We start from the raw sequence: 57671 nt of genomic DNA on the forward strand, positions 1-57671 counted from the left end.
CCGCCGCCCGCTCGGCCTCACCCCGACGCGAAAACCCCAACCGCGCCCGCTCATGACCCAGATAAATGTTCTCGGCCACACTCAACCCGTCCACCAGGTCAAGCTCCTGATAGATCGTGGCGATGCCGAGGGCCATGGCCGCGGTGGGCGGCGCCAGCCGTACGGGGGCTCCGTCGAGCAGCACCTCGCCCTCGTCCGGCGAGTGCGCGCCGGAGAGGGTTTTGATCAGGGTGGACTTACCGGCGCCGTTCTGGCCGAGCAGGCAGTGCACCTCGCCGGCTCTCACTTCCAGATCGACGCCGTCCAGCGCGCGCACGCCGGGGAACTGCTTGACGATCCCCCTCATCTGCAGCAGGGGGTGCTCGTCTCCCATGGGGTCTCCCAACGATGGTCAGTTGGCGGAGTAGACGTGATCACTGATCAGTCGGGTGGCGCCGATGACACCCGCGGTCTCTCCGAGTTCGGAAAGCACGATCGGCAGGTTGCCGGTGGCGAGCGGCAGCGACCGGCGATAGACGACGCTTCTGATCTCCGCGAGCAGCACGTGGCCCAGCTTGGCCACGCCTCCCGCGATGATCACCAGGCCGGGGTTGAAGAAGCTGACCAGGCTGGCCAGGACCTGGCCCACCCGGCGTCCGCCGTCGCGGATCAGCCCGATCGCCCCGGCGTCGCCCTGCGCCGCCGCGGCCCCCACGTCCTCGGCCGTCAGCGTGCCCGCGACCGCGAGCCGTTCGGCCAGGTACGGCGAGCCGCCCGAGCGGGCCACCTCGACCGCTTCCCTGGCCAGCGCCGCCCCGCCGAAATAGGCCTCCAGGCAGCCGGAGTTGCCACAGGAGCAGACCGGGCCGAGGTCGTCCACCCGGATATGGCCGATGTCGCCGGCGCTGCCGGACACACCGCGGTAGATCTTGCCGTCCACCACGATGCCGCAGCCGATGCCGGTGCCGATCTTCACGAGCAGGAAGTCGCCGACACTCCGGGCGAGACCGGTGTGCAGCTCTCCCAGAGCCATGATGTTGACGTCGTTGTCCACCATCGTGGGACAGCACAGGGCCTGGCCGATCGTCTCCCGCACGGGGTAACGGTCCCAGCCGGGCATGATCGGCGGTACGACCGGGACGCCCTCGGCGAAACTCACCGGCCCGGGGACACCTATCCCCGCTCCGGTCAGCTCGTCGTACAGGCCGTCCCTGTGCAGCTTGCCGAGCAGGTCGATCGCCCGGTCGAGCACCGCCGCGGGGCCCTGCCTGATGTCGCAGGGCTCGCTGAGGTGGCCGAGCACCTTCAGCTCCCCGTCGGTCACCGCGACGTCGATCGAGGTGGCGCCGACGTCGATGCCGGCGAAGCGGGTGGCCTGCGACAGCCGTACACGGCCCGAACGCCGGCCGCCGCGCGAGGCGGCGAGCCCGTCCGGCTCGGCCAGACCCAGCTCGACGAGCCGGTCCAGCTCCACGTTGAGCTTCGAGCGCGACAGATCCACCACGTCGCCGAGCTCGGCGCGGGAGCGCCCGCCGTCCCTCAGCAAGCGCAGAAGCGCGGCCTGATGGACGTTCTCCGGCCTGATGGTCGTCCGTTTCACCTACGCCTCCGCGTCCACGTGATTGGCTGGAAACGTACCCCTTTTCCCCACAACAGGGAAGACCTTTTACCGATCTGATGCATTCTTTCGCTGAATCCAACAAAAGTCAGGACGGGGAGCGGAACAGGGTAAGAGAAGAGACGGAGTCGAGGAGGGCGGATGCTGGGGTTGCCAGAGCGGGTACGCGGCTGCCTGTTCGACATGGACGGCGTGCTCACGCGTACGGCGCGGGTGCACGCGGCGGCGTGGAAGGAGATGTTCGACGCGTTCCTGCACGACCGGGCGCTCGCCACCGGCACGCCGTTCGTCCCCTTCGACGAGACCGGCGACTACGACCGGTACGTCGACGGCAGGAAGCGCCTGGACGGCACGCGGGAGTTCCTCCGCTCCCGGGACATCACCCTGCCGGAGGGCGAGCCGGACGACCCACCGGGCATGCCCACGCTCAACGGCCTGAGCAACCGGAAGAACGCACTGGTCCAGGCGGTCCTCGACCGGCAGGGCGTCGAGGTCTTCGAAGGCTCGGTGCGTTATCTGCGCGCGGTCGGCGAGGCGGGCCTGCGCCGGGCGGTCGTCTCCTCCAGCGCCAACACCGCCCGCGTGCTGGCCGCCGCCGGGCTCGCCGAGATGTTCGACGCGCGGATCGACGGTGTGGTGGCGGCCGAGCGCGGCCTGGCCGGCAAGCCGGCCCCCGACATGTTCCTCGCCGCCGCCGAGGCGCTGGGGATCCCGCCGGACGCGGCGGCGGTCTTCGAGGACGCGCTGGCGGGGGTCGCCGCCGGCCGCGCGGGCGGCTTCGCCTGGGTGGTGGGCGTGGACCGCGCGAACCAGGCCCGGGCCCTGCGGGACAACGGCGCCGACGCGGTGGTGAGCGACCTCGCCGACCTGCTGGACGAGCAACCGGACCAGCGACCGGACGAGCGATGATCAGGCATCCCGCCTTCACCACCGAGCCGTGGTCGGTCCGCGAGTGCCGCCTGCACACCGACGTGCTCGCGCAGACCGAGTCGGTGTTCGCGCTCTCCAACGGGCACATCGGGCTGCGCGGCAACCTCGACGAGGGCGAGCCGTACGGGCTGCCCGGCACCTACCTCAACTCCTTCTACGAACTGCGCCCCCTGCCGTACGCGGAGGCGGGCTACGGCTACCCCGAGTCGGGGCAGACGGTGGTCAACGTGACCAACGGCAAGCTGATCCGGCTGCTCGTGGACGACGAGCCGTTCGACGTGCGGTACGGCACCCTCCACTCGCACGAGCGGCTCCTCGACCTGCGGGCCGGGACGCTCATCCGCACGGTCCGCTGGAGCTCTCCCGCCGGGGCGGAGATCCGGATGCGCTCCACCCGGCTCGTGTCGTACACCCACCGGGCCGTGGCCGCGATCCGCTACGAGGTGGAGCCGGTGGACCAGCCGGTCAACGTGGTCGTCCAGTCGGAACTGGTGGCCAACGAGACCGTCCCCACGGCGGCCGCCGACCCCCGCGCCGCCGCCGCCCTGGAGGCGCCACTGGTGCTGGAGGAGAACACGGCCGGCCGCGACGGCGTGTGCGTCATGGTCCACTCCACCCGGGCCAGCCGGCTGCGGGTCGCCGCCGCGATGCGTCACGAGGTCGACGGCCCCGAGGGCACCCGGGTCGACTCCGACGGCGGCGGCAACGTCAGCCGGGTGACGGTCGCCACCCGGCTGAAGCCCGGAGAGCGGCTGCGGCTGGACAAGTTCTTCGCCTACGGCTGGTCGGCCAAGCGCTCCCGGCCCGCGATGCACGACCAGGTGGTTGCCGCGCTGGCCGCGGCGCGGCTCACCGGCTGGGACGGCCTGTGCGCCGAGCAGCGCGCCTTCCTCGACGACTACTGGGCGGGCGCGGACGTCGAGGTCGAGGGCGACGCCGAGGTGCAGCAGGCCGTACGCTTCGGGCTGTTCCACCTGCTCCAGGCGGGCGCCCGGCTGGAGCGGCGGCCCATTCCCGGCAAGGGTCTGACCGGCTCCGGCTACGACGGGCACGCGTTCTGGGACACCGAGAGCTTCGTGCTGCCGGTCGCCACGTACACCTATCCCAGGGCGGCCCGCGACGCGCTGGAGTGGCGCGCGTCCATCCTCCCGCTCGCCGAGGCGCGGGCGGAACTGCTCGGGCTGGGCGGGGCGGCGTTTCCCTGGCGCACGATCAACGGCGAGGAGTGCTCGGGATACTGGCCCGCGGGCACCGCGGCCTTCCACGTCAACGCCGACATCGCCGACGCGGTGACACGGTACGTCGACGCGACCGAGGACACCGCGTTCGAGCGGGACGTCGGCCTGCCGCTGCTGGTCGCGACCGCGCGCCTGTGGTGCGCGCTCGGCCACCACGACGCCGAGGGCCGCTACCGCATCGACGGGGTGACCGGCCCGGACGAGTACAGCGCGGTCTCCGACAACAACCTCTACACGAACCTCATGGCCCGCCGGAACCTGCGCGCCGCCACCGCCGCGACCGTCCGCCATCTCGACCGGGCCGGGCAGCTCGGCGTCACCCTGGAGGAGACCGCGATGTGGCGCGACGCCGCCGCCGCGATGTACCTCCCGTACGACGAGCGGCTGGGGGTCCACGCGCAGAGCGAGGGCTACACCGGGCACGCGGTGTGGGACTTCGAGAACACCCGGCCCGACCGGTATCCGCTGCTGCTGCACTTCCCCTACTTCGACCTCTACCGCAAGCAGGTGGTCAAACAGGCCGATCTCGTGCTGGCCATGCACCTGTGCGGCGAGGCGTTCACGCCGGAGCAGAAGGCCCGCAACTTCGCCTACTACGAGGCGCTGACGGTGCGGGACTCCTCGCTGTCGGCCGCCACCCAGGCCGTGCTCGCCGCCGAGGTCGGTCAGCTCGGGCTCGCCTACGCCTATCTCGGGGAGGCGGCGCTCATCGACCTGCGCGACCTGCAGCACAACACCCGCGACGGCGTCCACATGGCATCGCTGGCCGGGGCGTGGATCGCGCTGGTGGCGGGGTTCGGCGGCATGCGCGCGGGCGAGGGGCGGTTGTGCTTCGCCCCCCGCCTGCCCTCGGGGATCACCCGGCTCACCTTCCGGATGCGCTACCGCGGACGCCTGCTGCGGGTCGACGTCACGTCCGAGGGCACGACGTACCGGCTGCTGCACGGCTCGCCGGTCACGCTGGCGCACCACGGGGAGAACCTGACGCTCGGCGCGCGGCCGCAGTCCCGGAGCAACCCGCCGCCGCCCTTTCCCGAACTGGGGATCACGCAGCCGCCCGGCCGTGAGCCGCCGCCCCGGCGCCCGGTGGTTCCCTGAGGCGACATCCCCGGGTGATATCCCCGTTCGGGCAGGCCACGGCGGCCCGGCGGCGTACAGTGAGCGTGCTCGTGAACGTTCCTCAGTTCCTGTCCCGAACTGGGCGCGGATCGGCGACTCCCCTCTCACCGCGCGGTCACGCCCGAGCGAACCCGCTGGAGGCACGCATGTCCTCGTCCGCTCCCCTGCGCGTGATCCAGTGGGCCACGGGCGCGGTCGGTGGACGCGCCCTGCGCAGCGTGATCACGCGCCCGGAGTTCGAGCTCGCCGGGGTGCTCGTCTACGACCGGGACAAGGTGGGCCGGGACGCCGGCGAACTGGTGGGGCTCGGGCCCGTCGGGGTCGCCTGCACCGACGACGCCGAACGGATGCTCGCCACCGAGGCCGACTGCGTGCTGCACATGCCACTGCCCGCGTCCTACTTCGGCGGCGATCCCGGGACCGACGCCGAGACCATCTGCGCGCTGCTCGGCTCGGGCAAGAACGTCGTCACCACCACCGGCTTCGTCTATCCCCGCGCGTACGGCCCGGGGCTGGTGGACCGCCTCGAGGCGGCCTGCGCCCGGGGCGGGACGTCCCTCCACGGCACGGGCATCAACCCGGGCTTCATGAGCGACCTGCTGCCCCTGGCGCTGACCGGGCTGTCGGACCGGCTCGACCACATCTACGTCCGGGAGTGCTCGGACTACCGGGGTCATCCCTCCCCGCACATCGCCGCCGACCTGATGGGCTTCGGCCGGGAGCCCGACGACTACAGCACGTCCGTCCGGCCGTTCCGCGCCTTCCAGCGCGCGCTGTTCGGCGAGAGCGTCCAGCTTGTCGCCGCCGCGCTGGACGTACCGCTGGACGAGGTGGAGGAGACCGACGAGTACCTGCTCGCGACCGAGGACTTCGACATCGCGGCGGGAGAGGTGCGCAAGGGCACGATCTGCGCGTCCCGCTGGGTGTTCACCGGACTGGCGCGCGGCCGGCCGTTCATCACGGTCGAGTGCGTCTACAAGGCCGACGGCCGCCGGGTGCCGCAGTGGGGCGACCTCGGTTTCACCATGCACGTCCAGGGACGGCCCGGCATGGCGGTCACGATCGACGACATGACCCAGGGGCTGGCCGGGGCGGCGGCCCACGCGGTCAACTCGATCGCCGCCGTGTGCGCGGCCCCGCCGGGCATCCGCACGCTCCTCGACCTTCCACTCGCCACCGGCCGGGGAGCCGTACGGCTGGCCTGACGGGCCGTGCCCGCTCCGCTGTCGGGGGCGGCTCAGAAGGGCGTTTCCGTACGGCTCAGTCGGCGGGGTACCAGCGGTCGGGTTCGCCGGGCACTCGGGTGACCTGGCCGCGATGTTCCAGCCAGACCAGGTGGGCGAGGGTCTCGCCGTTGGCCGTCCTGCGCATGTGCGTGGGGATCGTCTCCCACGGGCGCGACCAGCTCAGCCGGGTGGCGATGTCCCAGCAGGCGGGGCCGTCGCCGTCCGCGACGACCCGCCGTATCTCCGCGAGCCGCTCCTCGTGGTGCGCGATGACGTGGTCCACCCGGGCGTCCAGTTCCAGGAAACGGTACTCGTGGGCGGGCAGCACCTCCTCCACGTCGAGCTTGCCCACCGCGCGCAGCGCGTCGAGATAGTCGGCCAGCGGGTTGGGCGGCGACTGCGGGTGCACCGCGACCATCGGCGTGATCCTCGCCAGCACGTGGTCGCCGGAGAACAGCAGCCTGCGCTCCGGCTCGGCGAAGCACAGGTGGCCGGGCGAGTGGCCGGGGGTCCACACCGCCCGGAGGTCCCAGCCGGGCAGATCGAGCCGGTCGCCGTCCTCGATGAGCCGGTCGGGCGCCGCCATCGTCACGAACTGGCGCAGCATGACCGACGCGCCCGCGAGTTCCTGCGCCGTCAGGTCCGGCACGCCGCAGCGGAGCAGCAGCGCGCGCTCCTGCTCGACGAGACCGTCGATCGCCGAGTCGTCGTAGCGGCCTCGGATGAGGCGGGCGTCGGCCGGGTGCAGCCCGATCCAGGCCCCCGAGACCTCCCGTACGCGCCCGGCCAGGCCGTAGTGGTCGGGGTGGATGTGCGTGACCAGCACGGCCTTCACGTCCGTGATCTCGTATCCGGCCGTCCCGAGCCCCGCCACGAGCGCGGCGTACGCCTCGCCGGTGTTCCATCCGGCGTCGATGATGACCACTCCATCGGGGACTTCGAGCGCGTAGACCAGGACGTAGCGCAAGGGGTTGATCGGGATCGGGACGGGGATCGACCACAACCCCGGACGCACCCGCTCGACCTCCGGCAGCCCGCCGCCACGCCACGCCGCGCGCTGCGCCTCGTTCGCCGCCGTCACGCTCTCCTTGCTCACCGGTCCACGCCCCTCTCACAGCTCCGCTGCCCGATTGTGCCGCGCTGAACCGAATGTCGTTCTACCGGGTCCCGTACGCGGAAGACCTCCTGCTCCACGCCGGGGACGCCGGCAACCCCCGTGCTTCGCGAAGCCGCCCCTTCGCGGAAATGAAAGTTTCAGCGACGCGCTTCCCCGACCACCGGTCACGCGGGCAGGACCGCGGCCGTCGTTGACTCCCCTGGAAATCCGGCGGAAACATCAGTGCCGCTCCTCTTTGGGAGCGCTCCCACACCACCGCTCCCACATACGACTCTCCACCATCACCCCCTCGCGGACATCCCGAGGACCACCCCGAGGACCACTGTGCTCAGAAGAATCGGCATTCTCGCCGTGGCGGCACTGGCCGCGGCCAGCCTGACCGGCGCGCCTCCCGTCACGGCGGACGAGGGCCCGGAACAGATCCCCAACGGCACGTTCGACACCACCGCCGACCCGTGGTGGCACACCTCGAACCTGGACTTCGAGCTGTCCGGCGGCCGGCTCTGCACGAACGTCCCCGGCGGGACGGTCAATCCCTGGGACGCGATCATCGGCGTCAACGACATCCCGCTGGTGAAGGACGAGTCCTACGCGTTCAGCTTCTTCGCCACCGCCGACCCGGCGAAGGTCGCCAGGGCGTTCGTCCAGCTGCCTACGGATCCGTACACCCAGTACGTGGCGGCGGCCCCCGAGGTCAGCGTCTCGGGCAACACCTACAGCTACACGTTCACCTCGCCGGTCGACCTGCCGAACGCCCAGGTCGTCTTCCAGATCGGCGGCAGCGCGACGCCGTGGCGCTTCTGCGTCGACAACGTCTCGCTCAAGGGCGGCGCGCCGCCGGACGTCTACAAGCCCGACACCGGTCCCCGGGTGCGGGTGAACCAGGTGGCCTACCTGCCCAAGGGCCCCAAGAACGCCACCGTGGTCACGGACGCCACCGGCGCGCTGCCCTGGCAGCTCAAGAACTCCGCCGGGACCGTGGTCGCGCACGGCACGACGACACCGCGCGGCGTGGACGCCAGCTCCGGGCAGAACGTCCACTCGATCGACTTCGGCTCGTACGTCAAGGCGGGCACGGGCTACACGCTCACCGCCGACGGTGAGACCAGCCGGCCGTTCGACATCAAGCCGGACGCGTACGCCGACCTCAAGCTCGACGCGCTGAAGTTCTACTACACCCAGCGCAGCGGCATCGCGATCGACGACGCGCTGCGGCCCGGGTACGGCCGTCCCGCCGGTCACGTGGACGTGGCTCCCAACCAGGGCGACAAGAACGTCCCCTGCCAGCCGGGCGTCTGCGACTACCGCCTCGACGTGTCCGGCGGCTGGTACGACGCGGGCGACCACGGCAAGTACGTGGTCAACGGCGGCATCTCGGTCGCCCAGCTCATGAGCGAGTTCGAGCGGACCAAGAACGCCTCGACCGCCAAGCCCATCGGCAGCCTGAACATCCCCGAGAGCGGCGACGCCGTTCCCGACGTGCTCGACGAGGCCCGCTGGGAGCAGGAGTTCCTGCTGAAGATGCAGCGGTCCGACGGCATGGTCCACCACAAGATCCACGACGAGAACTGGACCGGCCTGCCGCTGCTGCCGCACCTGGACCCGCAGAAGCGCGAGCTGCACCCGGTCAGCACGGCCGCGACGCTGAACCTCGCCGCGACCGCCGCCCAGGCGGCCCGGATCTTCGCGCCGTACGACGCCGCGTTCGCCGCGAAGAACCTGGCGGCGGCGAAGAAGGCGTGGACGGCGGCCAAGGCGAACCCGAACCTGCTCGCCTCCCCCTCCGACGGCGTCGGCGGCGGCACCTACGACGACGCCAACGTCAGCGACGAGTTCTACTGGGCGGCGGCCGAGCTCTACATCACCACCGGTGACAAGGAGTACAAGGACTACGTCCTCGCCTCGCCGGTCCACACGGCCGACATCTGGAAGACGGGCGCCATGGACTGGGGCAACGTCGCGGCGCTCGGCCGCCTCGACCTGGCGACCGTGCCCAACGCCCTGCCCGGCCGCAGCGAGGTACGCGCCTCGGTCGTGGCCGGCGCGGACAAGTACCTCGCCACGCTGAAGGCCCACCCGTACGGCCTGCCGTACGACGCGGCGTCCTACGACTGGGGATCGAACAGCATCGTCCTCAACAACATGGTGGTCATGGCCACGGCCTATGACATCACCGGCGACCTGAAGTATCGCGACGGCGTGCTGCAGGGCGTCGACTACATCCTCGGCCGCAACGCGCTCAACCAGTCGTACGTGACCGGCTACGGCGAGGTGGCGTCGAAGAACCAGCACAGCAGGTGGTACGCCCACTCGCTGGACACCTCGCTGCCGAACCCGCCGCGCGGCACGCTCGCGGGCGGCCCCAACTCCAGCATCCAGGACCCGGTGGCCCAGGCGAAGCTGAGGGGCTGCGTGGCGCAGTTCTGCTACATCGACGACATCGGCTCGTGGGCGACCAACGAGCTGACGATCAACTGGAACTCGCCGATGTCGTGGATCTCGGCGTTCATCGCCGACCAGGGCGACGGCACGGTCAAGGCCCCCGGCACGTGCAAGGTCACCTACACCACGCACGGGTCCTGGCCGACCGGTTTCACCACCCAGATCACGCTCGTGAACACCGGTACGAAGGCCATCGACGGCTGGAAGCTCCGGTGGTCCTTCCTGGGCGGGCAGAAGGTCGACCACGGCTGGAGCGCCGACTTCTCGCAGGATGCGGCCACCGTGACCGCCTCCAACCAGGCGTGGAACAAGACTCTCTACCCGGGCCAGACGGTCGTCCTCGGCTTCAACGGCCAGTCGCCGGCGCCGGGGGCCAACCCCACGCCTGACCTGTTCACCCTGAACGGCGCCGCCTGCTCCTCCTGAGCAGTCCGATCAGGCTGATCAGCCTGATCAGCACGTCGCCGTGACCCACGACCCCGGCCGCCGCCTCAGCAGAGGCGGCGGCCGGTTCCATTCCGGCGAGGCCGGCGGACCCGGGCACTACGCTGTGGGGCGTGATCGACGACATCTGGGTGGACGACGCCGTCACGGCGCTGCGTCCGGACTTCGCCGTCCTGGTCGTGTGCGCGTACGGCCTGCGTAACGGCCCCTCCGACGACCGCTCGCGGGAGTGGCTGGCCGACGCGGCGGCCGGCGCCGTGCCGCCGGACGACGAGAGGATCGAGGCGTGGCGCTCGGCGTACCGCGCCTTCGGGGCCAAGCCCCAGCGGACCCGCCCGTCGGTGGACGCGCTCGTCCGCCGCCTGCCGCTGCCCGAGATCAATCTGGTGGTCGACGCCTACAACGCCGTGTCCGTACGGCACGGCCTGCCGATCGGCGGCGAGGACCTGCGCCGCTACCGGGGCACCGCCCGGCTGGTCCGCGCGGCGGGCGACGAGCCGTCGGAGGAGGCGCTGGGCGAGCCCGCGATCGGCGAGGTGGTGTGGCGCGACGACGAGGGCGTCACCTGCCGCAGGTGGAACTGGCGGCAGTGCGTCAGGACGAGGATCACCGAGGAGACGGCCGACGCGCTGTTCCTCCTGGAACGGCTCGAACCTCTCTCCATCCCGGCACTGCATGCGGCCGGTGAGGACCTCGCGGGTATGCTGTCCGCTATAGCTCCCGATATCCGGATCGAGTCGCGGCTCCTCGGGTGAGCCAGTCGTGATGACCAGAGGGTGAGGGACACCTCACCACCCAGACGGACTATCCGCGCGTGACCTGTTTGATCGATCCTGGGAGGATGGGCCGGGACCGGTGACCCGCGCGGGCGCACCTCGGTGTGTGAGGCGAGTAGCCTTGGACAGGTTCACCAAACATCAACGCCGATCTGCGGAAGAGGGCGATTTCCGCCGTGTCGTCTGAGTCGTCGCGGACAAACCCGCTGGCAAGCTTCGGGCAAAATGAGTGGCTTGTCGACGAGTTGTACCAGAAGTATCTCGAAGATCCCGAGTCTGTGGACCAGGCCTGGTGGCACTTCTTCGCTGACTACAACGGGACGGGCAAGCCCGCTCCACCCAAGCCCGCCGGTGCCGCGAACGGCGCGGCCACGACGGCGGCTCCCGAGGCTCCCGCCCCGGTGAGCCCGGCCCCGCAGACGACGCAGCCCGCTCCTCAGGCCACGGCGCCCGCGCCGGCCAGGCAGCCCGCCGTCCAGCCGACGAAGCAGCCGGCGAAGCAGCCCGCCAAGCAGGCCTCCACCCCGGTTCCGGCCGGCGCGGCGGAGGAGAAGCTGCGCGGCGCCGCGGCGCGCACCGCCGCCAACATGGAGGCCTCGCTGGCGGTCCCGACCGCCACCAGCGTCCGCGCGGTGCCCGCCAAGCTGCTGATCGACAACCGCATCGTCATCAACAACCACCTGTCCCGCGGGCGCGGCGGCAAGATCTCCTTCACCCACCTCATCGGCTACGCGATCGTCCGGGCGCTGGAGTCCATGCCCGAGATGAACCACTCGTACGCCGAGGTGGACGGCAAGCCGATCCTGGTCAAGCCGGAGCACGTCGGGCTCGGCCTCGCCATCGACGTGCAGAAGAGCGACGGCACCCGCCAGCTCCTGGTGCCCTCGATCAAGCGGGCCGAGACGCTCGACTTCCGCCAGTTCTGGACGGCGTACGAGGAGATCGTCCGCAAGGCCCGCGCGGGCAAGCTGGGCGTGGAGGACTTCCAGGCCACCACGATCTCCCTGACGAACCCCGGCACGATCGGCACGGTCCACTCGGTGCCGCGTCTCATGCCCGGCCAGGGCACGATCATCGGCGTCGGCGCGATGGAGTACCCGGCGGAGTACCAGGGCGCCTCCGCGGAGACGCTGTCCCGCCTGGCCATCAGCAAGGTGATGACGATCACCTCGACCTACGACCACCGGATCATCCAGGGCGCCCAGTCGGGTGACTTCCTGCGCCGGATCCACCAGCTCCTGCTCGGCTCCGACGGCTTCTACGACGAGATCTTCGAGTCGCTGCGCATCCCGTACGAGCCGGTCCGCTGGGTCCAGGACATCTCGGCCACCCACGACGACGACGTCGCCAAGTCCGCGCGCGTGCTGGAGCTGATCCACGCCTACCGGGTCCGCGGCCACCTCATGGCCGACACCGACCCGCTGGAGTACCGCCAGCGCAAGCACCCCGACCTCGACATCCAGTCGCACGGCCTGACGCTGTGGGACCTGGAGCGCGAGTTCCCGACCGGCGGCTTCGGCGGGAAGCCGCTGATGAAGCTGCGCGACATCCTCGGCGTGCTGCGCGACTCGTACTGCCGCACGGTCGGCATCGAGTACATGCACATCCAGAACCCCGAGGAGCGGGCCTGGATCCAGGCGCGGGTGGAGCGGCCGCACGCCAAGCCCGACCGCGAGGAGCAGCTCCACATCCTGCGCAGGCTCAACACCGCCGAGGCGTTCGAGACGTTCCTGCAGACCAAGTACGTCGGCCAGAAGCGGTTCTCGCTGGAGGGCGGCGAGTCGCTGATCCCGCTGCTCGACTCGGTGATCTGCTCCGCCGCGGGCGAGCGTCTCGACGAGGTCGTCATCGGCATGGCCCACCGCGGCCGGCTCAACGTGCTGGCCAACATCGTGGGCAAGTCGTACGCCCAGGTGTTCGGCGAGTTCGAGGGCAACATCGACCCGCGCAGCGCGCACGGCTCGGGCGACGTGAAGTACCACCTCGGTGCGAGCGGCGACTTCACCGACCCCGACGGCAACAAGATCAGCACGTCGGTGGTGGCGAACCCCTCGCACCTGGAGGCCGTCGACCCCGTCCTGGAGGGCGTGGTCCGGGCCAAGCAGGACCTGCTGGAGCGCGGCGAGGAGGGCTTCACCGTCCTGCCCGTGCTCGTCCACGGCGACGCGGCGTTCGCCGGGCAGGGCGTGGTCGCCGAGACCCTGCACCTGTCCCAGCTGCGCGGCTACCGCACCGGCGGCACCGTGCACATCGTGGTCAACAACCAGGTCGGCTTCACCACCTCCCCCGCGTCCTCGCGGTCGAGCGTGTACGCGACCGACGTCGCCCGGATGATCCAGGCGCCGATCTTCCACGTGAACGGCGACGACCCCGAGGCCGTCGTCCGCGTCGGGCGGCTCGCCTACGAGTACCGCCAGGCGTTCCGCAAGGACGTGGTCATCGACCTGATCTGCTACCGGCGGCGCGGTCACAACGAGACCGACAACCCGGCCTTCACGCAGCCGCTGATGTACGACCTGATCGACGCCAAGCGCTCGACCCGCAAGCTGTACACCGAGGCGCTGATCGGCCGCGGCGACATCACGGTCGAGGAGGCCGAGCAGGCCCTGCGCGACTACCAGGAGCAGCTGGAGCGGGCCTTCACCGAGACCCGGGAGGCGACCAGGCACCCGCTCGACCCGGGCGCGGTCGTGGTGCCCGAGCCCGACGAGGTCTTCCGGTGGTCGCACGAGGACACCAAGACGGCGATCTCGGAGGAGGTCGTCAAGCGGGTCGTCGACACGCAGCTCAACCTGCCCGACGGCTTCACCGTCCACCCGCGTCTCGCCCCGGTCATCCAGCGCCGCGGCGCGATGATCGCCGAGGACGCGATCGACTGGGCGACCGGTGAGATGCTCGCGTTCGGCTCGCTGCTCATCGACGACCACCCGGTGCGGCTCGTCGGCCAGGACTCCCGCCGCGGCACCTTCGGCCAGCGCCACGCCGTGCTGGTCGACCGGACCACCGGCGAGGAGCACACGCCGCTCAAGACCTTCAACCACGGCACCACGAAGTTCTACGTGTACGACTCGCTGCTCAGCGAGTTCGCCGCGATGGGCTTCGAGTACGGCTACAGCGTGGTCCGCCCGGACGCCCTGGTTCTCTGGGAGGCGCAGTTCGGCGACTTCGCCAACGGCGCCCAGTCGATCATCGACGAGTTCATCTCGTCGGGCGAGCAGAAGTGGGGCCAGCGGTCCTCTGTCGTGCTGCTGCTGCCGCACGGCTACGAGGGCCAGGGGCCGGACCACTCCTCCGGCAGGATCGAGCGCTACCTGCAGCTGTGCGCCCAGGACAACATGACGGTGGCGCAGCCGAGCACCCCGGCGAGCTACTTCCACCTGCTGCGCTGGCAGGTGCTGTCGGAGCGGCGCAAGCCGCTGGTCGTGTTCACGCCCAAGTCGCTGCTGCGGCTCAAGGCGGCGGCCTCGGCCACGTCGGAGTTCACCTCCGGCGCCTTCCGCCCGGTCATCGGCGACGCGACGGTCGACCCGGCGGCGGTCCGGAAGGTCGTGGTCTGCTCCGGCAGGATCTACTACGACCTGCTCGCCAAGCGCGAGAAGGACGGCAGAAAGGACGTGGCGCTCGTCCGGCTCGAACGCATCTACCCCTTCCCGGAGAACCCGCTCAAGGCCGAGCTGTCCCGCTACGGCACCGACGCGGAGCTGCTCTGGGCGCAGGACGAGCCGGTCAACATGGGTCCGTGGCCCTACCTGGCGCTCAAGCTGACCGAACGGCCCGACCTGCTCGGCGGCCGCGCCCTCCGCAGGGTCTCGCGTACGCCGAACTCGTCGCCGGCCGTCGGCTCCCACTCCAAGCACGACGCGGAGCTGCGCGGCATGCTCGACGAGATCTTCGGCTGACCGGCGTTCCCGCAGGATTGAGGAGGTCCCCCGCGACATGTGGGGGACCTCTCCTCATGATCAGGTAATTCACTGGAGCGAGGCATGTACTTCACCGACAAGGGGATCGAGGAGCTCGTCGAGCGGCGCGGCGAGGAGGAGGTCGGCATCGGCTGGCTCGCCGAGCGGCTGCGCGAGTTCGTGGATCTCAATCCCGAGTTCGAGGTGCCCGTGGAACGGCTGGCCACCTGGCTCGCCCGCCTGGACGACGACGAGGACTGAGGACGAGAGCCGAGGACGAGGGACTGAGACCGCCGGGCCCAACGCGATACATCTTGACTTTCGACAGACGCGATATATCGTGTTTGTGGACGGCAGGACTTCGCATGGAAGGGCTCGGCGATGCCCCAATGGACGATCGACTCCCCCGGGCAGCTCACGTTCGGCAAGGTGACCGCGCTGAACGTGCGGATCGTGGCCGGCCGGCTGGCCGTGCTGGCAAGTGACGGCCCGCCCACCCTGGAGGTGACGGAGGTGGAGGGGGCGCCGCTGCTGGTGACCCACGACGAGGCCGACGGCCGCCTGACCGTCACGTACAAGGACCTGACGTGGGACGGCATCCTCGGGTGGTTACGCCCGGGCTCGCGCCGCACCACGCTGACGCTCACCGTGCCGAGCACCTGTCCCGTGCAGGCCGGTGTCGTCTCGGCCTCCGCGCTGGTCACCGGCATGGAGGGGACCACCGGGGTGAAGAGCGTCTCGGGGGAGATCGTCCTCGACGGCGTCAGCGGCGAGGTGCAGGCCGAGACCGTCTCGGGTTCGGTGGAGAGCCGGGGCATGGCCGGCGACCTGTCGTTCGGCAGCGTCTCCGGTGAGCTGACCGTCGCCGGAGGCAGGCCGCGGCGGCTGCGCGCGAACACGGTGTCCGGCCGGATCACCGCCGACCTGGAGCTCACGCCCACCGGGCACGTCACGATGCACAGCGTGTCCGGCGCCGTCGTCGTACGGCTCCCGCGCTCCGTGGACGCCGACGTGACCGTCCGCTCGACCTCCGGCAGGGTCGAGTCGGCGTTCCCCGGGCTGGAGCCCACCACGGTGCCCGGCGTCCGGACGCTCGGCGGCCGGCTGGGCGGCGGCATGGCCTCGCTTTCCGCGACCACCATGTCGGGCGACGTCACCCTGCTGAGCGGTCCCCCCACCGGCGGGCGGGAAGAGGAGGAAAAGGCATGAGCGAGCGAAGCGAGCGAAGCGAGCGAATCAACAGGCACAGCGTCTGGCGACCTGCCGAATCGCGCGCCTCCGGCACGACCGAACTCCGAGCCGAAGGCGAGGAGGTGGCATGAGTCCCGTTTTCGGGCATGGGCGGCTGCGGCTGTACCTGCTGAAGCTGCTGGAGGAGAGCCCGCGGCACGGATACGAGGTCATCCGGCTGCTGCAGGACCGGTTCCTCGGCGTCTACTCCCCCTCCCCCGGCACCATCTATCCCCGGCTGGCCCGCCTGGAGGACGAGGGCCTGGTCACCCATGAGGTCGTGGACGGCAAGAAGGTCTTCACGCTGACCGACAAGGGCCGGGCCGAGCTGGCCGACCGGATGGACGAGCTGGCCGAGCTGGAGCAGGAGATCACCGCCTCGGTCCAGGACATCGCCCGGGAGGTGAAGGAGGACGTGCGCCAGACCGTGCGGTCCCTGCGCGACGAGCTCACCCAGATGGCCAGGGACATCGGCGACGACGGCCGGGACCTGGGCCGGACCCAGAAGGAGGAGTGGCAGCGGCACCGCGACCAGGCCAGGGAGGAGTGGCGCAGGCAGAAGGAGGAGTGGCGCCGCCACAAGCACGAGTGGCAGGAGGAGCGCGACCGCTGGCAGCAGGAGTGGCGCCGCATCTGGGAGGAGTCCTGGGGGTTCGGCGGAAGCCGGCGCGAGGGCGCCCCGCGCACCGGTCCCGACCCCGCTCTCAGCCGGATGCTGGCCGACTTCGTCACCGACGTCCACCGCTCTCTCGCCGAGTCTCCCGGGGATCCCTCCGGGACGGGCGCGCCCAGTGAGGAGGCGCTGGCGGAGTGCCGGGCCGCTCTCGACGAGGCCGCGGAACGGATCCGCCGCGCCATGCGCTCCTGACCGCGCTCACCGGGCTCAGGACGGCCGTCAGAGGGTGAAGACCACCTTGCCGAAGACGTCGCCCCGGTGCACGGCCGCGAAGCCCTCCTCCGCCTCGGTGAGCGGCAGCACCCGGTCGATCACCGGCCGTACGCCCGTCTGCTCGAGGAAGACCGCGAGCCGCGCGAGCTGCTCGCGCGTCCCCATCGTCGAGCCGATGATCGACTTCTGCAGGAAGTAGACCTGCGCGAGTTGCGTCGGGGCGACCATGCCGCTCGTCGCGCCGCAGGTGACGATGCGGCCACCGGGGCGCAGGGAGCTGAGCGAGTGCTTCCAGGTGGCCTCGCCGACCGTCTCCATGACGGCGTCCACCCGCTCGGGCAGGCGGGCGTTCGTCTCGAAGACCTGGTCGGCGCCGAGGCCGAGGGCCCGCTCCCGCTTGTGCTCCGACCGGCTCGTCGCCCAGACGCGGTATCCGGCGGCCCGGCCGAGCGCGATCAGCGCGGTCGCCACGCCGCCGCCCGCGCCCTGGACGAGGATGGTCGAGCCCGGCTCCAGCCCGGCCTTGTCGAACAGCATGCGGTAGGCCGTCAGCCAGGCCGTGGGCAGGCAGGCGGCCTCCTCGAAGGAGAGGGCGGCGGGCTTTCGCACCAGGTTGCGCCGGGGCACCGCGACCCTCTCGGCGAACGTGCCGTCGTACTTCTCCGACAGCAGCGAGCGGGCCGGGTCGAGGGTCTCGTCGCCGTCCACCGGCGTGCCGATCACGGCGTGGACGACGACCTCCTCGCCGTCCTCGTCCACTCCCGCGGCGTCGCAGCCGAGCACGACCGGCAACCGGTCCTGGCTGATGCCCACGCCCTTGAGGGTCCACAGGTCGTGGTGGTTGAGCGAGGCGGCCCGGACCGTGACGGTGGTCCAGCCCTCCGGTACGGCGGGCTCGGGGCGCTCGCCCAGCGTCAGGCCCTTCAGCGGGTCGTCCGGATCGGTCTGTGTGGCGGTGACGGCGAACATGCCAGCACACTACCGCGCACGCCTGGCCTATCCGTTTTGATCTGTCCGTTTTGATAAACGGGGACATCACCGGGACCAGAGCGCCGGAAATCAATCAAGACCCGTCAAGAATGGCGGTGAACCCTTCGTCCGGTAAGACGACATACCTCAGCACACCCCCGCTGAGCTGGGCATACGTGAGCCATAACCAGCCGCTATCGATAACAGATAGGGCAATCTGCGATTGTTCTGGTTATAAGCACCACAGCCGGGGAGATCCGGTCGTTAATCTTCGGAGCGTTTTCCTGCTGAATGGGACGCACCCTCATCGTCCCAGGGAAAGGAGCTTCATGATCCCCCGAGCACGACGCCTGACCATCCCCCTCACCGGCGCGCTCGTCGCGGCCGGCGTGGTCGGCGTGGTCGGCGTCACCCAACCGGCGGCCTCGGCGCAGACCGGTCCCGGTGACGTGACCGTGAAGGCGGCGCCCCAGACGCCCGCCCAGGCGGTCTCCTTCTGGTCCCCGCAACGGATGCGGACGGCCAAGGACTACAGCGAGGAACTCGGCAACTCCGTCAAGGGCTTCGGCAAGGTCAGCACGACCACCCCGGACGGCAAGCCGGGCACGGTCCCGCCGATCGGCGCGGAGAAGGCCAAGGCGGGGGTGTCCCGGCAGGTCAACCTGCCGAACACGGTCGGCCGGGTGTTCTTCACGCTGCCCGGCCAGAACCCGCTCGACCCCCGGAGCTGGAAGTACTGCTCCGGCACGTCCGTGCAGAGCAGGTTCCGCAACGTGGTCGCCACCTCGGCGCACTGCGTGTACGACCCGGTGTCGAACCAGTTCTACGACAACTGGATCTTCATTCCCTCCTACTGGGACGGCAACCAGGTGTGGGAGGGCAAGGCGCCGTACGGCATCTATCCCGCCAAGTGGTTCCAGGCGCACGACGACTTCGTGGTCAAGGAGGACTACGACTACGACTACGCGTTCGTGAACGTGTCGTCGGGCTTCCGGCTCACGCCGAAGAAGGTCGGCTCCGCCACGCAGTACACGACCACCCCGGCGGGCCGCCTGGGCGACAACGTGGGCGGCCAGGGCTTCACCTGGAACCGCAGCACGAAGGTCAAGGTGTTCTCGTTCGGCTACCCGGCGGGCCCGCACCCGGACGGCGACCGGCCGTTCACCGGGCGGACGATGAAGTGGTGCTACGGCCGGACGACTCCCATGCCGGCCGCACCGAAGTACAACCTCCAGGAGCACATCGGGTTCAGGTGCGGCATGACCGCCGGCGCGAGCGGCGGCCCGTGGCTGCTCGACTACAAGAGCAGGACCCGGAAGGGCTACCTGAACGGCATCAACAGCGTCGCCTGGGACAGCGACGGCAACGACCGGTACGACCGGATCTCCTCGCCGTACTTCAACAGCGAGACCTACGACGTCTACGCGGCGGCCGCCAACCGGTGGACGCAGTGACGCGGGCGGTCTGACCGCACAGCCATTCGGTCAGGCGCGCACGTCCAGGTGGACGAGGGCCCGGCGGGCGACCGCCGGGCCCTTCGCATGCTTACGTCCCGCCTACGCCGGATGCGGTGGAATGCGTAAGACGCCCAAACTCAGAAGTCGAACAGCGCGCCGGTGGACGACCGCATCTCGCAGTCGTTGCCGAAGGTGCGCCGGAGCTGGAAGTACTTCCCGTCCCAGATACCGCTGGCGGTGACCGTCACAGGTGCGTAGATCGTCGCGCAGGGCCCGCTCGGAGGCGGCCACGGGTTCGCCGGGTCGAGGACCGCTCTGCCCAGCCGCGCGCACGCCTCGGCCGGACGGGGATGCGACCCTCCCACCGGAGCGCAGTTCAGGAAGGCCGAGCGGGCCGGCGGATCCGCCTGCACGCCGTTCGCCACAGTCAGGATCGCCACGCGGACGCGGGCGGCCGGGGACGGCTGAGCCAAGCGCGCGATCTCGGGCCACGGCGGCGTGGGCAGGCCTCCCGCCCGCCCGTGGTGCGAATCCGACGCGTGGCCGGACGCCGACGCGTGGCCGGACGGGCCGGCGGCCAAGGCCGCACCGGCGAGCAGGACAAGCAGCGTTCTCATTCGATCCCCCCGTTTCCGCTGGTGCCAGCGTTCTCATGGGGGTGCCTCCGAGCAAGCGCACACTCCGCGCCACAAGGAAACCTGACGTACCACAGACCGCTTCGGTTCCGCTGGTTTCATAACGAGCTGGGCAAGAAGCTGTGCCTGAACCGTGTGGATCTGGAAAAATCACCCCTTACTATCCATATCTCCCATCTGAGAGGTCCACGGTGACCAGGAAGCTCGCACTCGCCGGTGGCGCCGCCGCCGCCGCGGGCCTGGCCGCCGTGCTCTGGAGCCAAGGGCCGGCCACACCCGCGACGGCCTCGCCCCACATCGCCGCCGCCCCGGTCTCCGTCGTGAGCGGTCTCAGCAGGAGCGGGGTCAGCAGCTTCGCCCTCGCGCCGGCCCAGGCGGACAAGGAGCGGGTGGCGGCGTACTGGAGTCCCGAGCGGCTCAAGCAGGCGAGCAGTTACGTGCCGAGCACGAAGCCGTCGCCGTCGGCGAAGAGCACCACCTCGGCGCTGGAGGTGGTCCCCGGCGAGGTGAGCCGGGGCGCGACTCCGCTCCGGCGGACATCCGCCTCCCCCCTCGGCGACGCCCCGCCGATGGTGGGCAAGGTCTTCTTCAAGGTGGGCGACAAGCAGTACTGGTGCTCCGCCTCCGCGGTCCACTCGGTCCACCGCAACCTCGTCGCCACCGCCGGGCACTGCGCGTACGCGCTGGCCCAGGACAAGCCGGTGGAGAACTGGATCTTCATCCCGTCCTACCACGACGGGGTGGCCCCCAAGGGGATCTTCGTCGGCCACACGCTCTACATGCACGAGGACTTCGCGGGCCAGGGCGACTTCGACCGCGACTACGCCTTCGTGACCGTGCACCGGGGCTTCACCTGGCAGCCGTACACGGAGCAGGGCAGGTTCAAGTATCGGGCCGTGGACGTGGGGCGCCTGGAGGACAAGGCCGGCGCCTTCCTGTTCACCTCCGCCAAGCCGCTCGCCCGGCGCGTCAGCGCCTTCGGCTACCCCGCGGGGGCCCACCCCGACGGCACCCGCCCGTACGACGGCCAGACGGTGCGGACCTGCTCGGGCACGACGGAGAAGAAGACCGTCAGCGCGCCGACCTGGCAACTGGAGCACGGGGTGCGCCTGCCCGGCTGCGCCTTCACCGCCGGCGCGAGCGGCGGCCCCTGGGTCGCCGGCTACAACTCCGCCAAGCGGACCGGCTACCTGACCGGGGTCACCAGCCTGACCTGGAACCTCAGCGGTGGCGGGCGTCTCGACGCCGCCTCCACGCCGTACTTCAACACGCTCACCAGGCGGGTGTACACGCAAGCCTGTCGACAGGGCACCGGCTGAGCCCGGCTCATGTTCTGGGTGTGATTTAGCTCACATCGCGATCTCTCTGTAGTCGCGCTGTGTACCGATCTTTACACGGACCGCTCTCGACCGGACCTGCGCCGATGCCGATTCGTGATCCTCTTCCTGACAAGGACTGTCGAAGATAACCGTCAAGTAACGGGCGGGACTACCCGGAAAGCACGCAAAACAGGGGTAAAGAGCGCAGGTACTGTCTTTACTAGCCCTTTACACACGGGTGGGACGCCTGAGGCGTACCACACGACAGCACCTGGAGATTCATGAACACCCGAGTCAGGCGCCTGCTCCTCCCCATCGGAGGCATCGCCGCCGCCGGCCTCGTCGGGGCCACCCTGGCAGTGCCGGCTCAGGCCGCCCGTGACACGGCCTCGGACACCCTGGCCGCGAGCGGGATCGCCGCGAAGAACATCGTCGCCTTCTGGCTCAGCGAGAAGGCCGCCAACCTGGTCAACGCCACCCCGTACGACCACGAGACCCTGGTCCCGGCGAAGCACATCTCCAAGGGCGGGCCGTCCGCGGACAGCAAGCCGGGTACCGTCGCCCCCACGGGCGGCGGTACCAAGGCCAGCGGCTCTTCCAAGAACGTGAACCTGCCGCGTACCACCGGCAAGGTCTTCTTCGTCGGCGCGGACCACCGGCCGCACTGGTGCACCGCCACCTCGCTGCAGTCGAAGTACCACAACGTGGTCGCCACCGCCGGCCACTGCGTGTACGACACCGAGTCGAACAAGGCCACCATGAAGTACTGGGTCTTCGTGCCCGGCTACTACCAGGGCAAGGCTCCGTGGGGCATCTACGTCGGCAAGACGGCCTACACCCACTACGACTTCGACGTCTACGAGGACGGCGACCGCGACTACGCGTTCGTGACCGTCTACAACGGCATCAAGGCCGGCCGTGGCGGCGACCTGCGCAACGTCGCCGAGTGGAGCTGGAAGCAGGTCAGCAAGAAGGAGTACGACAGGTACGACCGCTTCATCCGCAAGGCCAAGGGCGGCAAGTACTACGTGGTCAAGTTCACCGACGCCGGTCGCCTCGGCGACAACGTCGGCGGCCAGGGCTTCGCCTACAACCAGAAGGTCGGCAAGTACGTCTACGTGTTCGGCTACCCGAGCGGCTCGCACCCGGACGGCAACCACGCCTTCTCCGGCAACACCCTCAAGTGGTCGTACGGCAAGACCTTCGCCGCCAAGGCCCCGGCCATCAAGGCCGAGGAACTGGTGGGCGTGAAGTCCTCCTTCACCGGTGAGGGCTCCTCGGGCTCGGCGTGGCTCCTCAACTACCAGAGCAGCCGCCGCCTCGGCTACCTGAACGGCGTCACCAGCGGTGTCTCCGACACCGACGGCAACGACCGGATCGACACCAGCGTCTCCCCGTACTTCGACGGCGAGACCTACGGCGTCTACAAGGCCGCCGCCAACGTCTGGTCCGGCTCCATCGCCTGATCCGCCTGATCGTCGTACTGCGGCGACACCCCCCACGGAAGGCCCGGCTGTCCTCAGCCGGGCCTTCCGGCGTACCGACGGAAATTCTGTGCGGGAGGTGTAAACCCAGCAATGGGGAAAGGCGACTCTGCCCGATGCGAATGACCAGGTCAATCCGCGTCGACACGATCCGTTCCATCTATTCGATGTGATTTGTATCACATCGGAAACCTGGCCTCGCCGTCACTTCTCTCCACAGCGTTCGGTCAGAAAACTCCCAGGGAACTCCCAGACTGCGGAAATGATCCGGGGGACGGGTCGACAGAAGGGTTTGCGCACCGTCAGTCAGGTAACGCGAAGATCTCGGCGTCCTGCGGGGGTCCGGACCCCAGCTTGTTCGCCTGTTTCGGTCCAAATCGGGGCTGTATGGTCTGGCCATCCCTCTTCTGACGGATGGGACGCAAGAGGCGTCTCACGACAGACCAAGGAGTTCCCCATGAAGCGCACTCTGGCTTTCGGTGGCCTTGTCGCCACCGCCGGCCTCCTGGCCGCGGGCCTCGCCGCCCCGGCTCAGGCCACCCCGCAGGACGTCGCCAGCGACGCACTCGCCAACAACGGCATCGCGGCTTGGTCCACGGCCGCGTACTGGTTCAACAACGCGTACGCGAACCTGGTCAACGCGACGCCCTACACCGTCGAGACCAAGGTCGTCGCCAAGCACATCTCCAAGGGCGGGCCGTCCGCGGACAGCAAGCCCGGCGTGGTGCCGGCGATCGGCGACGAGAAGAAGACCGCGGCCAAGTCGAAGAACGTGAACCTGCCCAAGACCACGGGCAAGGTGTTCTTCAACGGCTCCGACGGCAGGCCGCACTGGTGCACCGCCACCTCCGTGCAGTCGGCGTACCACAACATGGTCGCGACCGCCGGACACTGTGTCTACGACACCGAGTCCAACGCGGCCACGCTGAACAACTGGGTCTTCGTCCCGGGTTACTACCAGGGCAAGACCCCGTGGGGCATCTACGTGGGTAAGACCGCGTACACGCACTACGACTACGACGTGTACGAGGACGGCGACCGCGACTACGCGTTCGTCACCGTGTACAACGGCCTCAAGATGCCGCACGACGGCGTGATCGCTCCCTTCGGTCCGGCCAACCCCGGTGCTTGGAAGGAGGTCTCCAAGGAGACCTTCAACAAGTTCCCGGCGTGGTACCGCACCTCCGGCTTCTGCCACCAGAACAACGGCCACTACTACGTGTGGGCGTTCGTGGACGCGGGTCGCCTGGGCGACAACGTGGGTGGCCAGGGTCTGGCCTACAACCAGAAGATCGGCCAGCCGGTCTTCGTGTTCGGCTACCCGAGCGGCAAGCACCCCGACGGCAACCAGGCCTTCACCGGCAAGACCCTCAAGTGGACGTACGGCAAGACCTTCGCCGCGCAGGCCCCGGCCATCAAGGCCGAGGAGCTGCAGGCCGTCAAGTCGTCCTTCACCGGCGAGGGCGCGCTCGGCTCGTCCTGGCTGCTCAAGTACAACAACGGCCGTCGTCTCGGCTACCTGAACGGCGTGACCATCGGCGTCTCCGACACCGACGGCAACGACCGCTACGACACCTCCATCTCCCCGTACTTCGACGGTGAGACCTACGGCGTCTACAGCGCGGCCAAGAACAACTGGTCCGGTTCCATCGCGGTGCCTTTCGAGAACCCGCTGAACCACTGATCCCAGCGGATCAGGCTTGACGAAGAGCCCGGCCCCAGGCCGGGCTCTTTCGTTTTCTCCGAACGTGCGATGCCGGCCTTATTCGCCCGCGGTAGAAGTAAACCGAGCGAGGACCTCGAGCGACGTGGCCGGAAACGCGCCTTTCCCATCCGCGGCGTCACGCCACCATTCGGCCACCGTACGTGAGGAATGGGCGCCTTAGACGGATCAGCCGCCCGACCAGTGCCATCGACGTGGTGTGATTCGTGTCACAGCGATTCCTGACGGCGCCACACAGGGATTTCCACAGTTGATGGTGAAAATCTGGAAGGAAGATTCTCTAGCTGCGGCAACGGCCTACCCGGGACGGCCGGCCCCTCTCTGCCGATCATGTAACGAAATAGCTACAAGAGGGCGATGCCGGGTTTGGCACCAAAAGCCGACATACCCGCGAAAGGCCTGCGCTGTATGGTTCTGCCTATCCCTTTACTGACGCATGGGACGCATGAGGCGTCTCACGACAGACCAAGGAGTTCCAAATGAAGCGCACTCTCGCCTTCGGTGGCCTCGTCGCCACCGCCGGGCTCCTGGCCGCGGGCCTTTCCGCCCCCGCCCAGGCGGCTGGTGACGTCGCCAGCGCCCCGCTGGCCGCCACCGGTATCCAGGCCAAGAACATCGCCGCCTTCTGGCTGACGGAGAACGCGGCCAACCTGATCGCCGCCACGCCGTACACCGTTGAGACCAAGGTCGCCGCCAAGCACATCTCCAAGGGCGGGCCGTCCGCGGACAGCAAGCCGGGTGTCGTGCCGGCGATCGGCGACGAGAAGAAGACCGCCGCCAAGTCGAAGAACGTCAACCTGCCCAAGACCACCGGCAAGGTGTTCTTCGCCGACGGGTGGAAGTTCGAGACCGTCCGCCGGACCGTCGACGGCCGGCAGTTCGAGTACAAGCGGCCCGTCGCGATCAACCCGCACTGGTGCACGGCGACCTCGGTGCAGGCGGCCTACCGCAACCTGGTGGCGACCGCCGGTCACTGTGTCTACGACACCGTGTCCAACAGGGCCACGATGAACAACTGGGTGTTCGTCCCCGGTTACTACCAGGGCAAGACCCCGTGGGGTGTCTACGTGGGTAAGACCGCGTACACGCACTACGACTACGACGTGTACGAGGACGGCGACCGCGACTACGCGTTCGTCACCGTGTACAACGGCATCAAGTTCCCGCCGAACGGGTTCGCCGAGGCTTGGTCCATCATCCGGAAGGCGATGTGGACCAAGGACTGGTCTGAGGTCGAGAAGTACGTCGGCTTCAAGGAGGTCGACGAGGCGACCTACAACGCCTACGTCAAGGAGGACGCCCTCCCGGCGGGCTACAAGGTCGACGAGCACGGCAAGAAGCACTACTACGTGCTGAAGTTCACCGACGCGGGTCGTCTCGGCGACAACGTCGGCGGACAGGGCCTGGCCTACAACCAGAAGATCGGCCAGCCGGTCTTCGTGTTCGGCTACCCCAGCGGGTCGCACCCGGACGGCAACTACGCCTTCACCGGCAAGACCCTCAAGTGGACGTACGGCAAGACCTTCGCCGCGCAGGCCCCGGCCATCAAGGCCGAGGAGCTGCAGGGCGTCAAGTCCTCCTTCACCGGCGAGGGCTCGCTCGGCTCGGCGTGGCTGCTCAAGTACAACAACGGCCGTCGTCTCGGCTACCTGAACGGCGTGACCATCGGCGTCTCCGACACCGACGGCAACGACCGCTACGACACCTCCGTCTCCCCGTACTTCGACGGCGAGACCTACGGCGTCTACAGCGCGGCCAAGAACAACTGGTCCGGCTCGATCGCCTAACTCTCCCTGAGAGCGCAAGCGGTCACCCGTCAGGGGTCCACACCCTGACACGGTCCACCCGAAGGGCCCGGCTTCCGAGCCGGGCCCTTTCGGCGTCTCCGGGGACCGGAGGCAGGGATTCCGGGCGCGATTAGACGGTTCGGCCGCCGATTCCGCTCCCTTCCAGAGATGTGATTTAGGTCACATACCTCACATCCGCCCCCGACCCGCCCTCCCTCACAGCGAGGATTCAGCCTTCCGCCCCACCTGCGCACTCGGCCCCGTTTCGGCCACCCCAAACCGGAAGAGTGCTCTATCACGGAACGGTAACGCGCCGGAGGCTCCCCTCCGCGGTGCTCCGAACGCTTTCTGTCATGAAGATCTGCCCGGTATGTTCCTTGGCGATCCCTTTACTGACGCATGGGACGCATGAGGCGCCCCACGACAGAGCAAGGAGCACACCCTCAATGAAGCGCACCCTGGCTTTCGGTGGCCTCGTCGCCACCGCCGGCCTCCTCGCCGCCGGTCTCGCCGCCCCCGCCCAGGCGGCCGGCAGGGGCTGGTCCCACGACAACATGGCCGCCACGAACCCCGCGGCCCTCCAGGTCATCAAGTACTGGCGGGGCGAGCGGGCGTCGAACTTCGAGAAGGCCACGCCGTACGCCGTCGAGACCAAGGTCGCCGCCAAGCACCTCTCCAAGGGTGGCCCCTCGGCCGACAGCAAGCCCGGCGTCGTCCCGGCCATCGGCGACGAGAAGAAGTCGAGCAGCACCTCGAAGAACGTGAACCTGCCCAAGACCACGGGCAAGGTGTTCTTCCGCGGCGCCGACGGCAGGCCGCACTGGTGCACCGCCACCTCCGTGCAGTCGACCTACCACAACCTGGTCGCGACCGCGGGTCACTGTGTCTACGACACGGAGTCGAACAAGGCCACGATGGACTACTGGGTGTTCGTCCCGGGCTACTACCAGGGCAAGACCCCGTGGGGCATCTACGTCGGCAAGACCGCCTACACCCACTACGACTACGACGTGTACGAGGACGGCGACCGCGACTACGCGTTCGTCACCGTGTACAACGGCGTGCTCCCGTCGTGGGAGAAGCGCAGGCTCGTCATCAAGGACGTCGGCCGCCTCGGCGACAACGTCGGTGGTCAGGGCCTGGCCTACAACCAGAAGATCGGCAGCTCGGTCTACGTCTTCGGTTACCCGAGCGGCTCGCACCCGGACGGCAACCACGCCTTCTCCGGCAAGACCCTCAAGTGGAGCTACGGCAAGACCTTCGCCGCGACCGCTCCGGCCATCAAGGGCGAGGAGCTGCAGGGCGTCAAGTCCTCCTTCACCGGTGAGGGCTCGCTCGGCTCGGCGTGGCTGCTGCAGTACAAGAGCGCCCGTCGTCTCGGCTACCTGAACGGCGTGACCATCGGCGTCTCCGACACCGACGGCAACGACCGCTACGACACCTCCGTCTCCCCGTACTTCGACGGCGAGACCTACGGCGTCTACAACGCGGCCAAGAACAACTGGTCCGGCAAGATCACCGCCCAGTAGTCCGCACAGTAGTCCTCACGCGAGTCCCACTTGCGTGAGTCTCGCTCGCGTGGACGACCGCACGACCGCGGGCCGGTGGCGAACCCACCGGCCCGCACCCGTGACACCCCGTTCCACCCCCGTCCGGCCGGCGGAGAACCCCTCGGCGGCGACCGAACGGTTCCATCGCACCCGAAGCCCCGGCGCCTGCGCCGGGGCTCGGCGCGTTTCAGGGGCCCCTTAGACGCGCCGCAGGCCGATCCGGTGTCATCCGTTTCATGTGATTTGCATCACACCGTCGTTTTTGTGGACCGAAACAATCACCTCACCGGCCCCTCCTCCCCCACCCTCACGCTTGACCGGCTATCTGGGCAAATGTCGGTTCAAGCCGTAAAAAATGCTCCATGGCGTGAAGATTACGGATTGATCTCGGCCTGTCGGCGGCCCGAGACGGCGCGGGAACCGCTACCGCATCTCAAGATCATCCATGTATGGTCCAGCCATCCCTTCACTGACGGATGGGGCGCATGAGGCGTCTCACGCCAGACCAAGGAGTTTCCCCATGAAGCGCACTCTTGCTTTTGGTGGCCTCGTGGCCACCGCAGGCCTCCTGGCCGCGGGCCTTTCCGCCCCCGCTCAGGCGGCCGGCGACGTCGCCAGCGACCCGCTGGCGTCGACCGGCATCCAGGCCAAGAACATCGCCGCCTTCTGGCTGGCGGAGAACGCGGCCAACCTGATCGCCGCCACGCCGTACAACGTCGAGACCAAGGTCGCCGCCAAGCACCTCTCCAAGGGTGGCCCGTCGGCCGACAGCAAGCCCGGCATCGTTCCGGCGATCGGCGACGAGAAGAAGACCGCCGCCAAGTCGAAGAACGTGAACCTCCCCAAGACCACCGGCAAGGTGTTCTTCGCGGACGGGTTCAAGAACGTGGGCACCCGCGAGAAGCCCAAGTTCGTCGCGGTCAACCCGCACTGGTGCTCGGCCACCTCCGTGCAGTCGACCTACCACAACCTGGTCGCCACCGCCGGTCACTGCGTCTACGACACGGTGTCCAACAAGGCGACCATGAACTACTGGGTGTTCGTCCCGGGTTACTACCAGGGCAAGACCCCGTGGGGCGTGTACGTCGGCAAGACGGCCTACACCCACTACGACTACGACGTCTACGAGGACGGCGACCGCGACTACGCGTTCGTCACCGTCTACAACGGCCTCAAGGTCAACGGTGGCACGGCCGACCGCTCGGCCCCGGTGAACCGCACCGAGGTTCCGAAGGCGACGTGGGACTCCTACGTCAAGAACTTCCCGTTCCTGCTCGCGGGCACCGAGGGCGGCAAGTACTACGTCTGGAAGTTCGTCGACGCGGGTCGCCTCGGCGACAACGTCGGCGGCCAGGGCCTGGCCTACAACCAGAAGATCGGCCAGCCGGTCTTCGTGTTCGGCTACCCCAGCGGCTCGCACCCGGACGGCAACCACGCCTTCTCCGGCAACACCCTCAAGTGGAGCTACGGCAAGACGTTCCCCGCGCAGGCCCCGGCCATCAAGGCGGAGGAGCTGCAGGGCGTCAAGTCCTCCTTCACCGGTGAGGGCTCGCTCGGCTCGGCGTGGCTGCTCAAGTACAACAACGGCCGTCGCCTCGGCTACCTGAACGGCGTGACCATCGGCGTCTCCGACACCGACGGCAACGACCGCTACGACACCTCCGTCTCCCCGTACTTCGACGGCGAGACCTACGGCGTCTACAGCGCGGCCAAGAACAACTGGTCCGGCTCGATCGCCTGAGTGCTCACGCGCTCTGACCGATCCGCTTGACACGCAGGTTGACCCACAGGGCCCGGCTTCGGCCGGGCCCTGTTCCTTTTTTCGCGGTTGTTTCCGACGTGAGGCCTGTGCGCTGTATGTTCCTTCGCATCGCGTCGACGTGTGCCGCGCGGGAGACGTTCCACGGCAAGGAGATCGGGTGAAGCGCATCCTCGCCCCGCTGTCAGGGGCGGTGGCGACGTCCGCGTTGTTCGCCATGCTCGGTGTGGGCGTCCCCGCGCCCGCGCGGGCCTACGACATCACGGTGACGAGCCCGCTGGTCCCCCAGGCGGAGGTCTCCTCCACGCTCGCCTACTGGCTCGGGAACGGCGCGCGTGCGCTCGCCGGCGCGACGCCCTATCTCCTGCCGGTGACGATCGCCGCCACCCCCGTCCCGCGCGGCGACGCGGAGCCCGGCGGCGACCGGGGCGTCGTGCCCGCCGTCGCGGGGGCCAGGCGGGTGCCCGGCGCCTCACGGAACGTCAACCTGCCGCGAACCGCGGGCAGGGTGTTCTTCGTCGGCGCCGACCACCGCCCGCACTGGTGCGCGGGCACCTCGGTCCAGGCCGACCACCGCAACCTCGTCGCGACCGCCGGCCACTGCGTGTACGAGCCCGGGCGGCGGCCCTCCGTGGCGCCCCGGACCTACCGCAACTGGGTCTTCGTGCCCGGTTTCTCCGGGGCCACGGCGCCTCTCGGCGTCTATCCCGGCAAGCAGGCCTTCGCCCACCAGGACTTCACCCGCTACGGCGACCTCGACCGCGACTACGCCTTCGTCAGCGTCCACGACGGCGTGCTGCCTCGCCGGGTCGCGCTTTCCGGCGCCGCGCGGTACGCCGTCTTCACCGGCCCGAAGTACCGCACCCGGACGGGCTACACCGGCGTGCTGCTGACCCGGGCGGGTCGCCTCGGCGACAAGGTGGGAGAGCAGGGCCTGGCCTACAACCTCCCGGTCCGCGGATCTCTCGCCGTCTTCGGCTATCCCGTCGGTCACGCCGCCGGCACTGCGCCCGCCGGTCTGCACCGGTCGTACGGAAGACCGTTTCGCGTCTGGGATCTGACCCAAAAGGCGGACGAACTGGTGGCCGTACACGCGCCCTTCGTTTCCGCGGGGGGATCGCCGTGGCTGGCCGCGTATCGGGGCGGGCGCGGGCTCGGCTATCTCAACGGCCTGACGATCGGCACGTCCGGCCAGTCCATCGCCCTCTCGCCCTACTTCGACGGCGAGTTGTTCCATGTGTACGACGCCGCCCGGCACGAGCGCGTCACTTCTCCCGCCTGAGAGCGCTTCGACCCGTGACCCGCCGCGAAACATACTGGACACAAAAAGGCCCTTAATTCCGGACACGTCTTCTTATCTACGACTTATGACAACAAGCTCTTGTGCTGTAAGTTCCTTGACATCCCTTTACTGACGCATGGGGCGTAAGTGACGTCCCACGTACAGCGCGAGGAGCGACCCCCCTATGAAGAAGCACGTGCTTCTCCCGATCGGCGCGATCGTCGCCGCGGGACTTGCGGCGACGGCCATGACCGCTCCGGCCCAGGCCGGAAAGGTCACCAGCAGCGACAAGCTCGCCAGTGCGGCCGGCGTCGGCGACGTCGTGAAGTTCTGGCTCGACGGCAACGGCTACAAGCTCAAGTCGGCCGACCCGTACGGTATGGAGCACAACCGGGTTCCCAAGCACGTCTCCAAGGGAGCCCCCGCCGCCGACGGCAAGCCGGGCATCGTGCCGGCGATCGGCGACGAGAAGATGACCGCCGCGAAGTCCAAGAACGTCAACCTGCCGAAGACCGTCGGCCGGGTCTTCTTCAGCATCGGCAGCGGCCTCTACTCCTGCTCCGCCTCGTCGGTGCAGTCCGCGTACCACAACCTCGTCGCCACGGCGGGTCACTGTGTCTACGACATCGAGACCAACCACGACGTCGTGGACAACTGGATCTTCATCCCGGGCTACTACGACGGCAAGGCCCCCTGGGGCGTGTACGTCGGCAAGCAGGCGTTCACGCACTACGACTTCGACGTGTACGAGGACGCCGACCGCGACTACGCGTTCGTCACCGTCTACAACGGCATCGGGTACGACCTCCAGAAGAAGTTCGTCGACCGGGGCCCGCTGGGCAACAACGTCGGCGGCCAGGGCCTGGCCTACAACCAGAAGGTCGGCGCGCCGGTCTTCGTGTTCGGCTACCCCTCGGCGCCGCAGGGCGACGGCGACTACGTGTGGACCGGCCAGACGCTCAAGTGGTGCTACGGCAAGCCGTACTTCCCGGTCAAGGAGCCCTCGGTCAAGGCCGAGGAGCAGGTGGGCCTCAAGTGCTCGATGACCGGCGGCTCGTCCGGCGGCCCCTGGATCCTCAAGTACAGCAGCGCCCGTCGTCTCGGCTACATCAACGGTGTGACCAGCCTCGGCGGGGACACCGACGGCAACAGCCGTAGCGACATGATCAGCTCCCCGTACTTCGACGGCGAGACCTTCGGCGTCTACAAGGCGGCCTACTCGCTGTGGTCCGGTTCGCTGGTCCGCAAGGACGGCACGATCGGCATCACCGAGGCCAAGTCCGAGTGACGCCCGCCTCCGGTGGGGTCCGGTCCCTCGCGGCCGGCCCCACCGTGGGCACCCGTTCTCCCGGCGTACGGGGAGGGCGGCGGCGTCACACGCCGACCGCCGCCCTGCCCGTACGCCGGTCACGCTCCAGCAGCGCGGCCACCCGCGGATCCGCGGCGTACGGCGCCAGTCGCCGGCGCAGGTCCGCCACGTAGGTCCGGGTGCGCGCCGACTGGATGCCCTCGGCCGCGTCGAGCGCCGAGGACGCGACCTGGCACGCCTCCTCCAGTTCGCCCTCCTGGATCAGGGCCGAGGCGAGCAGCGCGAGGTTGAACATCCTCCCCCGCACGTACCGCCCGTCCATCACCAGCGACCGCCTGGCCTGCCGTACGGCCTCTCCGCCGTCGCCGAGGTCGCGCAGGCAGTGGGCCGACTTCGCGGCCAGGTAGGCCTCGTCGAAGTAGCCGATCCAACGGGGCTCGTTCTGCGGAGAGCGCCGGCCGAAGGCGATCTCGGCCTCGTGCAGCGCGTTTCCGCACCCCGCCCGGTCCCCCAGCAGCGCGAGGGCGTGCGCCTCCAGCACGCGCGTCTCGGCGAGCAGGGTGCGGACCCCCGAGCGCCGGGCCGCCTCGACCCCCGCCCTGGCCAGCTCCAGCCCGTGCCGGGCGTGCCCGATGTAGACGGCCTGGTGGCTCATCCCGGCCAGGATCTCGCCGCTCAGCGCGTGGTCGCCCGCGCCCCGCGCCAGGCCGAGCGCCTGAATGAGGTAGCGCTGCGCGAGCCCGTGCCGCTCCAGGTCGTAGGCCATCCATCCGGCGAGCCGGGTCAGCTCGGCCGCCGCGGTCGCGAGCGACCGCCCGGTGGCCTCGCCGTACGCGCCCTCGCGCAGCAGCGGCGTCACGGCGGTGTGCAGGTAACGCACGACCGGCCCGCGCACGCTGCCGCCGCCGAACCGGTTGTCGAGTTCCCCGAACGACCGGGTGACCTCCCGGATCGCGGCGACGTCCGAGGCCCCGACCCGGCGCGGCCCGGCCGCGGAGAGCCGCTCCGCGGCCGGCGCCGCCAGCCAGTGAGCGAGTCCCGCCGAACCCGCGCCCAGGGCGAAGGTGGAGTCGAGCAGGAACCTGCGCCGCTCGACATCGGCTCTCCACAGTGCTGTCACGCTTGCCACACCCTCCTGCCACGAATGGGGGAACCGCTGTCCCACGCCGAGGCCGCCGAGCCGTCGGGCCAGGCACCTGATGCGGTCGAGATCACGTCGCATCGCTCTTCCAACCGGGGACAGGCAACAGCCGATGGGGTTACGGAGAGCTTTCTTTATAGCACCTACAGTGACGAGGTAAAGGGATTCCCAAGGGCCGGCGACGGAAAAAGGGCCGGGCGCCGCACGGCGCCCGGCCCCTCCGCCCGGTCAGGGGGCGGGATCACTTACGCGCGACGCCGTCCTCGCGGGCCTGCCGCGCGACGGCGGCGATCACCGCGGGGGCGACCCGGGCGTCGAACGGCGAGGGGATCACGTAGCTCTCCGACAGGTCGTCCCCGACCACGGCCGCGAGCGCCTCGGCCGCCGCCACCTTCATGTTCTCCGTGATGGTCCTGGCGCGGACGTCGAGAGCGCCCCGGAAGACCCCCGGGAAGGCCAGCACGTTGTTGATCTGGTTGGGGTGGTCGGACCGGCCGGTGGCGACCACGCGGGCGTACCGGGCCGCCACCGAGGGCTCGACCTCGGGCGTGGGGTTGGACAGCGCGAACACGATCGAGTCCCGCGCCATCCCGGCGACGGCCCGCTCGGAGATGGTGGAGCCGGAGAGCCCGACGAACACGTCGGCCCCGGCGAGGGCCCCCTCGGTGGAGCCGGTCAGGCCCGCCTTGTTGGTGTCCCTGGCCAGCGCCCGCTTGACCTGGTTCAGGTCGTCGCGGCCGGGGTGGATGATCCCCTTGGAGTCGGCGACCGCGATGTCGCCGATCCCGGCGTTCAGCAGGATCCGCGAGACGGCGACGCCGGAGGCGCCCGCGCCGGCGACGACGGCGCGCAGGTCGCCGAGCGACCGCCCGGTGAGGCGGGCCGCGTTGCGCAGCGCGGCGAGGACCACGATCGCGGTGCCGTGCTGGTCGTCGTGGAAGACGGGGATGTCGAGAAGCGCCCGCAGGCGGTCCTCCACCTCGAAGCAGCGGGGGGCGCTGATGTCCTCGAGGTTGACGCCGCCGAACGAGGGCGCGAGCCGGACCACGGTCTCGACGATCGCGTCCACGTCCGTGCAGTCGATGCAGACGGGCACCGCGTCCACGCCCGCGAACTGCTTGAACAGCAGGGCCTTGCCCTCCATCACGGGCATCGCGGCGGCGGGCCCGATGTCGCCGAGCCCCAGCACCGCGGTGCCGTCGGAGACCACGGCCACGACGTTGGAGACCCAGGTGTAGTCGTTGACCAGGTCGGGGTTGTCGGCGATGGCGGTGCAGACGCGGGCGACGCCCGGGGTGTACGCGAGCGACAGGTCTGCGGCGTCGCGGACCGGGACGGTGGAGCGGACCTCCAGCTTGCCGCCGCGGTGCAGCGCGAAAGCGGGATCCAGATCGAGAGAAGTCAAGGAATCAGGCGTAACGGTCACAGCGACCCCAGTGTCGAAAGGACGAGTTCCTTCGGTAGACGCCGTCAAGAGAACGAGAGCCCAGGCTTCGGTAGCCGCCGGAGGCCGTCGTCGTTGACGGTCGTCTCTTGAGGGGGTACGGGGGTCACCCGTCTCCCGATTGTGCCACACGAACCACCGCACACCCCTCCCCCGGCGACCCCAGATCGTTGCCCCTATTGGTGTTCCCCCAGGCCACGAGGCGTGTAATACTCGGCTTTGCCAGTGATCTCTTACGTACATGGGCGCCCCAGTGGACTTGACGTCTTACGCCGAGCTGGCCGTTCAGCTGGTCAACATGGGCGACGAGCTCAGAAACCCCTTCTCCCTGCGGTCGCTGCTGGAGGAGACGGGCCGTACGGAGGCGGCCTCCCGCCTCACCCGGCGTGACGTCGACGCGCTGTGGGAGCTCCGCGAGGAACTCACGGGGGTGTTCGAGGCCGCGGCGGGCGGAGACGACGTCGACGTGGTCGACCGGCTCAACGGCCTGCTGGTCCGGCATCCCGTGCATCCGCAGATCTCCGGCCACGACGGCCAGCCCTGGCACCTGCACCTGACCGAGGGCGGCCGGGTCGCCGACGCCCTGTCGGTCGGGTCGGTCATGGGCCTCGCCAGCGTGGTGACCCGCCTCGGCGTGGACCGGCTCGGCCTCTGCCAGGCGTCGCCGTGCCGCAACGCCTACATCGACACCTCCTCCAACCGGTCACGCCGCTACTGCTCGGAGCGGTGCGCCAGCCGGGCCAACGTGGCGGCGTACCGGGCCCGCAAGCGCGGCGCCTGACCCGCCTGACCCGACGCCCGCGTCAGGCGGGCGGCGCGGGGAAGCGCAGCGCGGGCCGGGGCCAGTAGCGCAGCACGACCCTGCCCAGGACGTCGCCTTCGGGCACCGCGCCGAAGTCCCAGCTGTCGCGGCGCCCGGGGGCCGACTGATTGTCGCTCTCCAGCCACCAGCCGTCGCCGGTGAGCCGGAAGGCCCGCTTGACGATCAGCCCGTGCGGCCGCCTGGCGACCACCACGTCGCCGGGCCGCACGGCGGCGCCGAGCCGTACCAGCAGCCAGTCTCCGGGCCGCAGCGCGGGCCGCATCGAGTCGCCGGAGACACATACGGCGGTGAGCACATCCCCCTCCGCGTGGCGTTTTCGAGACGAGTAAGGTCGGTTCTGGAACGGTGCTGTCATCAGCATTCCTAAGGAAGGATTCCGATGCTCGCACGACTGCTGCGACCCCGGCACGAGGCGTCCGCTCACTGCGACCTGCCGTGCGGGGTCTACGACCCGGCGCAGGCCCGTATCGAGGCCGAGTCGGTGAAGGCGATCATTAAGAAGTACGCCGACAACGACGACCCGGTCTTCCGGACGCGCGCGCTGCTCATCAAGGAACAGCGGGCCGAGCTGGTCAAGCATCACCTCTGGGTGCTGTGGACCGACTACTTCAAGCCGCCGCACCTTGAGCAGTACCCCCAGCTCCACCAGCTCTTCTGGGACGCCACGAAGCTCGCGGGCGCGGCCGGTGCCAAGGGCACCGTCGACCCCGGGCTGGCCGACGACCTCCTGGCGAAGATCGAGGAGATCTCCAAGATCTTCTGGGAGACCAAGGCCGCCTGAGCCGGGTGCGACCCGGCCCCGCACGGCCATGCCGCGCGGGGCCGGGTTGCCCGGAAAGCGGCCCCGGAAAGCATCCCAGAGCACGTGACAAGGGCATGTACGTCAGGCGCGACGAAACCCCATAGAGGCTTCGTATTCGGTACTACGGAATTTACGAGGAGTTACCTCCAAGGAACGCCATAATCGGCGCGTCTGGCCGGGGCAGCACCGTCCAAGTGGCGGTAAGTTGCAGTCAGCGGCAGTGAGCCGGCTCGAAGGGGCGAGGAGGAACGTGACCGAGGAAACCGAGACGCCTGCGGTGGATCTGACCGGGATTCGCGACGCTGTGAGTGTCCGGCTGCCCGCCGTGAGCGCCTATCTGTCCGTGCTGCGCACGGCCACCGCCGGGCTCGCCGCACGGCTCGACTTCACCCTCGACCAGATCGAGGACCTGCGCATCGCGGTGGACGAGGCCTGCGCCATGCTGCTGCGGCACGCCGTACCCGGAACGGACCTTCTCGCGGAGTTCGAACTCACCGGCCCGGAGATGACGGTGCGCGTCGAGGTGAACACCCTCGGCGTCAGCTCGCCCAACCGGGAGGACTTCGCCTGGATGGTGCTGACCGCGCTGGCCGACGACGTGGACGCCATCTCCGACCACGCCGACCATCTGGCGATCATGCTGCGTAAGCGCCGGAGCGCGGCGGGGCCGTCGTGACGGAAAGGACGAGTGCGATGGCCTCCGGCGACTCGGCGGCGGTGCCGGACCGCGTACGCGCGCGCACGCTCTTCGCCGAGCTCTCGGAGCTGCCGCCGGAGGACCCGAGGCGCCAGCGGATCCGCGACGAGCTGGTCGAGCTCCACCTGCCACTCGTGGAGTACCTCGCCCGCCGGTTCCGCAACAGGGGCGAGTGGCTCGACGACCTGACGCAGGTCGCCACGATCGGTCTCATCAAGTCGATCGACCGCTTCGACCTCGGCCGCGGCGTGGAGTTCTCCACGTACGCGACCCCGACCATCGTCGGGGAGATCAAGCGGCACTTCCGCGACAAGGGCTGGGCGGTCCGCGTGCCGCGCCGGCTGCAGGAGCTCAAGCTCTCGCTCACCAAGGCGATAAGCGAGCTGTCACAGCGGGAGAGCCGGGCGCCCACGGTCGCCGAGCTCGCCGTCCACCTGGGGATGAGCGAGGAGGAGGTCCTGGAGGGCCTGGAGTCGGCCAACGCCTACTCCACCGTGTCGCTCGACGCGCCCGACTCGGGCGACGACGACGCTCCCGCCGTGTCCGACTCGCTCGGCATCGTGGACGAGTCGCTGGAGGGCGTGGAGTACCGCGAGTCGCTCAAGCCACTGCTGGAGCGCCTGCCGCCGCGGGAGAAGAGAATCCTGCTGCTGCGCTTCTTCGGCAACATGACGCAGTCCCAGATCGCCACCGAGCTGGGCATCTCGCAGATGCACGTGTCCCGGCTGCTCGCCCGGACCCTGGCCCAGCTCCGCGAGGGCCTGACCGCCGAGGACTGAGATCCGGACCGGCGAGCCGGACAGGAACGACTGAGACGCCGCACTCCCCCCGGCGGCGCTCGGTCAGCCGGGTGGGCCCTGCCGGATCAGGAGGCGTCCTCGCCCATCAGCGCGTGGGTCGAGGCCGGAGCGAGCAACGCGACCAGGGCCGTGACGGCGGCGACGACGAGCGGCACGCCGAAGCCGTACTGCGCCGACTGGATCAGCGTGATCGCGACAGGCAGCGCGAAGATCTGGGTGACGACCGCCGGTCCCCTGCTCCAGCGCAGCACGTGCCACAGGCCCCAGGCGACCCAGATCAGGCCGGCCCCGCCGAGCACGCCGAACCCGGCCACCGCGATGCCGGTCACCAGGTCGGTGGGCTTGCCGACCAAAGTCTCGACGCCGACATAGCCGCCCATCACGACGGCGAGCAGGCCCTCGGCGGCCAGGACGGCTGCGGCCACCGTGAGCGTCGCGGGGCGGCCGGCGGAACTGCTGATCACAACGCCCAACCCTACCCGTACAGATGGCCGGCCTCCCGGGAGAGGCGTCACCCGGCGGAAGCGGTAAACGGTTCGTTAACCTTCAGGCATGCGGGCTCTCCTCCTCGTGAATCCCAAGGCCACCTCGACGCACCGGCGCACGCGGGACGTGCTGATCCGGGCGCTCGGCGCCGCCGTGGACCTGTCGGTCGAGGAGACCGCCTACCGTGGCCACGCGACCACCCTCGCCGCGACGGCGCGGGCCAAGGGGTTCGACGCGGTGGCGGTGCTCGGCGGCGACGGAACGATCAACGAGACCGTCAACGGACTGCTCCAGGCCCATCCGGGCGGGCGCGCGAGCGAGCGGCCGGCCCTCATCGTCATCCCCGGCGGCAGCGCGAACGTCTTCGCCCGCGCCCTCGGGCTGCCCAACAACCCGGTCGAGGCGACCGGAGCCGTCCTGGAGGCGCTGCGCGAGGACCGGCGCCGCGTCATCGGACTCGGACAGGCGATTTGGCACGATGAGGTTTCGGGCCCCGATCCGGGGGCAGGAGCGGGCCCTGACCATCAAAGGTCCCGATATTTCACATTTTGTGCAGGGCTGGGATACGACGCGGAGGTCGTCCGGGCCGTGGAGGGTCTGCGGAGCGCGGGATACCGCGCACTGCCCGCCCTCTACGTGAGCACGGCGGTGCGTCACTTCTTCGTGACCGACCGGCGGCGTCCGGCGATCCGGCTGGCGCGTCCCGGCCTGCCCACAGAGGATGGGATTTTCCAGGCGATCGTGTCGAACACGGCGCCCTGGACGTACGCCGGTACACGTCCGATCAACCCGACACCATGGGCCGGCTTCGAGACGGGGCTCGATCTACTCGGGCTCCGCAGGCTGAATCTGCCCGCCATGCTCTCGCTGGTCCGCCAGATCATCGGAGAGCACCGGGGATTGCCGCGCGGTAAACACCTCGTTCAGACGCATGACGAAGAGGAGTTCACCCTCCTCGCCTCCCGGCCGGTGGCCTTCCAGCTCGACGGCGACTACCTGGGAGAACACGAGTGGGTGATCTTTCGCGCTATCCCGGACGCGTTACAAGTCCTCGTCTAAGCTGTTACATGTAGTCATAGTGTGACGCATCCGACAGCCACGGCGGGCAAAACCTTGTCCCAAACCTCTTGTGTGGTGTTGGTACGGCTGAAAAGCTGAATCACGACGTCGGAACGTAGGACCTTTACGGAGACCACAGCCTCTGTAAGGGCCCCCGGCGATCGCGTGGACGCGCCCCGGCCCCTAACCCTGGAACCGGGTAAACGTCCGCCCTAGTTAGTGAAAGAGTTCACAAAGTTGACGGCCAGCGGAGCCACGACGGCTCCATCTGACGAAGGAGTGGAACGCATGGACTGGCGCCACCGCGCTGCCTGCCGTGACGTGGACCCCGAACTGTTCTTCCCGATCGGGAACACCGGTCCCGCGCTCATGCAGATCGACGAAGCCAAGCAGGTGTGCCGGCGATGCACGGTCGCCGACTCCTGCCTGAAGTGGGCCCTGGAGTCCGGCCAGGACGCCGGCGTCTGGGGCGGACTGAGCGAGGACGAGCGCCGCGCACTCAAGCGCCGCACCGCTCGTGCCCGCGCCCGTGCCGCCGTCTGATCACACGTCTGACCACGGCCGTCCGGCCGCCGTACGCGACCGTCCTCGGTGAATGCCCTCGCGGCGTTCACCGGACGGCGGCGCGCGCTCGTCAGCACGCTCGTCGCGCTCATCACGTCGGTCGCGCCATGTGAGTCGCATGGTGAGTCGCATCATGGTGGCTCGCACCGGTCGATCGACGGTGCCGACCACCTTGCTGATCGCACCGTGCCGATCGCGTTCTGCCGGTCATCGCGTCTACTATGGCATCCCCCACACCGCCGCGCTGAGGCGGGGTGCCCCTCACGCGTGTCAGGCGGGCTGCACCGGGATGCTGATCCGCACCTCGGTCCCCCCGCCGTCCCTCCCGGCCACGCCCAGGCGGCCCGACAGCTCGCCGACGACCAGCGTGCGGACGATCTGGAGCCCTAGGCTCCCGGTCGCCTCCAGGTCGAAGTCCGCGGGCAGGCCCTTGCCGTCGTCGGCCACCACCACCTCGAGCCGGTCGGCGTCCCGCCTGACGACGACCTGCACGTTGCCCGAGGAATGCGCGAAGCCGTGCTCGACCGCGTTCTGGAGCAGCTCCGTCAGCACCATCGCGATCGGGGTCGCGACCGCCGCGGGAAGCACGCCGAAGCCGCCCGTCCGCTTGATCGCCACCTGCGCGACAGCCACCTCCGCCGTCATCGCGATGACCCGGTCGGCGATGTCGTCGAACTCGACCATCTCCTCCGGCATCTGCGCCAGGATCTCGTGGACGATCGCGATCGACCCGACCCGGCGCACCGCCTCGTTCAGGGCCTCCTGCCCCTCGGGATTGTTCAGGCGGCGCGCCTGGAGCCGCAGCAACGCCGCCACGGTCTGCAGGTTGTTCTTCACCCGGTGATGGATCTCCCGGATCGTCGCGTCCTTGGTCAGCAGCTCGCGCTCGCGCCGCCGCAGCTCGGTCACGTCGCGGATCAGCACCAGCGCGCCGATGCGGCCGCCCCCGACGATCAGCGGGATCGCCCGTAGCTGCACGACCGTGCCGCCGTTCTCCACCTCGGTCTCCCGGGGGGCCCGCCCGCTGGCGACGAGCATCAGATCCTCGTTGATCGGCTCGTCCGAGTAGCACAGGTCGGCGGTCGTCTTCCCGAGGTCCGCGCCCACGAGGTCGGCGTGCAGGCCGAGGCGGCGGTACGCCGACAGGGCGTTCGGCGAGGCGTAGGTGACCCGGCCGGCCTTGTCCAGCCGGAGCAGGCCGTCGCCCACGCGGGGCGACCTGACCAGGATCGGCTCCTCCTCCGCGAACGGGAACCTGCCCTCCGCCACCATCTGCGCGAGGTCGGAGGCGCTCTGCAGGTACGTCAGCTCCAGCCGGGAGGGGGTGCGCGCCGACGACAGGTTCGTGGACCGCTGGATCACCCCGATGATCGAGCCCTCCCTGCCCCGCCGTACGGGGATGGTCTCCTCACGCACCGGCACGCCGCTCGACCAGTCGGGGTCTCCCTCCCGGCAGATGCGGCGCTCGGCCCAGGCCACGTCGATCAGCGGCCGCTCTCCCGCGGCCACGGACATCCCGACCACGTCGTCGTGGTAGACGGTGGGACCGGTCGTGGGACGCATCTGGGCCACCGCCAGCCACCTCGTGCCGCCCTGGTCGGGAACCCAGAGGATCAGGTCGGCGAACGACAGGTCGGCGAGCAGCTGCCAGTCGGAGACCAGGGAGTGAATCCAGTCGAGGTCGGCGGATTCGAGTGCGGTGTGACGCGACACGAGGTCGCTGAGAGTCGGCACGTGTGCATGATGCGCCGCCTGCCGGGCCGAAAGCGAATCGACCTTCGTCACCTGGCAGGATGCACCTCATGACAGGGCGGATATGACGGGGCCGATATGACAGGGCCGATGGACAGGCTGCGCGCGGCGACGGCGCGGCGGGAGGAGGCGGGCCTGCGGCGGGCCCTGCGCCCGCGCACGCCGGACCACGACGGGCTGCTCGACCTCGCCTCCAACGACTACCTCGGCCTCTCGCGGGACGAGCGGATCGTCGAGGCGGCCGTCCGCGCCACCCGCGAATGGGGGGCGGGCTCCACGGGGTCGCGCCTGGTGACCGGGTCGACCCGGCTGCACGCGGAGCTGGAGGACCGGCTCGCCGCCTTCGCGGGCGCGTCCGGCGCCCTGGTGTTCTCGTCGGGATACCTCGCCAACCTCGCCGCCGTCGCCGCCCTCGGACGGGACGGGCTGATCGTCTCCGACGCCGGCAACCACGCCTCGATCGTGGACGCCTGCCGGCTGTCGCGGTCGCGGGTCGTGGTCACGCCGCACGGGGACGCCGAGGCGGTGACCAAGGTCCTGGCCGAACGGCACGAGGAGCACGCCCTCGTCGTCACCGACGCCGTGTTCTCCGTCGACGGAGACGTCGCGCCGCTGCGCGCCCTGCACGAAGCCGCCGTACGGCACGGCGCGCTGCTCGTGGTGGACGAGGCCCACGCGCTCGGCGTCGTCGGCGACCACGGCAGGGGCGCGACGCACGCGGCCGGGCTCGCCGACCGGCCGGACGTCGTGCGGACCGTCACGTTGTCGAAGTCGCTGGGCTCCCAGGGCGGCGCGGTCCTGGGCGCCCCCGAGGTGATCGGCACGCTCGTCGACACGGGCCGGTCGTTCATCTTCGACACCGGCCTCGCCCCCGGGTGCGCGGGGGCCGCCCTGGCCGCCCTCGACCTGCTGGAGGCGTCTCCCGGCCTGCCCGCCCGCGCCCGCGAGAGGGCGCGCGAGCTGGCCGCGCTGGCCCGCAGGCTCGGCCTGGAGACGGCCGACCCCGCCGCCGCCGTGGTGCCGGTGGTGCTCGGCCCGCCCCGGCTCGCGCTCGAGGCGGCGGCACTGTGTGCGGATCACGGGGTGCGCGTGGGATGCTTCCGCCCACCGTCGGTGCCCCAGGGCCGCGCGTGTCTGCGGTTGACCGCACGTGCCGATCTGCGGTCCGATGATCTCGTGGTGGTCCGGGGTGCGCTCACCGCTGTGGCCGAGTTGACGAAAGGGCCGAGTCGAGGGTGGGACAGGTGACGGAGCGCAGCGAGGACTCTCCTCGCGTGCCTAAGTACTACGACGTGAAGCGGAGTCTCCTGGAACTCACCAAGAGCCTGCCCGCGGGCAGCGCGCTCCCGCCCGAGCGCGCCCTGGCCGTACGCTTCGAGACCTCGCGGACGACGGTCCGGCAGGCGCTGTCGGAGCTGGTGGTCGAGGGCAGGCTGCTGCGCATCCAGGGCAAGGGCACGTTCGTCGCGCAGCCCAAGGTCGCGCAGGTGCTCCAGCTCACCTCTTATACGGGTGACCTGCGCACGGTCGGGCTGGAGCCGGACACCAAGATCCTCGACATCAGCTACGTCACCGCCGACGAGACGCTCGGCCGACGGCTGGCCGTCAACCCCGGCAGCCGGGTGCTGCGCATCCATCGTCTCCGCCTGGCCAACGGCGAGCCGATGTCGATCGACACCACGCACCTGTCCGCCCGCCGCTTCCCCCGGCTGCGGCGGGAGCTGGAGGTGCACTCCTCGCTGTACGAGACGCTGCACAACGCCTACAACGTGCGGCTGACCGACGCGGAGGAGGTCATAGAGACCGTGCTCGCCACGCCGTACGACGCGCAGGTGCTCGGGGTGGACGTCGGCCTGCCGATGCTGCTGCTGACCCGGCACGCCTTCGACGCCGACGGCAACCCGGTCGAGTACGCCCAGTCGCTCTACCGCGGCGACCGCTACAAGTTCGTCACCCGCCTCCGCCGCCCCTGATGGTCACCGAGCGAGCCGAGGGGCGCGCCGCCGATCTGGACTGAGGAGAGAGGGAGTGAGGAACGAACTCCCGAACGACGAGGGCGAGTCATGGCGCGCCTCCGGCACGACCTGGCGGAAGTGAGCGCCCCGAGAGTGAAGCGGGAAACACAGTGAGTGTTCTGGTGGTGACCGGGACGGACACCGGGGTGGGGAAGACGGTGGTGACGGCCGCGCTCGCGGCGCTGGCGGTGGCGCGGGGCGCGACGGCCGCTGTCGTGAAGCCGGCGCAGACGGGGGTCGCGGCCGGGGAGGCCGGGGACCTCGACGAGGTGATCCGCCTGTCCGGGGTTACCTCGACCTTCGAGATGGCGCGGTATCCCGATCCCCTCTCCCCCGCGGCGGCGGCCCGCGTCTCCGGCCTGCCGCCGCTGTCGCTCGCGGCCGCCGCGGCCCGGATCGGGGAGCTGGCGGAGTCGCACCGGCTGGTGCTCGTGGAGGGCGCAGGGGGGCTGCTCGTCCGGTACGACGAGGAGGGCGGCACGCTCGCGGACCTCGCCCGGCGCCTGCACGCCTCGGTGCTCGTGGTGGCCCGAGCCGGGCTGGGCACCCTCAACCATACGGCGCTGACGCTCGAGGCGATGGCGGGCCGGGGCCTCGATCTCGCGGGCGTCGTGATCGGCTCCTGGCCCGCCGCTCCGGGCCTGGCGGACCGCTCGAACGTCGCCGATCTGGAGATGCTCGCCGCCCGCCCGTTGTCGGGCGCGTTGCCGGAGGGCGCGGGGTCGCTCGGCCCGGAGGCGTTCGCCCGCGTGGCGCGGGCGTGCCTGGCTCCCGCGTTCGGCGGCATGTTCGACCCGGCCGCGTTCCGCTCGACCTTTATGCTGCCCCTGTGACAGCAGTGCCCCACCTGACCGACGGGAGTGCCGCGTGAAGACCGACATCCTGGAGATCGCCCGCGTCCAGGTTCTCGACGAGGGCAGAGGGCTCGACGCGGCGCAGGCGCTGGAGTGCCTGACGCTACCCGATGACCGCCTGCCGGACCTGCTCGCCCTGGCGCACGAGGTGCGGATGAAGTGGTGCGGCCCCGAGGTCGAGGTGGAGGGGATCGTCTCGCTCAAGACCGGAGGATGCCCGGAGGACTGTCACTTCTGCTCGCAGTCCGGGCAGTTCTCCTCTCCGGTCCGCGCGGCCTGGCTCGACATCCCCTCCCTCGTCAAGGCGGCCGTCGAGACGGCCGCGACCGGGGCGACCGAGTTCTGCATCGTGGCCGCCGTACGCGGCCCGGACCGGCGGCTGATGGACCAGGTCCGCGAGGGCGTCCGGGCGATCCGGGAGGCGGTGGAGATCAACGTCGCCTGCTCGCTCGGCATGCTCACCCAGGCGCAGGTGGACGAGCTGGCCGAGATGGGGGTGCACCGCTACAACCACAACCTGGAGACCGCCCGGTCGCACTTCCCCCGCGTCGTCACCACCCACACCTGGGAGGAGCGCTGGGAGACCTGCCTCATGGTCCGGGAGGCGGGCATGGAGCTGTGCTGCGGCGGCATCGTCGGCATGGGCGAGACGCCGGAGCAGCGGGCCGAGTTCGCCGCCCAGCTCGGTGAGCTGGCGCCGGACGAGGTGCCGCTCAACTTCCTCAACCCCCGGCCGGGCACGCCGTTCGCCGATCACCCGCTGGTCGACGGCGCCGAGGCGCTGAAGACGATCGCCACGTTCCGCCTCGCCCTGCCGCGCACCATCCTGCGGTACGCCGGAGGCCGTGAGCTGACCCTCGGCGACCTCGGCACGAGGGAGGGCATGCTGGGCGGAATCAACGCCGTCATCGTCGGCAACTACCTCACCACCCTGGGCCGGGCGCCCGAGCGTGACCTGGAGCTGCTCGCCGATCTCAAGATGCCCATCAAGGCGCTCTCCCAGACGCTCTGATCGGGCTTATCCCGGGCCGCAACGGGCATCAGCGGAGGTGACCGACGTTCTCCCGTGGCTGGAGGGCATTGGCCGTCCTTCTGTTCGCAAAAGAGACCGACTGGTAGGTTTCACTCTATGGAGTCCCCCAAACACGCAGGCGACATCGCCGTCGCCGTCTCCCAGGCCTACGGCGTGGACACGATGTTCACGCTCTCCGGCGGGCACGTCTTCCCCCTGTACGACGGGGCCGTCCATCAGAACATGCGCATCCTCGACGTGCGCCACGAGCAGAGCGCGGTGTTCGCGGCCGAGGCGACGGCCCGGCTGACCCGGAAGCCCGGCCTCGCGGTGCTCACCGCGGGCCCCGGCGTCACCAACGGCGTCTCGGGGGTGGCGACCGCCCACTTCAACGGCTCCCCGGTCGTCGTCCTCGGCGGGCGCGCCCCGCGCTCGCGCTGGGGCTCCGGGGCGCTGCAGGAGATGGACCATCCCCCGCTGTTCGAGACCGTCACCAAGCTCGCCTTCACCGGCTCGGGCGCGGACTCCATCGGGCAGGACGTGGAGATGGCCTTCCGGACCGCGCTCGCCCCGCACCGCGGCCCCGTGTTCCTGGACGTCCACATGGACGACCTGTTCGCTCCGTCGGCCGAGTACGACTCGGAGACGCTGACCCCGTCGCCGCTGGAGCCCGACCCCGAGGCGCTCGCCGGCATCGCCCGGCTGATCGCCGAGGCCGAGCGTCCGCTGCTCGTGCTGGGCTCGGACGTGTGGATGGACCGCGCGGAGGAGGCGGCGCGGGACTTCGCCGAGGAGTGGCGGCTGCCGGTCGTGCCCAACGGCCAGGGGCGGGGCATCCTGCCCGCCGGGCACGAACTGCTCGTCACCCGTGCCCGCGGCCTCGCGTTCAGCCAGGCCGACCTGGTCATCGTCGTCGGCACCCCGCTCGACTTCCGCCTCGCGTACGGCTGGTTCGGCGGCAAGGAGGGCGCGCCGCTGGCCCGGGTCGTGCACATCGTCGACGCGCCGTCCCAGCTCGCGACCCACACCGGCCTGTCGGGCTCGGCGTCGGGCGACCTGTCCCTCCTCTTCTGGGGCCTCGGCGCCGCGTGCGGCACCGCCGGGGTGAACCCCAAGGCGTACGCGCCCTGGGTGACCCGGCTGGGTGAGACGGCGGCGGCGGCGATCGCCGACGACACGCCGCTGCTGGAGTCGGACGCCGACCCGATCCACCCCATGCGCATCTACGGCGAGCTGAACAAGGTGCTCGCCGACGACGCGGTGGTGATCGGCGACGGCGGCGACTTCGTCTCCTACGCCGGCAAGTACGTCGAGCCGCGCCGCCCGGGCAGCTGGCTCGACCCCGGGCCGTACGGCTGCCTCGGCACCGGGCTCGGCTACTCCATCGCGGCCCGGCTGGCCCGGCCGTCGTCGCAGGTCGTGCTGCTGCTCGGCGACGGCGCCGCGGGCTTCTCGCTGATGGACGTCGACACGCTGGTCAGGCACCGGCTGCCGGTCGTCATGATCTGCGGCAACAACGGCATGTGGGGGCTGGAGAAGCACCCGATGCAGATGCTGTACGGCTACGACGTGGCGGCCGAGCTCCAGCCGCAGTGCCGCTACGACCAGGTCGTCACCGCGCTCGGCGGCGGCGGGGAACTGGTCACGTCGCCGGACGAGATCGGCCCGGCGCTGCGCCGCGCCTTCGACTCGGGCGTGCCGTACCTGGTGAACATCGCGACCGACCCGGCCGTCGCCTACCCGCGCACCACCTCCGGCGTCTGACGAGGGTGTCCGACGGGGCGCTCTGACGGGCACGAAAGACCCCGCCCGCCACACGGCGGGCGGGGCGTGCCCGTCAGGGGGCGGGCGTCCGGGCCGGGGACGCGCTCGGCGTGGCGCTGGGCGAGGCGGACGGACAGGGCTTCAGCTCCACGACGAACTTGACCACCGAGCCCTCGGGCTTCCTCGTCCCGGCGGCCGGGCTCTGGCTGACGACGAGGCCCCGGCACTTGCCCTCACCCGTCGTGGTGCCTCTGGGCTTGAGGCCCATCTTGTTGATCCGCGCCAGCGCGACGCTCTCGGTGACCTTCACGACGGACGGGACCTCGACGAGGTCCTCGGACGGGCTCGGCGAGGGAGAGGGCGTGGGAGAGGCGGACGGGCTCGGCGACGGAGTGGGCGTCGGGGTCGGCGTCGGCCTGGACGAGCTGGGCACCACCTGCGGCACGGACACCGCCGGGGTGGGCGTCCTGCGGGGACGCCGGGGGGAGCGGGACGGCGACGGGCTGGGTGTGGGGGTCTCCACGATGAGAGGCCCCGTGTTCGAGGGTTCGGGCGCGCCGGACCCGGCCGAGGCCATGTTGATCCCCGCGACGGCCAGAGCCCCGACGACGGCCACTCCCGCCACTCCGGCCGCGAGCGGCAGCCCACGGCCCCTCCGGGACCGCTGGGCGGCGTCTCTCGCCGCCGCGCGCCGCGACGTCCGGGTGCCCTGCTGCGGCGTCGCGACGGTCGCCGGCGGCACGGCCGGGGCGTCGTCCCACGACTCGCGGGTGACGCGGTAGGTGTGGCCGGTGGAGGGGACCGGCTCGGGCCCGCCCGGGTAGGGGCCGGCCTCGGCCGCCGTCGGCGAGCCGGGGGCGGCCATCGCCCGGGAGACCGCACCGGTCATGCCGGCGCCGGGAATCACAGCACCGGTGCCGTGTATTCCGGCACCGTGTATTCCGGCACCGTGTATTCCGGCACCGGGCTGCACCGCCTGCCGGGCCGCCTGGCTCATCGTGGCGGCCGACGGCCAGCGGAGCGCCGGGTCCTTGGACATGGCCCGCTCGACGACGGCCCGCACCGCGGGCGGCACGTCCGGCGGCAGCGGCGGCGGCTCCTCGCGGATGTGCTTGAGCGCGATCGTCACCGGCGAGTCACCGTCGAAGGGGCGCTGCCCGGCCAGGCACTCGTACGCCACCACGCCCAGGGCGTAGATGTCGACGGCGGGCGTGACCGGAGCCCCCTCGGCCTGCTCGGGAGCGCAGTAGGCCGCGGTGCCGAGCACCATGCCCGCGTCGGTGAGGCGGCTGCCCGAGTCGGCGCGGGCGATGCCGAAGTCGGTGAGCACCAGCGCGCCGTCCGGGCGGACGAGCAGGTTGCCGGGCTTGATGTCCCGGTGCACGATCCCCCGCTCGTGCACGGCCTGCAACGCGGAGGCGGCCTGCGCGATGAGTTCCATCGCCGGCTCGGGACCGATGCGGCCGATCCGGGTCAGCAGGCGGTCGAGCGGCTCTCCGTCCACGAACCGCATCACGAGGTACGCCGTGGAGCCGTCGCCGGGGACGTCGGTCACACCGTAGTCGTAGACGTCGACGACGCCGGGGTGGTTGACGGTCGCCATCGCCCGCGCCTCGCCCTGGAAGCGCACGGCGAATCCGGGGTCGTCGAGGCGGCCGGGAAGCAGCACCTTGACCGCGACCGTGCGCGCGAGGACAGTGTCCTCACCACGCCACACCTCGCCCATGCCCCCGGCGCCGAGCCGGGCGTCCAACCGGTAGCGCCCGGCCAGGGTCATCCCTTGGGCCACCATTTGCGCCCCGTACCCCCTAAGTCACTCGACCCCCGAAGGTGTCCAACAAAGCAGGCTCGCGTCGCGGGAAGATAACGACAGGATCACGGAACCCCGTTAGGCGAGGGCTCCGGGCTCGGGGGCCGGATGTCGAGCTTACCTGTTATCCGCCCCTAACACCGTGCACCGAGCACCGGGCCGACCAGTTCCTGGGCGTCACCTGGACGACCAGTCGCCGGCCGCACTGCGGGCAGTAGCGCGGTGGCTCCATCTCCCTCGCGGCCGGACAGGCCGCGTGATCACCGTCCTCGGCCGGACGGCCGCAGTGATCGCAGAAGAGGTCCACAGTGCATCACCCTAGCCGGTGGCCGCCTGCTCTTCCCCCTCCTTGAGACACCACTGCTCAAGACATCACTGTCCGAGGCGCCGCTCCTTGGGACGCCTCTCCCTAAGACGTATCCGCGCCGCGAAAAGTTGCGACCGGTTCCGATCGGAGGGCGACCCAATAGGCTGACGGCATGAGTCTCGCTCCGGGTCTGCGCGCCGAGGTCCGCATCGTGGTCGAGCACGAGGACACGGCCATCCGGGTCGGCAGCGGCGACGTGCCGGTGCTGGGCACCCCCCGGCTGCTCGCGCTCGCCGAGGGCGCCACGGTCGAGGCCGTCCAGCGGCACCTGGAGCCCGGGCGGACCTCGGTGGGGACCAGGGTGCTGATCGAGCACCGCCTGCCCAGCCCCGTCGGCGCGCACGTCGAGATCGTCGCCGAACTCACGGAGGTGGACGGCAGGCGCCTCGTCTTCTCCGTCAGCGCCGCCGACGAGGCAGGCGCCCTGGTGGCCACCGGCACGATCGAGCGGGTCGTCGTCGACCGCGAGCGCTTCCTCGCCCGCCTCTGAGCCCGTCTCCGAACCGCCCGATCACACCAGTCCGATCAGCTCACTCGACCACGGCGATGAGGTCGCCTTCCTGGACGACGTCGCCCTCCTTGACCTGGATCTTGGTGACGGTCCCCGGGTCCTCGCTGAGGACCGGGATCTCCATCTTCATCGACTCCAGGATCACCAGCGTGTCGCCCTCGTCGACGACGTCGCCCTCACTCACGACGATCTTCCAGACGTTCGCCACCATCTCGGCGTGTACCTCGGCCACCCGGACACTCCCCTCAACACGATTCAGCAGATCAGGATTTTCTCATCCGGGAGACCAGACCGGTGTCGTAGTCCCCGCTCACGAACTCGGGATGATCGAGCAGTTCGGCGCAGAAGGGCAGGTTGTGCTTGGGACCCTCGACCCGGAACGCCCCGACGGCCTCCCGCCCCCGCTCCAGCGCCTCCTCGCGGGTGGCGCCGGTGACGCAGAGCTTGGCCATCAGCGGGTCGTAGAACGGCGTGACCGTGTTGCCCGCGGTGTAGCCCGAGTCGACCCGCACCCCCTCGCCCTCCGGCTCCTCCCACACACCGATCTTGCCAGGGCCGGGCAGGAACCGGCGGGGGTCCTCGGCGTAGACGCGGAACTCGATCGCGTGGCCGCTGCTCCGCGGCTCGACGGAGTAGACCTCCCCGGCGGCGATCCGGATCTGGTGCTCCACCAGGTCGAGGCCGGTGACCAGCTCGGTGACGGGGTGCTCCACCTGGAGGCGGGTGTTCATCTCCAGGAAGACGAAGTCCTGGGCGTCGGCGTCCACCAGGCACTCGACCGTGCCCGCGCCGCGGTAGGCCACCGCCTCCCCCGCCCGTACGGCCGCGGCGAGCATCCGCTCACGCAGCTCCGGGGTGACGCCGGGGGACGGGCTCTCCTCCACGACCTTCTGGTGCCGCCGCTGGACCGAGCAGTCCCGCTCGCCCAGTGCGACCACCCTGCCGTCGGCGAGGCCGAGGATCTGCACCTCGACGTGCCTGGCCCGCTCGACGTACCGCTCCAGCAGGATGGCCGGCTCGCCGCCGAACCGGGCGGCCGCCCGGCAGGCCTGCTCGAAGGCCTTCGCCAGCGAGTCGTCGTCGCGGGCGACGCCCATGCCGATCCCGCCGCCCCCGCCGGACGCCTTGACCATGACGGGGTAGCCGATCTCCTTGGCGGCCCGCTCGGCCTGCGCGAGGTCGGACACCGGTTCCCTGGTCCCGGCGGCGACCGGGACGCCCGCCGCCTCCATCAGGTTCCGGGCGTTGATCTTGTCGCCCATCCGCTCGACGGCCTCGGGGTCCGGGCCGATCCAGACGAGCCCGGCGTCGATCACCGCGCGGGCGAACGCGGCGTTCTCCGCGAGGAACCCGTAACCGGGGTGGACCGCCCGCGCCCCCGTCGTACGGGCGGCCTGGAGGACCTTGTCGATGTCGAGATAGCTCTGGGCCGGGTTCGCCGGGCCGAGGAGCACGGCGTCGTCCGCCTCGCGGACGAACGGCAGGTCGGCGTCCGCCTCGGAGTGGACCGCGACCGCGCGCAGCCCCATTCCCCGGACCGTACGGATGATCCGCCGGGCGATTTCCCCGCGATTGGCGATCAGAACTGAGTCGAGCACGCAGCCAACTCTAGGCGGATCACCCGCCCGGCTCCCCCCGCCCGTTCCGACTGAACCCGGCGGGCGAATCTGTAGGGTCGCGACAACGATGATGACATCGGCGTGCCGCCGGCGGTGCCGCAGTGTTACGTCTGCTACAACCGGGTAACGAGCACGAGCCGGTCGACGACGCGCGCCAGGGCCTCCACCACGCCGGGATCGTAGGCCGAGCCACCGTCGAGGCGCAGCCGCTCCAGCGCGGCCGCCGCCCTGTCCCGGTCGGTCGATGCGCCCACGAGGTCGTCGTACGCGTTCGCGGCCCTGATGATCCGGCTGGCCGTCGGGGGCGACTCGCCGAGCGTGTCGCACTGCCGCCGGACGATCTCCGCCACGCCGTGCAGCACGCCGGTCTTCCTGATCACCTCGGCGCCCAGGCCGGCGATCCGCCGGGCCTGATCGGCGTCGGCCAGCACCGTGGCCCCGCCGGGGATCGGATCACGCAGCGAGAGCTGGCCGATGTCGTGCATGAGCGCGGCGTACTCCAGCTCCAGCAGCTGGGGCTCCGACATGCCGAGTTCCCGTCCGACGGCGACCGACAGCCGGCTGACGCGGCGCGAGTGGCCAGGCTCCACGTATCCGCCGACCTCGGTGACCCGGCTCAGCGCGCGCACGGTCTGCAGGTAGGTCGCCCGGATGCCGGCGTACTTGCGGAAGGCCACCTGTGTGACGAGCAGCGGCGCGGCGAACGCGGGCAGGGCGGTCATGTCCATGCTGTGCGAGGCGAGCGCGAGCAGGATGCCCGACGCCGCGACGGCGGCGCCGAGCGGCGCGGCCATCCTGATCTCGTCGCGCACGGCGACGGCGAACGCCGTCCTCACCTGGTTGGCCCGGAGCATGGCCGCGATCACCACGTCGGCCACCAGCATGACCGTGACCAGCACGGCCATCACCCCCAGCGCCGGCCACCAGTTGCCCTCGCCGGTGTCCCGGGCGATCGCCTCCAGCGAGCCGGTCAGCGGCCGGTAGGCGAACGCGAGCAGCGACCCGGCGAGCAGCCTGCGGGCCATCGCGTCGAGGCGCGGCGGCCGGCCGACCGCCAGATGCGGCAGCCCGCCGGCGATCATGCCGACCGACATCACCGCCACGACCTCCAGGGCCGAGTGGCCCGCGGGCCGCCCGCCGACGTCGAGCAGCAGGGCGTAGCCGAGGGAGGCCGCGGTGGAGATCGGCGCGACCTCGCGGTTGCCCGGCATGGTGAGCCGGGCCAGCTCTCCGGCCGCGATGAGCGCGCCGAACCCGATGGCGACCCGCGCGTCGGTCAGCCCGTGCGCCGCGGTGTGGGCGATCCCCGCCACGGTCAGCATCCCGGCCGCGCAGATCAGCAGGAGCTGACCCGAGTCGAGCCCCAGCTGCGCGGTGGCAGGCCTGCGTGTCCTCACCGCTCCGACACCACCTGGATCGGGGTCGTCGGGTCGTCGTGGTCCTTGGCCGTGGTCTCCACGGCGGCGGCGTCGTCCGGCGGGACGGGCGCCGGCTGGGCCGGCTGCCACCCGTGCCGGTCGAGCGCCCTGACGAACCGGGCCACCATGTCGGGGTCGAACTGCGTCCCCGCGTTCTTGCGCAGCTCGGCCACCGCGACCTCGATCGGCTTGGCCTTCCGGTACGAACGGTCGGAGGTCATGGAGTCGAAGGCGTCGGCCACCGCGATGATCCGGGCGAACTCCGGGATCTCCGGCCCGGCTAGCCCCATCGGGTAGCCCTTGCCGTCGTGCCGCTCGTGGTGGTGCATGATCCCGGCGAACGCCTCGTCGAGGAAGTCGATGCCCCGCACGATCTCCAGCCCGCGCATCGGGTGCAGCTGGATCGCGGCGAGTTCCTCCTCGGTGAGCCGGCCCTCCTTCTGCAGCACCTTGGTCGGCACGCCGAGCTTGCCGACGTCGTGCAGCATCCCGGCGTACCGGATCGCGCGGAGCCGCTCGGTGCCCATGCCGATCTCCTCGGCGATCATGGACGAGGCCGCGGAGACCCGCGTGCAGTGCCCGCGCGTGTAGTAGTCCTTGGTCTCCACCGCCTGGCACAGCGCCGCGATGGTCGCGTCGTACGCGCGCTGCTCGGCGTGGTAGTGCCCGAGCGCCCACCGGGCCACGAACAGCGGCAGCAGCACGAGCACGGCGGAGATCGACTGCACGGTCGACCACAGGGCCGCGATCAGCAGGCCGAAGGTGGCGAAGCCGACGTAGGAGCTGAGGAACTGCACCATCACGCGGAGCGAGACCTGGTCGCGGTGCACCACGGTGGCGAGCCGCAGGATGACCGCCGTGAGCGCGAAGTTCATGGCGACGAAGGCCGCCGTCGCGGCGGCGTACGGCACGAGCACGCCCGGGAAGTCGGCCGGTTCGGGCAGCCCGGGCACCCCGCCCGCGCTCTCGTAGGCCCATCCGGCGGCGTATCCGCACAGTGCGTACTGCGCGCCGTTGAACAGCCGCTTCACCAGCTCCAGGCCGGGGCGGGCGCTCACCACCGCCGCCAGCCCCACCAGGGCGGCCCCCTCCGGGCCGACGAGCACCACGGCGGCCAGGGCGGCGGAGAAGCTCACCGAAACGGCGACGTTCGGCACGCTGAGCAGCGTCGGCACCGACTCGCACAGCAGGAACAGCAGTGCGAGGACGAGGAGCGTCGACCAGTCCTCCGGCGTGAGCCCGTGCCGGGCGAGCAGGCCGCGCGCGATCACGACGCCGGCGGTCCCGACGAGCGCGGCGAAATAGACCCTGGCGGGCCACGGAAGTTCCCGCATTGGCGGCCACCTCGAATGCGGATCGGACCTGTGGGCCGGCCGTCCGTGACCGGCCCACAGGCAGTGACTACGTCCAGGAGATCCCCGGGGTGCCGGCAGCGAGGCCGACCAGAGCGACCACCGGAGTGAGCAGCGCCAGCGCCACTGTCAGCCTGACGACGGTCTTCCCAAACATTGCGCCGCCTCCACGTCGATTGCGTCCTCAGGCTACAGAAGGGGCGCGGGCCGGTCCGGGATGTCGCGACCATCGCAGCCAAAACGTAACCAAGCAATCACACCGCGTGCAATTGCAGGAGATCGACACGGTCAGGCCGACGCCTCGCGGGCCCATTCGACGGTGGCCTTCAGGCCGGTGGCCAGGTCGTGGCGGGGACGCCAGCCGAGGCCCTCCAGCGCGGGCACGGGGTCGACGGCCATGTCGGGGAGGTCGCCGAGCCGAGAGGGCTCGAAGCGCGGCTCGTCGGGGACGCCCGCCGCCGCGGCGACCAGGGTGTGCAGCTCCCGGTCGGTGGTCCGGACGCCGGTGCCGAGGTTGAACCGGCGGCCGTCGCCGCCGGCGCCGCAGGCGCGGGCGAAGCCGTCCACCACGTCGTCGACGAACACGTAGTCGCGGGTCTGGGCGCCGTCGCCGTACACGACCGTGGGTTTCCCGGTCAGCAGCGCGTCGGTGAAGATGGCGACCACCCCGGCCTCGCCCTCGGGCGACTGGCGCGGCCCGTAGACGTTCGACAGCACGAGCGTGGTGTATTCGAGGCCGTGCAGCGCGCGGTAGGTCGCGAGGTAGAGCTCGCCGCCGAGCTTGGAGGCGGCGTACGGCGAACGGGGATCGGTGGGCGCGTCGCCGGGGACCGGGATGACGGCCGGCCTGCCGTAGACCGCCACCGAGGAGGCGTAAACGACCTTGCGGGCGCCGGCGCGGCGGGCGGCCTCGAGGACGTTCACCGTGCCCTCGACGTTGACCGAGGCGTCGGTCAGCGGGTCGGCGACGCTCCTGCGGACGCTGATCTGCGCGGCGAGGTGGCAGACGACCTCCGGCCGCCAGCGCGCGGCGACCTCCGCGAGCGCGGGGTCACGCACATCCATCACGTGCAGGGGGGAGCCGGGGTTGCGCGTGTGCCCGGACGACAGGTCGTCCACCACCGCGACCTCGTGGCCGTCCGCGAGCAACCGGTCGACGAGGGTCGACCCGATGAAGCCCGCTCCGCCCGTGACCAGCGCACGCATGCCCCGCCCCCTCCCGGCCCCGTACGGGGAAGATCCTAACGGGCCGCGCCGCGGCCCGGGCCTCGCACTGCGCCCGGTCCTCTCACTGCCCAGGGGACGCGGCCTAGTCGGCCATCTCGGCGCGGACCTGCTGGATGCGGGTCAGGACCCTGGCCCGCAGGTCCTGCGGCACGGGGTCGCACCCGCAGTGCTTGGCGACGAGACGCTTGACGGCCTCTTCGAGGCCGTATTCCTCAAGACAGGGGCCGCACTCGTCGAGGTGCTTCCTGATCTCGGCGATCCGGTTGTTGTCGAGCTCGCCGTCCAGGTAGGTGTAGACCTTGTCGAGCACCTCTCCACACGGCGTGTCATGGTGTTTCCCGCAGCTCATCGCTCCTCCTCGCCAACCGTCCCGCCCTGATCCGCACCGCGGGAGTCCGGCCGTACGAGGCCGCGCTCGCGCGCGTAGTCCTCGAGCTGGTTGCGGAGCTGCCGGCGGCCGCGGTGGAGGCGCGACATCACGGTCCCGATGGGCGTGCCCATGATCTCGGCGATCTCCTTGTACGGGAAGCCCTCCACGTCCGCCAGGTAGACGGCGATGCGGAACTCCTCGGGAAGTGCGGCGAGAGCATCCTTCACGTCACTGTCGGGAAGATGCTCAAGCGCCTCGATCTCGGCCGACTTCAGCCCGCTGGACGTGTGCGACTCCGCCCGCGCCAGCTGCCAGTCCTCGATCTCCTCGGTGCCCGCCTGCTTGGGCTCCCGCTGCTTCTTCCGATAGCTGTTGATGAAGGTGTTGGTGAGGATGCGGTAGAGCCAGGCCTTGAGGTTCGTCCCCTCCTGGAACTGGTGGAAGGAGGCGAAGGCCTTGGCGAAGGTCTCCTGCAGGAGGTCCTCCGCATCCGCTGCATTACGGGTCATCCGGAGCGCGGCGGAGTAGAGCTGGTCGAGAAACGGCATGACGTCGCGCTCGAACCGCTCGCTGCGCTGCTCCAGAGTCTCCTCGGCTGTCTTGGAGACCGGACCCACCCCCTTCAGGACGCCGTACCCAGCCGAGGATACCGGTCCGCCCAGGCCGGGCCAGTCGAGGCCTTCTGACAGCACCAACGTCTTCATGCACAACTGCAACAGGGCGGGCGTAGAGTCTGTTCCCGGTGCAGATTGAGGTGACGAACGACCCGGTGCGGGGAAAAAACCAGGCACCGGCGAGGGAGTGTCCGGCCAGTGCCGTCCGTCGCGTGCGCGTGCCGGACACGACCGAGGTGGCCCGGAGACCGAGTTTCGCCGTTCCACGCGCGTGCGCGGGGACGGCCAGAGTGCAGGAGCCGCTCGTGCTGCCTATACCGGCCAACGAACTCAACGGCTCGGGCACACTCGGGCCGTACTGGACCTTCTACCACGCGGTGGTCGCCGAGCAGCTCCGGCGGTGGCTGCCCGCCCGCCCCTCGCTGCTGCTGGACCTGTCCGGCGGACGAGGGCGGTGGCCGGCCCAGGCGGCGCGCGCCGGGCACCGGGTGGTCGAGGTCGTGGACTTCCGCAGGCCGGCGGATCCGTGGCTGCGCGACGCCTCCGAGCGCATCCAGAAGGTGCGCGCCGACGATCTGGGCTTCCTGCCCGACGGCAGCGTGGACGGCGTCATCGCCGAGGAGCGCGTGCTGTCGGTCGAGATCATGGCGGAGTCGGTCGTGGAGGACGTCGCCAGGGTGCTGCGGCCCGGCGGGCGGGCGCTGCTGTGCGTCGACTCACTGGTCCTCGGGATGGCGATCCTGGCCGAGCAGAACTACTGGGCCCACCTGTGCCAGACCGGGGAGGTCATGCTGATCCCCTGGCCGGACGGCAGCATCACGCGCTGCTTCACCACCCAGCAGGTGCGCGAGCTGGTCACCGGCGCCGGGCTGGAGGTCGAGTGGGTGCGCCCGCGCACCGTACTGTCCCCGTCCACCGTGGACCACGTGCTGAGCACGGAGAGCAGGTCGCTGTCCTGGCTGGTGCGCACCGAGCTCGAGACCCAGGCG

At 70.3% G+C, this 57671-nt stretch carries 50 protein-coding genes (1 of these 50 running past the window's edge); 31 read left to right on the forward strand and 19 right to left on the reverse strand.

Annotated elements, in window-relative coordinates; all coding sequences use genetic code 11:
- Both F5972_RS34660 and F5972_RS34665 read right to left on the reverse strand, forming a co-directional pair.
- Nucleotides 1–373, reverse strand: a 373-nt coding sequence (locus tag F5972_RS34660; protein ID WP_150940021.1) for an ATP-binding cassette domain-containing protein, incomplete at its 3' end; no start/stop codon positions are given.
- An 18-nt stretch (nucleotides 374–391) separates the two neighbouring features.
- Nucleotides 392–1579 (reverse strand): ROK family transcriptional regulator, encoded by a 1188-nt coding sequence (locus tag F5972_RS34665; protein WP_150940023.1) that lies wholly within the window; start codon nucleotides 1577–1579, stop codon nucleotides 392–394.
- Between the two features lie 159 nt (nucleotides 1580–1738).
- On the opposite strand from F5972_RS34665, the gene F5972_RS34670 reads away from it, so the two are divergent.
- The 3 genes from F5972_RS34670 to F5972_RS34680 all read left to right on the forward strand — a co-directional run bounded on the left by F5972_RS34670 (nucleotide 1739) and on the right by F5972_RS34680 (nucleotide 6089).
- Nucleotides 1739–2506: a beta-phosphoglucomutase family hydrolase gene (locus tag F5972_RS34670; protein WP_150940025.1), complete on the forward strand. Its 768-nt coding sequence runs from the start codon at nucleotides 1739–1741 to the stop codon at nucleotides 2504–2506.
- Complete coding sequence (locus F5972_RS34675) at nucleotides 2503–4863, forward strand: glycoside hydrolase family 65 protein (RefSeq protein ID WP_150940027.1); 2361 nt, start codon at nucleotides 2503–2505, stop codon at nucleotides 4861–4863. The genes F5972_RS34670 and F5972_RS34675 overlap by 4 nt, the downstream gene beginning before the upstream one ends.
- Nucleotides 4864–5030: 167 nt before the next feature.
- Entirely contained in the window at nucleotides 5031–6089 is a 1059-nt protein-coding gene (locus tag F5972_RS34680) for an NAD(P)H-dependent amine dehydrogenase family protein (protein WP_150940030.1), read from the forward strand.
- 55 nt (nucleotides 6090–6144) lie between these two features.
- Here the strand turns inward: F5972_RS34680 and F5972_RS34685 are convergent, their stop codons facing one another.
- Nucleotides 6145–7206 carry an MBL fold metallo-hydrolase gene (locus tag F5972_RS34685; RefSeq protein WP_150940033.1) on the reverse strand — a complete coding sequence of 354 codons (1062 nt, stop codon included), beginning with the start codon at nucleotides 7204–7206 and terminating at the stop codon, nucleotides 6145–6147.
- A gap of 345 nt (nucleotides 7207–7551) precedes the next feature.
- Here F5972_RS34685 and F5972_RS34690 point away from each other — a divergent pair, with 345 nt between their 5' ends.
- The 6 genes from F5972_RS34690 to F5972_RS34710 all read left to right on the forward strand — a co-directional run bounded on the left by F5972_RS34690 (nucleotide 7552) and on the right by F5972_RS34710 (nucleotide 16886).
- Nucleotides 7552–10095 (forward strand): glycoside hydrolase family 9 protein, encoded by a 2544-nt coding sequence (locus F5972_RS34690; RefSeq protein ID WP_150940035.1) that lies wholly within the window; start codon nucleotides 7552–7554, stop codon nucleotides 10093–10095.
- 131 nt (nucleotides 10096–10226) lie between these two features.
- Nucleotides 10227–10868, forward strand: coding sequence for a B3/B4 domain-containing protein (locus tag F5972_RS34695; protein WP_150940037.1), 642 nt, complete (start codon nucleotides 10227–10229; stop codon nucleotides 10866–10868).
- Between the two features lie 197 nt (nucleotides 10869–11065).
- A complete protein-coding gene (locus F5972_RS34700) occupies nucleotides 11066–14788 on the forward strand; it encodes a multifunctional oxoglutarate decarboxylase/oxoglutarate dehydrogenase thiamine pyrophosphate-binding subunit/dihydrolipoyllysine-residue succinyltransferase subunit (protein ID WP_150940039.1) in 3723 nt (1240 codons plus the stop codon).
- A gap of 84 nt (nucleotides 14789–14872) precedes the next feature.
- Nucleotides 14873–15049, forward strand: a complete 177-nt coding sequence (locus tag F5972_RS37665) for a DUF6104 family protein (protein WP_191910467.1) — start codon at nucleotides 14873–14875, stop codon at nucleotides 15047–15049.
- Nucleotides 15050–15169: 120 nt separating this feature from the next.
- Nucleotides 15170–15997, forward strand: coding sequence for a DUF4097 family beta strand repeat-containing protein (locus F5972_RS34705; RefSeq protein WP_150940041.1), 828 nt, complete (start codon nucleotides 15170–15172; stop codon nucleotides 15995–15997).
- Between the two features lie 109 nt (nucleotides 15998–16106).
- Nucleotides 16107–16886: a PadR family transcriptional regulator gene (locus tag F5972_RS34710; RefSeq protein ID WP_150940043.1), complete on the forward strand. Its 780-nt coding sequence runs from the start codon at nucleotides 16107–16109 to the stop codon at nucleotides 16884–16886.
- Between the two features lie 27 nt (nucleotides 16887–16913).
- On the opposite strand, the gene F5972_RS34715 is transcribed toward F5972_RS34710, so the two are convergent.
- Complete coding sequence (locus F5972_RS34715; RefSeq protein WP_150940045.1) at nucleotides 16914–17876, reverse strand: zinc-binding dehydrogenase; 963 nt, start codon at nucleotides 17874–17876, stop codon at nucleotides 16914–16916.
- A gap of 329 nt (nucleotides 17877–18205) precedes the next feature.
- Here F5972_RS34715 and F5972_RS34720 point away from each other — a divergent pair, with 329 nt between their 5' ends.
- Nucleotides 18206–19330 carry a trypsin-like serine peptidase gene (locus F5972_RS34720; RefSeq protein WP_150940047.1) on the forward strand — a complete coding sequence of 375 codons (1125 nt, stop codon included), beginning with the start codon at nucleotides 18206–18208 and terminating at the stop codon, nucleotides 19328–19330.
- A 140-nt stretch (nucleotides 19331–19470) separates the two neighbouring features.
- On the opposite strand, the gene F5972_RS34725 is transcribed toward F5972_RS34720, so the two are convergent.
- The gene (locus tag F5972_RS34725; RefSeq protein ID WP_150940049.1) at nucleotides 19471–19950 is read right to left on the reverse strand and encodes an SSI family serine proteinase inhibitor; all 480 of its coding nucleotides are present in this window, start codon (nucleotides 19948–19950) and stop codon (nucleotides 19471–19473) included.
- Nucleotides 19951–20159: 209 nt separating this feature from the next.
- On the opposite strand from F5972_RS34725, the gene F5972_RS34730 reads away from it, so the two are divergent.
- The 8 genes from F5972_RS34730 to F5972_RS34765 all read left to right on the forward strand — a co-directional run bounded on the left by F5972_RS34730 (nucleotide 20160) and on the right by F5972_RS34765 (nucleotide 32160).
- Nucleotides 20160–21287: a trypsin-like serine peptidase gene (locus tag F5972_RS34730; RefSeq protein ID WP_150940051.1), complete on the forward strand. Its 1128-nt coding sequence runs from the start codon at nucleotides 20160–20162 to the stop codon at nucleotides 21285–21287.
- Between the two features lie 281 nt (nucleotides 21288–21568).
- Nucleotides 21569–22753, forward strand: coding sequence for a trypsin-like serine peptidase (locus tag F5972_RS34735; protein WP_150940053.1), 1185 nt, complete (start codon nucleotides 21569–21571; stop codon nucleotides 22751–22753).
- 475 nt (nucleotides 22754–23228) lie between these two features.
- A complete protein-coding gene (locus tag F5972_RS34740) occupies nucleotides 23229–24455 on the forward strand; it encodes a trypsin-like serine peptidase (protein ID WP_150940059.1) in 1227 nt (408 codons plus the stop codon).
- Between the two features lie 518 nt (nucleotides 24456–24973).
- Entirely contained in the window at nucleotides 24974–26281 is a 1308-nt protein-coding gene (locus tag F5972_RS34745; protein WP_150940062.1) for a trypsin-like serine peptidase, read from the forward strand.
- 446 nt (nucleotides 26282–26727) lie between these two features.
- Nucleotides 26728–27810 (forward strand): trypsin-like serine peptidase, encoded by a 1083-nt coding sequence (locus tag F5972_RS34750; protein WP_150940064.1) that lies wholly within the window; start codon nucleotides 26728–26730, stop codon nucleotides 27808–27810.
- 541 nt (nucleotides 27811–28351) lie between these two features.
- Nucleotides 28352–29572 (forward strand): trypsin-like serine peptidase, encoded by a 1221-nt coding sequence (locus F5972_RS34755; RefSeq protein ID WP_150940066.1) that lies wholly within the window; start codon nucleotides 28352–28354, stop codon nucleotides 29570–29572.
- Between the two features lie 178 nt (nucleotides 29573–29750).
- The gene (locus F5972_RS34760; protein ID WP_150940068.1) at nucleotides 29751–30872 is read left to right on the forward strand and encodes a trypsin-like serine peptidase; all 1122 of its coding nucleotides are present in this window, start codon (nucleotides 29751–29753) and stop codon (nucleotides 30870–30872) included.
- 184 nt (nucleotides 30873–31056) lie between these two features.
- Nucleotides 31057–32160, forward strand: coding sequence for a trypsin-like serine peptidase (locus F5972_RS34765; RefSeq protein ID WP_150940069.1), 1104 nt, complete (start codon nucleotides 31057–31059; stop codon nucleotides 32158–32160).
- A gap of 85 nt (nucleotides 32161–32245) precedes the next feature.
- On the opposite strand, the gene F5972_RS34770 is transcribed toward F5972_RS34765, so the two are convergent.
- Nucleotides 32246–33301: a hypothetical protein gene (locus F5972_RS34770; protein WP_191910468.1), complete on the reverse strand. Its 1056-nt coding sequence runs from the start codon at nucleotides 33299–33301 to the stop codon at nucleotides 32246–32248.
- Nucleotides 33302–33563: 262 nt separating this feature from the next.
- Complete coding sequence (locus tag F5972_RS34775; RefSeq protein ID WP_239101841.1) at nucleotides 33564–34727, reverse strand: NAD(P)-dependent malic enzyme; 1164 nt, start codon at nucleotides 34725–34727, stop codon at nucleotides 33564–33566.
- Between the two features lie 292 nt (nucleotides 34728–35019).
- Here F5972_RS34775 and F5972_RS34780 point away from each other — a divergent pair, with 292 nt between their 5' ends.
- Nucleotides 35020–35547, forward strand: a complete 528-nt coding sequence (locus tag F5972_RS34780) for a CGNR zinc finger domain-containing protein (RefSeq protein WP_225312169.1) — start codon at nucleotides 35020–35022, stop codon at nucleotides 35545–35547.
- Between the two features lie 22 nt (nucleotides 35548–35569).
- Here F5972_RS34780 and F5972_RS34785 read toward each other — a convergent pair whose 3' ends face one another.
- Entirely contained in the window at nucleotides 35570–35884 is a 315-nt protein-coding gene (locus tag F5972_RS34785; protein ID WP_225312170.1) for a S24 family peptidase, read from the reverse strand.
- Between the two features lie 84 nt (nucleotides 35885–35968).
- Here F5972_RS34785 and sodN point away from each other — a divergent pair, with 84 nt between their 5' ends.
- From sodN to F5972_RS34800, 3 genes are all read left to right on the forward strand, one after another.
- The gene (gene sodN / locus F5972_RS34790; RefSeq protein ID WP_111700802.1) at nucleotides 35969–36370 is read left to right on the forward strand and encodes a superoxide dismutase, Ni; all 402 of its coding nucleotides are present in this window, start codon (nucleotides 35969–35971) and stop codon (nucleotides 36368–36370) included.
- Between the two features lie 271 nt (nucleotides 36371–36641).
- The gene (locus tag F5972_RS34795) at nucleotides 36642–37067 is read left to right on the forward strand and encodes an ATP-binding protein (protein ID WP_150940075.1); all 426 of its coding nucleotides are present in this window, start codon (nucleotides 36642–36644) and stop codon (nucleotides 37065–37067) included.
- Between the two features lie 17 nt (nucleotides 37068–37084).
- A complete protein-coding gene (locus tag F5972_RS34800) occupies nucleotides 37085–37867 on the forward strand; it encodes an RNA polymerase sigma factor SigF (protein WP_204289453.1) in 783 nt (260 codons plus the stop codon).
- Between the two features lie 86 nt (nucleotides 37868–37953).
- Here F5972_RS34800 and F5972_RS34805 read toward each other — a convergent pair whose 3' ends face one another.
- Nucleotides 37954–38352: a hypothetical protein gene (locus F5972_RS34805; RefSeq protein ID WP_225312171.1), complete on the reverse strand. Its 399-nt coding sequence runs from the start codon at nucleotides 38350–38352 to the stop codon at nucleotides 37954–37956.
- Nucleotides 38353–38440: 88 nt separating this feature from the next.
- On the opposite strand from F5972_RS34805, the gene F5972_RS34810 reads away from it, so the two are divergent.
- Nucleotides 38441–39433 carry a diacylglycerol/lipid kinase family protein gene (locus tag F5972_RS34810; RefSeq protein WP_150940079.1) on the forward strand — a complete coding sequence of 331 codons (993 nt, stop codon included), beginning with the start codon at nucleotides 38441–38443 and terminating at the stop codon, nucleotides 39431–39433.
- 288 nt (nucleotides 39434–39721) lie between these two features.
- Nucleotides 39722–39976, forward strand: a complete 255-nt coding sequence (locus tag F5972_RS34815) for a WhiB family transcriptional regulator (RefSeq protein WP_111700805.1) — start codon at nucleotides 39722–39724, stop codon at nucleotides 39974–39976.
- Between the two features lie 291 nt (nucleotides 39977–40267).
- Here F5972_RS34815 and F5972_RS34820 read toward each other — a convergent pair whose 3' ends face one another.
- Complete coding sequence (locus tag F5972_RS34820) at nucleotides 40268–41731, reverse strand: sensor histidine kinase (protein WP_150940081.1); 1464 nt, start codon at nucleotides 41729–41731, stop codon at nucleotides 40268–40270.
- 108 nt (nucleotides 41732–41839) lie between these two features.
- On the opposite strand from F5972_RS34820, the gene F5972_RS34825 reads away from it, so the two are divergent.
- From F5972_RS34825 to F5972_RS34845, 5 genes are all read left to right on the forward strand, one after another.
- Nucleotides 41840–42997: an 8-amino-7-oxononanoate synthase gene (locus tag F5972_RS34825; protein ID WP_225312172.1), complete on the forward strand. Its 1158-nt coding sequence runs from the start codon at nucleotides 41840–41842 to the stop codon at nucleotides 42995–42997.
- Nucleotides 42994–43722, forward strand: coding sequence for a GntR family transcriptional regulator (locus tag F5972_RS34830; RefSeq protein WP_150940085.1), 729 nt, complete (start codon nucleotides 42994–42996; stop codon nucleotides 43720–43722). Before F5972_RS34825 ends, F5972_RS34830 begins: the two co-directional genes overlap by 4 nt.
- 152 nt (nucleotides 43723–43874) lie before the next feature.
- Entirely contained in the window at nucleotides 43875–44597 is a 723-nt protein-coding gene (gene bioD, locus F5972_RS34835) for a dethiobiotin synthase (RefSeq protein ID WP_150940088.1), read from the forward strand.
- A gap of 34 nt (nucleotides 44598–44631) precedes the next feature.
- Nucleotides 44632–45630 (forward strand): biotin synthase BioB, encoded by a 999-nt coding sequence (gene bioB / locus F5972_RS34840; RefSeq protein WP_150940090.1) that lies wholly within the window; start codon nucleotides 44632–44634, stop codon nucleotides 45628–45630.
- 117 nt (nucleotides 45631–45747) lie between these two features.
- Nucleotides 45748–47394 carry an acetolactate synthase gene (locus F5972_RS34845; protein ID WP_150940092.1) on the forward strand — a complete coding sequence of 549 codons (1647 nt, stop codon included), beginning with the start codon at nucleotides 45748–45750 and terminating at the stop codon, nucleotides 47392–47394.
- A 73-nt stretch (nucleotides 47395–47467) separates the two neighbouring features.
- Here F5972_RS34845 and F5972_RS34850 read toward each other — a convergent pair whose 3' ends face one another.
- Nucleotides 47468–49186 (reverse strand): serine/threonine protein kinase, encoded by a 1719-nt coding sequence (locus F5972_RS34850; protein ID WP_150940094.1) that lies wholly within the window; start codon nucleotides 49184–49186, stop codon nucleotides 47468–47470.
- Nucleotides 49187–49328: 142 nt separating this feature from the next.
- Nucleotides 49329–49511 carry a biotin synthase auxiliary protein BsaP gene (gene bsaP / locus F5972_RS39625; RefSeq protein ID WP_150940096.1) on the reverse strand — a complete coding sequence of 61 codons (183 nt, stop codon included), beginning with the start codon at nucleotides 49509–49511 and terminating at the stop codon, nucleotides 49329–49331.
- Between the two features lie 172 nt (nucleotides 49512–49683).
- Here bsaP and F5972_RS34860 point away from each other — a divergent pair, with 172 nt between their 5' ends.
- On the forward strand, nucleotides 49684–50061 hold the full coding sequence (locus tag F5972_RS34860; RefSeq protein ID WP_150940099.1) for a thioesterase family protein: 378 nt from the start codon (nucleotides 49684–49686) through the stop codon (nucleotides 50059–50061).
- Nucleotides 50062–50101: 40 nt separating this feature from the next.
- Here F5972_RS34860 and F5972_RS34865 read toward each other — a convergent pair whose 3' ends face one another.
- The 7 genes from F5972_RS34865 to F5972_RS34895 form a co-directional block, all read right to left on the reverse strand.
- Nucleotides 50102–50314, reverse strand: a complete 213-nt coding sequence (locus tag F5972_RS34865) for a biotin/lipoyl-binding carrier protein (protein ID WP_150940101.1) — start codon at nucleotides 50312–50314, stop codon at nucleotides 50102–50104.
- Between the two features lie 31 nt (nucleotides 50315–50345).
- The gene (locus F5972_RS34870; RefSeq protein ID WP_150940103.1) at nucleotides 50346–51680 is read right to left on the reverse strand and encodes an acetyl-CoA carboxylase biotin carboxylase subunit; all 1335 of its coding nucleotides are present in this window, start codon (nucleotides 51678–51680) and stop codon (nucleotides 50346–50348) included.
- A gap of 134 nt (nucleotides 51681–51814) precedes the next feature.
- On the reverse strand, nucleotides 51815–53098 hold the full coding sequence (locus F5972_RS34875; RefSeq protein ID WP_191910469.1) for an HD-GYP domain-containing protein: 1284 nt from the start codon (nucleotides 53096–53098) through the stop codon (nucleotides 51815–51817).
- The gene (locus F5972_RS34880; RefSeq protein WP_150940105.1) at nucleotides 53095–54453 is read right to left on the reverse strand and encodes an HD-GYP domain-containing protein; all 1359 of its coding nucleotides are present in this window, start codon (nucleotides 54451–54453) and stop codon (nucleotides 53095–53097) included. Before F5972_RS34880 ends, F5972_RS34875 begins: the two co-directional genes overlap by 4 nt.
- A gap of 306 nt (nucleotides 54454–54759) precedes the next feature.
- Entirely contained in the window at nucleotides 54760–55677 is a 918-nt protein-coding gene (locus F5972_RS34885) for an NAD-dependent epimerase/dehydratase family protein (RefSeq protein WP_150940107.1), read from the reverse strand.
- A 103-nt stretch (nucleotides 55678–55780) separates the two neighbouring features.
- Entirely contained in the window at nucleotides 55781–56047 is a 267-nt protein-coding gene (gene rsrA, locus F5972_RS34890; protein WP_150940110.1) for a mycothiol system anti-sigma-R factor, read from the reverse strand.
- Nucleotides 56044–56685, reverse strand: coding sequence for a sigma-70 family RNA polymerase sigma factor (locus tag F5972_RS34895; protein ID WP_117408844.1), 642 nt, complete (start codon nucleotides 56683–56685; stop codon nucleotides 56044–56046). The genes rsrA and F5972_RS34895 overlap by 4 nt, the downstream gene beginning before the upstream one ends.
- A 302-nt stretch (nucleotides 56686–56987) precedes the next feature.
- On the opposite strand from F5972_RS34895, the gene F5972_RS34900 reads away from it, so the two are divergent.
- A protein-coding gene (locus F5972_RS34900; RefSeq protein WP_150940112.1) for a class I SAM-dependent methyltransferase crosses the window boundary here: on the forward strand, nucleotides 56988–57671 show its 5' portion. 57 nt of this gene lie beyond the right edge of the window; only the first 684 of its 741 coding nucleotides appear in the window; its start codon is at nucleotides 56988–56990; the stop codon falls past the right edge of the window.

This window comes from Microbispora cellulosiformans (assembly GCF_008728085.1).
Taxonomy (GTDB): domain Bacteria; phylum Actinomycetota; class Actinomycetes; order Streptosporangiales; family Streptosporangiaceae; genus Microbispora; species Microbispora amethystogenes.

Coding starts and splice junctions, on each gene's coding strand:
- F5972_RS34670 (WP_150940025.1), top strand. CDS start 1,739: ATGCTGGGGTTGCCAGAGCGGGTACGCGGCTGCCTGTTCGACATGGAC.
- F5972_RS34675 (WP_150940027.1), top strand. CDS start 2,503: ATGATCAGGCATCCCGCCTTCACCACCGAGCCGTGGTCGGTCCGCGAG.
- F5972_RS34680 (WP_150940030.1), top strand. CDS start 5,031: ATGTCCTCGTCCGCTCCCCTGCGCGTGATCCAGTGGGCCACGGGCGCG.
- F5972_RS37665 (WP_191910467.1), top strand. CDS start 14,873: ATGTACTTCACCGACAAGGGGATCGAGGAGCTCGTCGAGCGGCGCGGC.
- F5972_RS34705 (WP_150940041.1), top strand. CDS start 15,170: ATGCCCCAATGGACGATCGACTCCCCCGGGCAGCTCACGTTCGGCAAG.
- F5972_RS34710 (WP_150940043.1), top strand. CDS start 16,107: ATGAGTCCCGTTTTCGGGCATGGGCGGCTGCGGCTGTACCTGCTGAAG.
- F5972_RS34715 (WP_150940045.1), bottom strand. CDS start 17,876: ATGTTCGCCGTCACCGCCACACAGACCGATCCGGACGACCCGCTGAAG.
- F5972_RS34720 (WP_150940047.1), top strand. CDS start 18,206: ATGATCCCCCGAGCACGACGCCTGACCATCCCCCTCACCGGCGCGCTC.
- F5972_RS34725 (WP_150940049.1), bottom strand. CDS start 19,950: ATGAGAACGCTGCTTGTCCTGCTCGCCGGTGCGGCCTTGGCCGCCGGC.
- F5972_RS34735 (WP_150940053.1), top strand. CDS start 21,569: ATGAACACCCGAGTCAGGCGCCTGCTCCTCCCCATCGGAGGCATCGCC.
- F5972_RS34740 (WP_150940059.1), top strand. CDS start 23,229: ATGAAGCGCACTCTGGCTTTCGGTGGCCTTGTCGCCACCGCCGGCCTC.
- F5972_RS34745 (WP_150940062.1), top strand. CDS start 24,974: ATGAAGCGCACTCTCGCCTTCGGTGGCCTCGTCGCCACCGCCGGGCTC.
- F5972_RS34750 (WP_150940064.1), top strand. CDS start 26,728: ATGAAGCGCACCCTGGCTTTCGGTGGCCTCGTCGCCACCGCCGGCCTC.
- F5972_RS34755 (WP_150940066.1), top strand. CDS start 28,352: ATGAAGCGCACTCTTGCTTTTGGTGGCCTCGTGGCCACCGCAGGCCTC.
- F5972_RS34765 (WP_150940069.1), top strand. CDS start 31,057: ATGAAGAAGCACGTGCTTCTCCCGATCGGCGCGATCGTCGCCGCGGGA.
- sodN (WP_111700802.1), top strand. CDS start 35,969: ATGCTCGCACGACTGCTGCGACCCCGGCACGAGGCGTCCGCTCACTGC.
- F5972_RS34800 (WP_204289453.1), top strand. CDS start 37,085: ATGGCCTCCGGCGACTCGGCGGCGGTGCCGGACCGCGTACGCGCGCGC.
- F5972_RS34810 (WP_150940079.1), top strand. CDS start 38,441: ATGCGGGCTCTCCTCCTCGTGAATCCCAAGGCCACCTCGACGCACCGG.
- F5972_RS34815 (WP_111700805.1), top strand. CDS start 39,722: ATGGACTGGCGCCACCGCGCTGCCTGCCGTGACGTGGACCCCGAACTG.
- F5972_RS34825 (WP_225312172.1), top strand. CDS start 41,840: ATGGACAGGCTGCGCGCGGCGACGGCGCGGCGGGAGGAGGCGGGCCTG.
- F5972_RS34845 (WP_150940092.1), top strand. CDS start 45,748: ATGGAGTCCCCCAAACACGCAGGCGACATCGCCGTCGCCGTCTCCCAG.
- F5972_RS34850 (WP_150940094.1), bottom strand. CDS start 49,186: ATGGTGGCCCAAGGGATGACCCTGGCCGGGCGCTACCGGTTGGACGCC.
- F5972_RS34860 (WP_150940099.1), top strand. CDS start 49,684: ATGAGTCTCGCTCCGGGTCTGCGCGCCGAGGTCCGCATCGTGGTCGAG.
- F5972_RS34880 (WP_150940105.1), bottom strand. CDS start 54,453: ATGCGGGAACTTCCGTGGCCCGCCAGGGTCTATTTCGCCGCGCTCGTC.
- F5972_RS34885 (WP_150940107.1), bottom strand. CDS start 55,677: ATGCGTGCGCTGGTCACGGGCGGAGCGGGCTTCATCGGGTCGACCCTC.
- rsrA (WP_150940110.1), bottom strand. CDS start 56,047: ATGAGCTGCGGGAAACACCATGACACGCCGTGTGGAGAGGTGCTCGAC.